Below are 57671 nucleotides of genomic sequence, written 5' to 3'. Positions count from 1 at the left end.
TTTCTGATGCAACACATAGCGAACCAACTCGGCAGTAAAATAAACAAGCCACACGGCAATGATAGTGGCATATAAGCTTTCGTTGCTGATCCACTTCCCTTCAGCTTCAACCTTATTCACGGTGATGGTGTATTCGCCATCGGACGAGGTGGAAGGAATATCAAAGGATATTTCTTTAACTTTAGAGAAGTCTAAAGTGAAGTCATCGCGTGATTGGTAATAACGATTTAGCCACCACGCGGGAATAGAGAATTGGTTAAATTGAGCTTTTGCTTCTTGCTCCGCCAGTTCGTGTTTCTCAAAGTAGGTGAACATAAATTTTGCATCAGACAGATCGTGGCCGCTGGTTGCTTCGGTGCTGCGCATAAAGAAACGTAGTTCGCTAGAAGGTCCTTCGAAATCTGCGTCCACCACTAATTGTTTGTAGTCACTTAAATCTATGTTTTCTAAGGAAGCGTATTTGTCTGATGTACCCGCGTCAGTTGGCTTGTGGAACTTGATGCTTATTCCGCAATACTTTGCCGGTAAATGGCTGCTTTCTAGGTTACAGACAAACTTTTGGTTGCTGGTTAGCCAATACGCACTAGAGTTGCCGCCCTGTCCTTTATCGGAGTACAAATCCACCAGCATGTTTCCACTGGGGTAGAGCTGAAGGCGCTTGGCAGGTATCCATTGGGCAGCCACAAGCACTAGCACGGTAAGGGCTAAAAGAAAATTGCGCAGCCAAGTCCAAGAAGACGAATATCGTTCCATTTATACCTGTGAAAGGTGAGTAAATACTTTTGTTTCTTGCTAAAAATATAGCCTGCTTGGAGACAAATAAATGTGAGCTATTTGGGCATCTTTACTTTTGTCTTATGTTTTTTTGCTAATTTTAGGCTCGGGCTTTGGTTGATTTGCTGTTCAGTGTATAACAAGCAAAAATTCAAGAGGCAGCAATGGCAAAAGCACAAGCGCGAGCTCAACACATTATTGTGAGTTCAGAAAAAAAGGCATTAGAAATACTAGAAAAGTTAAACAAAGGCTCTAGCTTTGAGGCGATGGCGTTACGTTTTTCGTCATGCCCTTCTGCTAAGCAAGGTGGCGATTTAGGCGAGTTTGCTAAAGGTGATATGGTGAAAAGCTTTGATAAAGCGGTGTTCTCTGGCCCCTTAAATGAAGTAATAGGGCCAGTTAAAACACAGTTTGGTTTTCACTTAATTAAAGTGAATGAGCGCTGGAGCTAAAACCTTGCAACAGCCCTTTCAGCGCTTACTTTATAGTGCCTGAACACTTGAGCTTATTTGCTGGCCAAGATCTTCTAACTTAAATGTGCCCTTCTCGGTAAGGTTTACCGCTGGCCACAAGCTTCCTATGTCCAGTTTTACATCTACCTGATAATCTAGCTCAGGGCTTTTTAAGGCGACAAACGAGCTTAACAGGCGGAAGGTAGCAATTAAGTTGGCTTGGGCTGGCAAGGTAAAGTTGGCCTCGCCATAACCGGGCACTTCGGGTAAATCGCTGGTGGCTCCAGTGACGATTTCGTGGCCGTTGAGTGACAAGGTATATACCGCCCCAGCTAGGCTGAGCGCTTGTTTATTGGGGTTAACCACCCGTAAATTAATATCGAAGCTCGGTGTCATGCTGTCACCTGCTGTAGGCACTACCGATACCAAGTTTACTTTAGGTGGGTCGTTAGGAACCATGCTGCTACAGGCGATAAGCCATAAACTGGCAGACAGAATAAAGGTTTTAATAAGTGCTTGGCGCATGATGAGAAACCTAAGAGAAAGAAACTACAGCTAGTTAAGCACAATCTGTTTGGCTTTGCATTGTTATACCAATCGTACCAAGTAACTGCTCATTTTATCTGGTTAAAATACTCGATAACCGCGTTGGGATTTTTGATTGTAGAATAAGTGCTTATCGAAAAACTCTGCCTTTTTCTCGAGTATTTTTGCTGCGTTATTTCTGATCACTTAGTGTGGTTAGTATTAGAAAAATCAACAAGCCAGCAGAACGCTGGCTTGTGAAACGAATACTCTAAGTATTGCTTGGTTCTACGGCTTCCACCCAAAAGGTGCCTACTTCAGCGCGAATCACTTCTACTTCGCTACCTGCAGCAATGGTTTGCTCACTTTTTAAGGTCCAGCTAATGCCAGAGTGCTTATAGCTGCTTAAACCACGTTTATCGATGTCTTGTTCGCAAAAAAAACGGTGTCCATCAAAGTCGCTGCTTACTTGTTTGTTATCAGCACTATTTTGTAGCTTACGCATCGGCTTCCACAACACGCCGGCCAGTAAGCTGCTCATTACGGCGTTGGCTAGCAGAATACTATTCCAGGTTTCTGGGAGTACATTTAACCAAACCAATGAGCCAGTAATGACTAAGGACAAGCCAATAAAAAACAAGATGAAGGTGGCAAAACCGATGATCACCACTTCAATGGCAAGCAAGATGATGCCGGAGGCAATCATTAACTGAGGAATGTGGTTAGCAAACAGTTCTGCCATAGGGCTAGCCTCTATTTAGGGTATTTAAAATGGTGGTGGCTTGAGCAACTAAAGAGCCTGCTTCAGTGCTGCTGTCGGGTAACAATACCACACTCGATTCTTTGGCAATGGCGTGTTTAGCTTCAATTGCTTTAGTCGCAAGATCTAACTGAACCGCTTTTTGGCCTTCTGGTGTAGCGGCTGATTGACCAACCGTGGTTAAGGCTTGAGCTTGCGCATCGGCAACCGCAATAATCGCTTCTGCCTCACCCTCTGCGCTTAGTACTTGCTCACGCTTTTCTGCTTCTGCTTGTAATACACGGGCTTGTTTTTCACCTTCAGCAATGTTGATTGCGGCAGCTTTTTCACCCTCAGACTCTAGGATTTTAGCGCGACGTTCACGTTCGGCGCGCATTTGCGATTCCATCGAATCCATAATTGAAGCCGGCGGAGTAATATCTTTAATTTCATAACGCAGCACTGCAACCCCCCAAGAGGCAGAGGCTTCGTTAATTTGAGTAACAATTTTGGCGTTTAGTGCATCACGCTCTTCAAAGGTTTTATCGAGCTCAATTTTACCAATCTCAGAACGCATAGTGGTTTGCGCTAATTGAGTTACCGCAAATACATAATCTTCTACGCCGTAAGTGGCTTTGTATGGGTCAAGTACTCGAAAGTACAACACGCCATCTACCGACAAAGAAATGTTGTCTTTGGTGATAGCCGCTTGGCTTGGTACGTCAAAGGCTTGTTCTTTTAAAGAACGGCGCGCCGATACTTGATCAATCATAGGAATTAGGAAATTTAAGCCCGCTTCTTTAGTTGATTGGTATTTACCAAAGCGTTCAATAACCCAAGCCTCATTTTGTGGTACAAACTTGATGGAAGATTTAAGTACAAATAGCGCAAAAATTAGCAGCGCAACTTGCACGGTGAGAAGATAATCAAAAATCATAGGCATAATACTTTCCTTACCAGTTAAAAACGAAGTTGTATCGCGAGTATACCGTTACGCTGCGAAGCTTATATGTCACCCATATCTATTTGTTGGGGACGTTTTATTTAGCAGCAAGGTAATCATAAAAAGCCTTGAGAATACAGCGCTTTTTGACAGATAAGTGATTACCGTTGGGTCGGCTTACAGAAAACCTTATTAATCTGCTTTAGCCCTATTTAAATGCTGGCTTAAGGCTTGATCCCAATACGGGTTTAAGCCAAAACGTTGGGCTAAAAAATCTATCATTACTCGGCTACGGTGTGGCAAATAGCGGGTGTTGGGGTAAACCGCCCAAGCGTGCAAAGCGGGTAATTTATACTCGGGCAGCACTATTTCTAGCTCTCCTTTTGCGATGGCTTGCCAAGCAATAAAACTCGGAGTGTGGGCAATGCCGTGCCCGGCAATGGCTAAGTCTTGTAAAAAATCACCATTGTTGGCGCTAATATGCGGTTGATAAGCCACTTGATGAACTTGCCCCTTATTATCACTTAATTGCCAACTGGCAGCGCCGCGTAAGCTGTAATGCAGCACTTGGTGTTGGCTTAGTTGTTCAGGCTTGGTGGGACGGCCATGTTTGGCAAGGTAGGCCGGAGAGGCCACTAAGGCAAAATTGATAGGGGTGATTTTTTTTGCTTTTAGGCTGGAGTCTTTTAGCTCGGCAATGCGCAGTGCTAAATCGATGCCTTCGGCCACTAAATCATGTTGGCTGTCAGCCAAGCTTACCTTAAGTTTTAGTTGAGGATGCTGCTGCATAAATGCATCAAAAGCGCTGCTTAAATGAGCCTGACCAAAGGATAAGGGCACTGCAATATGTAAGCTGCCAGTTAAGGTTTGCTCTTGGCAGCTAGCGTCTTGGTTTAGCTGATCTACCTCGTCAATAATGCCTAGACTTCGTTGATAAAACTGTTGGCCAGCGTCGCTTAAACTGAGGCGACGCGTGGTGCGCTGCATTAGGCTGCTGCCTAGGCGTTTTTCTAAGGCACTTAAACGCCGGCTCACCACCGATTTAGCTACTCCTAACTGTTCTGCTGCACGGCTAATGCTGCCTGCCTCGACCACCCGCACAAAAATCTGCATTTCTTCGAGCTGTCCCATCGCCATATTCCATGTTCGTCAGTGATTATTGTTGCCATTATAGGAACAATTATTTGCTAAGCGCACGGTTTATCGTTCTTAGTAACAACATTAATCTGTTGTTAAGCAAATGGCCTTGAGCCAAAAAACACATGGAGAACATGATAATGAATTTACTACAACAACTAAGCCAGCCTACAGCACGGGTATTTTTAGCGTTGATTTTTATTCTTTCTGGTTACGGAAAAATTGCAGCTTACGCTGGCACCCAAGGTTATATGGAAGCCATGGGAGTACCGGGTGCATTGTTACCTTTGGTTATTGCCTTAGAGCTGCTAGGGGGCTTGGCAATATTACTAGGCTGGAAAACTCGCCCAGTGGCGTTTTTGCTAGCAGGCTTTAGTTTGCTGTCGGGTTTGTTGTTTCACTTTAACCCTGGCGATCAAATGCAAATGATAATGCTGATGAAAAACATCGCCATAGCTGGTGGGTTCTTATTATTGGTTGCCCATGGTGGCGGCGCATATTCACTCGATAAACGCAGTGCATAGGAGCAAACATGACTAGCTTAAAACAGTTACAACAAGTGGTGGCTGGCCAAGCCACCAGCGATGGAGCAGGAGTCAAGCTCACCCGTATGTTAGGCAATAGTCAGCTGCGTCATCTAGACCCATTCTTGATGTTAGATTGCTTTGAGTCAGACAAACCGGATGATTATTTAGCGGGTTTTCCAGAGCATCCGCATCGTGGTTTTCAAACGGTTACTTATATTCTTAATGGTCGGATGCGCCATAAAGACAATGCTGGCCACGAAAGCGTAATTGAAGCGGGCGGCGTGCAATGGATGAATGCTGGGCGCGGTGTGATTCACTCAGAAATGCCCGAGCAACAAGATGGCCTACTGAAAGGTTTTCAACTGTGGGTGAACTTAGCTGCAGAGCACAAAATGTCGGCGCCAGATTATCAAGAGCTGAGCGCCGAGCAAATACCACTGAGCCAAGATGAGCAAGGCAACGTAATAAGAGTAGTTGCCGGAGAGCTGGCTAACGGAACAGTTGGCGCGGTGCAAACTAGCCACACTGCAGCTAGCTTTTTAGATATTAGTTTGGTGGCAGGGGCAAAGGTTAATCTAGATTTACCTTCTCATCATCAAGGTTTTGTTTACGTGATTGAGGGGGAAGTAACGGTTGCCGATAACCCGCAGGCTATTACTGCTTATCACTTGGGCGTGCTTAGTGAAGGTGAACAACTGTTGTTACAAAGCCAGCATGCTAGCCGCGTATTAGTTGTAACGGGAGAGCCCCTTAACGAGCCGATTGCTTGGGGTGGCCCCTTTGTTATGAATACTCGAGAGCAAGTATTACAAGCATTTGACGATTTTCAGAATAATAAATTTTAGGAGCGCAACCGTGGGATTATTAGTTGATGGAAAATGGCAAGACAAGTGGTACGACACTAAACAAAGCAAAGGCCGTTTTGTGCGTAGCGAATCGCAGTTTCGTAATTGGGTAACTGCCGACGGTAGCGCCGGACCAAGCGGTAAAGCCGGGTTTAAAGCTGAATCTGGGCGCTATCACCTGTATGTTTCCCATGCTTGCCCTTGGGCCAACCGCACCATGATATTTCGCAAGCTTAAAGGCTTGGAAGAGATGATTGATTACTCAGTAGTGCATTGGTTTATGGGCGAACACGGTTGGACATTCGCGCCTGGCGAAGGTGTGGTTGCCGATCCGATTAACAGCGCCGAGCTGTTACATCAAGTGTATACCGCTGCTGATGCTAACTACTCTGGTCGAGTGACGGTGCCCATTTTATGGGACAAGCAACAGCAGACTATAGTGTCTAACGAGTCTGCCGACATCATCCGTATGTTTAACTCAGCCTTTGATGATCTTGGGGCCAAGCAAGGTGACTACTACCCAGAAGCGCTACGCGAAGAGATTGATGCTCTTAATCAGCGTATTTACGACACCGTTAACAATGGCGTGTATAAAGCAGGCTTTGCAACTAGCCAAGAAGCCTACGAAGAAGCCGTATTCCCCTTGTTTGAGAGCTTAGATTTTTTAGAGCAAACTTTGTCAAACAATCGCTATTTATTGGGTGAACAACTCACCGAGGCAGATTGGCGCTTATTCACCACCTTGATTCGTTTTGATGCAGTGTATGTGGGGCATTTTAAGTGCAACTTAAAGAGAATAATTGATTACCCAAACATTGATGGCTACATGCGCGAGCTTTATCAAATTGAAGGGGTTGCAGATACCATTCATTTTGACCATATCAAGCGGCACTACTATGAAAGCCACAGTACGATTAACCCCACTGGAGTGGTTCCTGTTGGTCCTATCTTACAATTAGATAAGCCTCATAATCGTGGCTAAGTTGAGCAAGATCTAGTGAATAGTCAGTGCCTTAAATGGGCATTGACTATACTTAGCCAAAGCGTTTACGAATGAGACAGTTGGTGAGCATTTTAGGTCGATTTTTCTGTGTTTTTTTGTTGCTGCTAGCGCCCGCTGGGGCACTCGCCAAGCAAAAGATTTTGGTGATAGAAAGTTATCACCAAGAATACGCATGGGATAAAAGTTACATAGAAGGCTTAGAGTCGGTACTTGGCGAACACTATCAACTCACTTACTTTCAAATGGATACTAAGCGGCTTCCGGTTACCCGTCACCGCAGTCGTGGCGAGTTAGCTTGGCAACGCTACTTAGATGTAAAACCCGATCTAGTTATTTTAGGTGACGATAATGCGCTAAAGTACCTCGGTTCGCGGTTTGCCAAAACCTTGGTGCCGGTGGTGTATTTAGGCATTAATAATAATCCTCGCCGTTATCACGTTCATCAGCGGCACAATATTACCGGTGTTTTAGAGCGACCCTTAATCAAGCGTTCAATTTCTAGTATTAAACCGTTATTTCCGAATGGCTTAAATCGCATGCTTATTCTGTTTGATGACGGCACCACCGCTAAAACGGTACTGCAGGAGATGTTTGGCGGCGATACGCAATTGCGAGTGTCTGGAGTTGATGTAGAGTTGCGATTAATTAGCCGTTGGGACACATGGCAGCAAGCGGTTATTACTGCAAAAGATGAAGGCTTTGATGCAATAGCCTTTGGCCTTTATCACACCTTGAGAGACGAGCGAAACAAATATGTAGATGCAAATGAAGTATTGAAGTGGTCGTCGCAGCATACACCGCTGCCTCCTTTCGGCTTTTGGGATTTTGCCGTGGGCAAAGATAAAACCATTGGCGGCTTAGTACTGTTTGGTTACGAGCAAGGACGCATTGCCGGCGAGTTGGCCCATACAATATTAACGACCGATGTAGAGCCGCACACCCTTGGGCCTAAAACCGCTGAAAAAGGCCGGTATTTGTTTAGCCGCAGCGAGTTAGAGCGCCATCAAATGAGCTTACCGAGAAAAATGGCCAATAAAGCCAACTTTGTAGAGTAGCTCGCTTTAACCATACCCTTTGACTACGCTCAATAAATAAGCGGCTGGAGCGCTATCTACTTGCCGCCGGATAGCGTAGAATCCTGCTGGTTTTTCAGCCTGTTGGCTGTAGGTTTACTTTATTTGGGATCTATCCATGACTAATAACGATATTCTTCGTCGTCTTCGCTACTGTTTTAATTTTAACGATAACAAGATGATTGCCATTTTTGCGCAAGCTGAGTTAACAGTGAGCCGCGCAGAAGTGAGTGATTGGTTGAAAAAAGATGATGACGCCGCTTATCGCAATTTGAATGATAAAACCCTAGCGATTTTTCTTAATGGCTTAATTAACGAAAAACGCGGTAAGCGCGAAGGCCCGCAACCCGAGCCAGAAAAGCGCCTTAATAATAATCTCATTTTGATGAAGCTAAAGATTGCTTTAAACCTGAAAGCAGAAGATATGCTAGAGGTACTAGGGCTAACCGGTTTTCAGCTAAGCAAACATGAATTAAGTGCTTTTTTCCGCAAACCCGATCATAAGCATTACCGCCTGTGTAAAGATCAAATCATGCGTAACTTCTTACACGGTATGCAGCTTAAATACCGCGCTAATCCAGACGAAGCCCCTGATTTTGAGTGGGACGAAGAGTAGTCTTCAGATAAATAAAAAAGCCGAGCTTAGCTCGGCTTTTTTGTGAGTAAATATTGGCTTAGTAGTATGTATCGCTTTCGCTATGAAACTGCTCATCATCGGGAAATAGGTCGTGGTAGGCGCGGGTATGCAAGTTGCCGGTATGTTGGTCGCGAAGCAATGCGACATTGTTTCTTTCATCTAAGGTGTCTATTAGGGCTTCACCGTTGTCGTAAATACAACGCATGCCTACTTTGAAAATATGCTGGCTCATGGTGCTGACTCCTTGTTCAAAGGTTCAGCTTATATAACGTTGCCATAAGACGTTTCGATCGACCTATTGGTGATTTTTGCAAATAAAAAGGGCGAGCCTTGGCTCACCCTTTTTGGCATAGACAGTTTGTTTATGCGGTTTGTGCTTGGTTTAGCTCGGCGTCTTGATTGGCTAATTGTGGGTCGTCTCGGTCGGTTACGGTTAAGGTAACCAAAGCCGCTACTACCATAGATGCACCACCTAATACCAAGGCCATCATTGAGTCGCCACCAAAGAATTCGCGGGTGAAGTAACCTAAGATACCGGCCGCCAAAATTTGTGGAATAACAATGAAGAAGTTAAACACGCCCATAAAAAAGCCCATTTTTTTGCTAGGTAAAGAACCCGCTAAAATGGCGTAAGGCATACATAAAATACTCGCCCAGGCAAAACCAATACCTACCATGTTAAGCATTAACATTTTTGGATCGTTAATAAAGTACATGCCGGCTAAGCTTACGCCGCCCAAGGTTAAACATAGGGCGTGCACTACTTTGCGGCTGCTGCGTGCAGCTAACCAAGGTAGCGCAAAGGCAGCCAAAGCACTAACACCGTTATACATGGCAAAACATAAGCCTACCCAGTCTGCACCTTCGTTATAAAGGGCTGAAGAGGTATCGGTGGCGCCGTAAACGCTGCTAGTTACCGCCGAGGTGGTGTAGATCCACATGGCAAATAGAGCAAACCATGAGAAGAACTGCACAACGGCTAGTTGGCGCATGGTTGTAGGCATTTTCTTCACATCAGCCCAAACTTCAGCAAAACCTTCGCGCGTTTCTTGGTCTTGTTCTGGCTCTGCGCCTTCAAAGCGCTCCATTTCTTCTGGGCTGTATTCTTTGGTTTTGAGAACGGTCCATAAAACAGCGCCAAAAAATACCACGGCACCAGCATAAAATGAGATTTTAACCGATGGCGGAATAACCCCTTCTGGGGCAGTGTTGGCAATGCCGAACCAGTTAGCTAGTACATACGGCATGGCAGAAGCAATTACTGAACCCACACCAATAAAGAAGGTTTGCACCGCAAAGCCTTGAGTACGCTGTTCTGAAGGAAGGTTATCAGCAACTAAAGCGCGAAACGGTTCCATTGAAACGTTAATCGAGGCATCTAGTATCCACAACATGCCTGCTGCCATCCAAAGATAAGGCGAGTTAGGCATAATGATTAATGCGAGAGAAGACATGATCGCGCCAGCTAAAAAGTAGGGGCGACGACGACCTAAACCATTCCATGTTCTATCACTCATATAACCGATAATCGGTTGAATAAGTAATCCTGTTACTGGCGCAGCTAGCCACAAAATTGGGATTTGATCGATGCTAGCGCCTAGGGTTTCAAAGATTCGACTTACGTTGGCATTTTGTAAACCAAAGCCAAATTGAATACCTAGGAAACCGAAACTCATGTTCCAGATTTGCCAAAAGTGTAATTTTGGTTTGTTTGTATTCATGGACTTACCTGATGGTGAGAAGGGTTTTTATCTGGTCTAACCAGATGGTTTGAAAGTTGCCGAGATTGTGAATACAAAAGGTGATTTAATCCACAAAAATTAAGTGATCTGCATCACGTTAATGGTTGAAAGTGTTTTCAAAATCACATTTTTAGGTGTTTTTAGCTAGCTTTTATTGGTTTTTCGAATCGATATTCTGAGTTTGGGCTTCTGCTTAGAGGCTTATCACGACATTTTCTCGGTATCAGCTGTTTTCTTGCAAGCTGGCTCACAAAGCAATCACTCCATTTTAGAATATTTACTCAAACTCTGCTTAGCTAATAAATGTTAATAAAATGTAACCGTTAAAGGTTTGGTAAATGCAAAACTCCCAACAACTTATTTCAGCTCCTAGTAGCTTAATCGCGGCGAATGGAGAACTTAGCTTTGGTCACTTTAACGGTCCGGTTAGCCAGTTGGGTTTGGCAAATTTTGTATATACCAATGTGATGGACAAACCTGCGTCGCTTTGGGCAAAGCATTTTCATTACAAGCAGTTTCAGTTTGTGAGCATTAATTGCGATGAATACATTTTGGGCTTTGCCTTGGCAGATATTCGCTATCTAGGCAGTGGCTTTTGTTACGTGTTTCATATCCCTAGCCAAACCTTGCAAGAGCACACCTGGCTTAAGCCTTGTGGCATGGGTTACGGCACCCAGCCAAGTCCGGTAAATAGTTTGGCTTATCTAAAAGGCAAACATTCACTACAGATTCAAATAGTTGAAGGGCAATGGCACATCCGAGCCAACACACCGTTTTTAGAAGCCGAGTTAACAATAACTCCAGCCAATCAGCAACAATGCATGGCCATGTGCGGCCCTACTGGCTATTCCGGTTGGACTTATACCCAAAAGCAAAATGCTTTGCCGGTGGCTGGCCATTTGTTGGTAAACGGTAAAACACAGAATTTGGCGACAGCCTTAGGCGCTTATGATTTCTCGGCGGGCTATATGCGCCGAGAAACCTCTTGGCGCTGGGCAAGTTTTTCTACTCGTTTAAATCAGACCTGCATTGGCTTAAACCTCGCCGCAGGGGTAAACGAAACCGGCTGTAATGAAAATGCCTTATGGATTGATGGAGAGAAGCATTTGCTTGGCCCGGTGCATTTTAGCTTTAAACGCAGCCTAGCAAGTGAAACTAGCAAGCCACATCAGCCTTGGCACATTTACTCAGCCGACGGTCGAGTAAATCTTAGGTTTACTCCCTTAAATTGCCGCCAAGAACGTTTAAACCTGTGGTTGCTTAAGAGCAACTTTCGGCAATATATGGGGCATTTTAGCGGCACACTAGTATGCCAACATGGCCAAACACACCAACTACAAGACGTATTAGGCTTAACCGAAGATCACTTTGCTCGTTGGTAGCGATATAAGGAAAGTAAATGGATTTTGCTATGTTAATCGCTCATCCCGAATACTTGTTAATGGCTTTAGCACCGCTGTTTTTATTGTGTATGGGGCTAGAGTGGTATTGGGGAAATGTGCGCCAAAAACTACCTCGTTCTGCTCAGTATCAGCCTATAGAGCTGTTGTGTAATCTGGTGTTAGCGGGCATGCATCAGCTCAGTGATATTTTAATGGGTTTGCTAGTGAGCCAAATTTACTTAAGCCTGTTTGGCTGGCGGCTGTTCGATATAAATATGACAGCGCTAAGTTTTGTTGGCTTATTTATCGCTCAAGATTTTTGTTATTACTGGTTTCACCGCGCTAGCCATCGAGTACGTTGGATGTGGGCGGCTCATGTGGTTCACCATAGTTCCGAGAATATGAATTTTAGCACCGCCTTTCGCCAAAGCTTAATGTACCCACTAGCGGGAATGTGGCTATTTTGGTTACCGCTGGTAATTATTGGGTTTGCGCCGCATTGGGTGGTGTTTATTGTACTGCTTAACTTGGGTTTGCAGTTTTTTGTACATACTCAAGCAGTTAAGAAGTTGGGCCCTTTGGAGTGGATATTTAACACTCCATCTCATCACCGCGTACACCATGGGCGCAACCCGCAATATATTGATAAAAACTATGCGGGAGTACTAATTATCTGGGACAGGCTGTTTGGCAGTTTTGAACCAGAACTTGAAACCGTTGACTACGGCATTACACAGCCAGTGAACAGTTTTAACCCCATCGTAGTTACTTTTAGCGAGTGGCGCTGCATGTTTATCCAAGCCAGTGCGCCGGGCTTAAGCATCGCTCAACGCTGGCGTTTATTGTTTGCGCCACCGGCCAAACAAAGCAAAGAGTAATTTTTTAACAACTCGGCTTGATCTTAAGTTTCGCTTAACTATAATAAGTTTCGATTCGAAACTTAGCTAATGGCATTATGATCAAACGAAACACTCAGCAGCGCCGTCGCCTTATCTTAGATCGCCTCGCCGACCTCGGCGAAGTGAAGGTTGATGAACTTGCTCACGCTTTTGAAACCTCAGAAGTTACGATTCGAAAGGATTTAGCTAGTCTAGAAGCTAACGGCTTGTTACTAAGACGTTATGGCGGTGCAGTGCCTATTCCTAAAGAATTGATAAACGAACCGCACGACGAGCAAGTATCCAAGCAAAAACAGGCGATTGCCCAGTCTGCTGCAGACTTAATTCGTGATCATAATAGAATAATTATCGATAGTGGCAGCACTACCGCTGCGCTACTGCCAGAGCTTTCAGAAAAAGAAGGTTTGGTGGTAATGACGAATTCTTTGAGCATTGCTGGCGCCTTACGAGAATTAGAAAACGAGCCGACACTTTTGATGACCGGTGGCACCTGGGACACTCATTCAGAAGCGTTTCAGGGCCAAGTGGCCGAGCAAGTATTACGTGCTTACGACTTCGACCAATTGTTTATTGGCGCAGATGGCATCGATGTAGCGCGAGGATCGACTACCTTTAATGAATTAGTCGGTTTAAGCCAAGTAATGGCCGAGGTCGCCCGCGAAGTCGTGGTACTGGCCGAGTCCAATAAAATTGGCAGAAAAATTCATAACCTAGAGTTGGCATGGTCGAAGATCTCAACTTTAGTAACAGACAATCAGCTAGAGCCTAGCGTGGCTGAGCAAATCCGTGCTCAGGGCGTTAATGTGGTAATAGCCCAATAACTTTATCGACAAGGAAATAACTATGTGTGGAATTGTAGGAGCGGTAGCTCAGCGTGATGTAGCAGATATTTTGGTTGAGGGACTACGCCGCCTAGAATACCGTGGTTACGACTCATCGGGTGTAGCAACCATCACTGCCGATGGCGAATTAAGCCGAGTGCGCCGTTTAGGTAAAGTACAAGAACTCGCCGACGCCTTAGAAGGCAACCCTGTACTTGGCGGCACCGGTATTGCGCATACCCGTTGGGCCACCCACGGCGAGCCTAGTGAGCGTAACGCTCACCCACATGTTTCATGTGAAACCATTGCTGTTGTGCACAATGGTATCATCGAAAATCACGCCGAACTTCGTGAGCAGCTTATTGCCAAAGGCTACACCTTTGCCTCTGATACCGACACCGAAGTGATTGTTCACTTGGTTGAACACAAGATTAAACATCACCAAAGTTTGGTAGAAGCGGTGCAATCGGCAGTGGCCGAGTTAGAAGGTGCCTACGGCATGGTGATTGCCGATAAACGCGACCCAAGCCGTTTAGTGGTAGCACGCTCTGGCAGCCCACTGGTTATTGGTTATGGTGTTGGCGAAAACTTCATTGCGTCTGACCAATTAGCATTACTACCGGTAACTCGCCGTTTTGCCTTCTTAGAAGAAGGTGACGTAGCCGAAGTTACTCGCCAAGGCGTAAGTATTTTTGATGAGAATGGCGAGCCGGTAGAGCGCGAAATTAGTGAGTCTACTGCATCACATGATGCCGGTGACAAAGGCCAATATCGCCACTACATGTTAAAAGAAACTTACGAGCAACCAATTGCGATTCAACGTACTTTAGAAGGTCGCTTACAAGCCGGCAAAGTGCTAGACAGTGCTTTTGGTCCTAAAGCCGCTGAGATTCTACCTACCATTGAGCATGTGCAAATTATTGCTTGTGGTACTTCTTACAACTCAGGCATGGTAGCGCGCTACTGGTTTGAAGAATTGGCCGGTATTCCATGTAACGTAGAGATTGCCTCAGAGTTTCGTTACCGCAGGTCATTTACGCCTAAAAACAGCTTGCTGGTTACCCTTTCGCAAAGTGGTGAAACGGCCGATACGCTGGCAGCATTGCGCTTAGCTAAAGAACAAGGCTACACCTCAAGCTTAACCATTTGTAATGTTGATGGTTCATCTTTAGTGCGTGAATCAGACATGGCTTACTTGATGAAAGCCGGCACCGAAATTGGCGTTGCTTCAACTAAAGCTTTCACGGTTCAGCTTGCTGGTTTATTAATGCTGGTTGCGGCGATTGGTCGTAATAAAGATGTATCAGCAGACTTGGAAGCGCGCATTGTGGGTGCACTACAATCGCTACCTGCCAAAATTGAACAAGCTTTGACGCTAGACGGCGCTATTGAAGAGCTAGCCGAAGATTTTGCCGATAAGCACCACAGCTTATTCCTTGGTCGCGGTACTCAATACCCAATTGCCATGGAAGGTGCGCTTAAGCTGAAAGAGATTTCTTACATTCACGCCGAAGCTTACGCTGCGGGGGAGTTAAAGCATGGCCCACTCGCGCTAATTGATGCAGAAATGCCAATTATTGTGGTTGCACCTAACAACGAGCTGTTAGAAAAGCTTAAATCAAACGTAGAAGAAGTACGTGCTCGTGGCGGTATCTTGTATGTATTTGCTGATAAAGACGCTAAGTTTGAAAGCGACGAAACCATGCGCGTGATTAATGTTCCACATGTCGATGAGCTAATTGCGCCTATTGTGTACACCTTGCCAATGCAGTTGTTGTCTTACCACGTAGCCCTGATTAAAGGCACCGACGTAGACCAGCCTAGAAACTTAGCTAAATCGGTAACGGTTGAGTAAAGCTACTTAAACTAAGCTTAAAAAAGCCCCGCTATGTTAATGCTAGCAGGGCTTTTTTGTATGCGGTGAACAATCAAGTTTGAGCGTTTCGAGCGAGTTAGCGTGGTTGTCATTAACGTGAGTAGTGGTTGTTGCGTAATAAGGAATTTATGCCAAAAGTAACATTGAAAGGCTTCATCATCGTTCCTGAATCGGAGCTTGACATCGTTAAAAGTGAGTTGGTTAATCACAAGCGCCTTAGCTTGGAAGAGCCTGGTTGTATTAGGTTTGATGTTACTGAAAGCTTGGAAAATCCACTTCGCTTTGATGTTTACGAAGAGTTTCGAGATAAGTCTGCATTTGAGTACCATCAAGCCAGAGTGAAAGCATCTCACTGGGGAAAGATGACAGTAAATGTTGAGCGGCATTATCAGGTGTTAGAGTAAACACATAACCAAGCATTTAGGAGCGAACCTGCAACACGGGCTGGTTTCGCTTCGTTCACGGTTTGAATAAAGGAGGTCAGAGTTATTTTAATTAGCAGCAAGCTGCTCTGGCTTATGATCCGTTCCTTTTCCAATGTCCATTCGTGCCTAAGGTAGGTAACTGGCCATGAAACTGTCGTTTTTTTTCAATCTTAACTCTGCCGTAATGACTAATATTTGTGGCATCCGAAAGCGAGACATTTCTTAGGAAATGGATTACGGCTTTCATGTATATCAGCAGACGTTAGGCAAAAACGATGTTAGAAATTAAACCAGTTGAAAACCAACAACAACTTAGCAAACTAAAGCAAGATTATTTTGCTCAATCAACGGCTCCGCTCGATGGTATGTGGCACTTTGGCTTTGCGCCTATGGCTGCTCATTTTGGGTTTTATGAGCATGAGGCATTAGTAGGCTACTGTTGCATTAATGGCGAAGGCTATATGCTGCAGTTCTATTTAGCGCCAAACGCTAACAGCGATGCTAAAGAACTATTTACCTTAATTGCAGAGCAAAATAGTGCAGTAATTGGTGAAGTAAAAGGCGCATTTGTGAGTACTGCAGAGCCTCAATACTTGTCGCTTTGCTTTGACAACTCGTCGGCATTTACCGTGAATGCGCTGATGTATCAGCAAGTACAGCGAGGCTCCAGGAGTAATCAGAGCGCGCTTAAGCTCACATTGGCGCAGCCAGAGCAACTTGATCAGTTTGTTGAATTTGCAGCAAGCAATATAGGTGCACCAGAGCAGTGGTTGAGCGGATACTTTGGCAATCTAATCAAGCGTAATGAGCTGTTTGGTTACTGGCTTGAAGGCGAGTTACTGGCAACGGGTGAGTGTCGTTTGTTTGATGAATACCAAACTGATTACGCTGACCTAGGTATGATTGTTGCTCAATCTCAGCGTGGAAAAGGTATTGCTACCCAAGTACTTAGCAGCTTGGTTACGCTTGCTAATGAGCGCGGTTTAAGCCCTATGTGCTCCACCGAACGTGTTAATACTGGGGCACAAAAAGCAATTAAACGGGCAGGCTTAACACCGCTAAACCGTATTATTCAAATTGAGTTTGACCAACAGTAAACCAACAAACCCTTGCAGGTAGTTAGTAAGGGTATTTGTGATGTGTGGCTACCAAGCTTATATTGTGGTGAGTCCCTTAAAATAGGCGGAGAGCGGCATGATTCATTGGTTACAGCCACCACAGTCGTTAATTGTTGCTAAATATGTTGAATGCTATTGGTTAATCGAAAAAACGCCAGACTCTACTGCTTACCAGTATCCTAAACTGAATCCAGATCCTTCGGCGCATTTAATCATTTCCCCGCCGAGCCAAACGTATCATTACGATCTAAACCCAGGTATCGCTGTGGGTGAAGGCAGTCATTGCTTGTATCCACACCAACAAACCTTGGCGTTAGATCACTCAAAACCCTTTGTTCACCTTGGAGTAAAGTTTCATGTTGGTGCGCTATATAGTGTGCCTCATTTCACTGCTCATCCGTTGGCACTTGATAAGGTAGAGCCTGTTAAAGGTTCAAGTTTATTCAAACTGCTAGGTTTAGATGAGAACGCATTGATTGCATTGGCGCGAGATAATGCAGAACGGTGCGGTAAACACTTAGATTCTCTGCTTGTGTCATGGTTAGCAGAGGGCAATGAGGATCAGCACAGTAAAATTACCCGTAAAGCCCTGCAATATCTGGACAAAAGCGCAATTTCAGATCTAGGTGAGCAACTTTACTGCTCGCAGCGAACCTTGGAGAGAAGTTTTCAGCGGGTAACCGGGCTAACGCTTAAACAATGCCAATCGATGAATCGCTTGGAGGCGATGTTGGAGTATGTATACCAGCGTGAATCAGCAGAGCTAGATTGGGTAGATATCGCGTTTAGGTTTGGCTTTAGCGATCAGCCTCATTTGATTCGACATCTCAAAAAGCAGTTAGGCTTTACGCCAAAAAACTATGAAAAAGAGCGTGGCTTAACCATTGATGTTTATGGTGGGGTGAGTTCTGCTGCTAGTTCTGAACAAAAGGAATAAATAATAAGGATCTGAGTTACTTTACATCGTTTGGTGAGGGAGCCAATTTCGCTTTATCTCAAGCTGCGTTTCCTTAGCCAAGTTTAATGGCTTGCAACACCTGCTTATTAACCCCCTGGCTTTACCTAAACTCAATCTAACAGTTGTTCTCAATATGACGCTCTCGGCCCTTTCTAAATATATATAATACAATTTAAGTCTTTGTTTTATAATAAATTGATCGTTTGTCTTAATTAGTATAGAGTTCCGCTCACTAATATTAAAAGTAATAATAATGAGAGCGCGTGGTGCAAAGGAACTTATCAAAAACAGGGATGTTAGTGGCGTTATTAGCTGTGTGTTTTCCACTTAGTGCAGCTAATTATTATGTTGCTACTAACGGCAACGACGCTAACGCGGGCACCTTGGCCAGCCCTTTTTTAACGCTTGCTAAAGCCGCTGAGCTGGCGCAAGCGGGTGACGTGGTAAACATTAGAGCAGGTAGTTACCACGAAGTATTACGCCCTAGCCATTCTGGCACTGTTGATCAGCCGATTGTATTTCAGCCTTACCAAGATGAGAAAGTGATTATTACCGCCATGGAAGCGGTGAATGGTTGGTCACTAGACGCTGAAAATATTTACGTTGCCGACGTTGGCTGGGATTTAGGCCAGTCCAATTTTGTTATGCAAGGCAACACTGCAATGGATTTGGCGCGTTGGCCAAATAATGTGGATGGTGACCCTTTTACCCAAAACTCTTTAAGAAATACCGGTGGTAGCGGCAGCGATGTTGCCAATAACGCCTATCTAGATTACGCACCGGGCATCCCCGATGCAGATTGGTCGAAAGGCGGTTCGCTGTATTTTTACGGAGATAAGCCGGGCTCTGGTTGGACAACGTGGCGCGCATTTATTACCAGTAGCACTCCTACCCAAGTGAGTTTTGAACTGGATAAAAACCCTACTTGGATCCGCACTTTTCATGCCCCTGCCGACGGTGGCGACTTTTTTCTGCAGGGGATTAAACAAGCCTTAGATTACCAAAACGAATGGTACTTTGATGCTGACACTAAAAAGCTATATGTGCAGCTACCCAATGGCGTAATGCCTAGCGATAACCAAGTACAGATGCGCAAACGTGAACAAACCATCGATTTATCTGCACGCAGTTACATTCATATTAAAAACTTGGCGGTGTTTGGTGGGTCTATCGAGATTACTAATGGTGCATCCAATAACCATATTTACGGTGTAACCAGTTTGTACGGTAACTATACCTTGGGTGTGGTTAGTGGATTTTCTTCGAATAATCAGAGTATTAATATTCGTAGCGATTGGGGTAAATATAACTCGCTAAACAATGTTATCGAAAAAAGTGAAATTGGTTTTGGCTCGGGCACTGGCATTTATGATTCGGCTGAAAATACCCAAATTATTAACTCTTACATTCATGATTTTAATTACTTGGGTAACTACGACGCGATTATCAATGCCCGTGGTGGTAACAATACTAAGGTACTTAACAATACCATTACTCGCGCTGGGCGCGATGCGATTCAAGCTTTTAATAACAATGCTGAGTATGCCTATAACGATGTGTCGCGCAGTAACTTGATTGCCGATGATTGTGGCTTGTTTTACACCGTGGGTGGCCCAAGCAACAGCGAAATTCACCATAACTGGCTGCATGATGCTTATTCATCGGGTAGTAAAAGCAAAGCGGCGGGTATTTATTTAGATAACGATGCGGCCGGTTTTGAGGTTCACCACAACGTAATTTGGAATACCGAGTGGTCGAATATTCAAATTAACTGGAATGGCACCGACATTAACATTTACAACAATACTTTATGGAACGGCAGTGCCACCATGGGCGCGTGGCATAAAGAGGGAACAGAGTTTTCTAATGTAAATGTATGGAACAACTTGTCGGATAAAAGCTCGTGGGAGCCGCAATCGGATAAACAAAATAACCTAACGGTGGCTGACTCGCCGTTTGAGGATTATGAAAATGGAGACTTTCGCCTTAAAGCTAACGCTAGCCCCATCGATGTGGGCAGGGTGATATCCGGCATTACCGACGATGTATTAGATGGTAAACCCGATGTAGGTGCTTACGAACGTGGCGGCGACAATGCCAATTGGGTGGCGGGTATTGATTGGGATCGTAAGCTGGGTCCTACAGGTAATGGCTGTTACGGCCTGCCTGGAGAAGATTGCCTTGATCCCGAAGTGAGCCTGCCTTTAGTTAACTTTGCTGTTTCAAATGTTGAGCTTAACGAAGGCCAAGAAATAACGCTTAGGCTTAATTTATCTACGGCCGCAGCTACCTATCCGGTAATTATTCCCTATCAACTAAGCGGTACTGCCGATAGTAACGATCATAAGCTAAGCGCTGGTGATATCACGATTAATGCTGGAACCGAAGGTTTGTTAAAGGTGCAGGCTCTTGCCGATGCATTGCTTGAGGGTGATGAAACCTTGGTGATAACTTTGCAAGCACCTAGCAACGCACTGTTAGGTGAAAATAATACAGTTGTTGTAACCATTAAGGACCAAACTGTAGACCCAGACCCAGACCCAGACCCAGACCCAGAACAGCCTAGCCAAGGTTCAGAAAGTGGTGGCGGTAGCAGCGGATATGAGATGGCATTGTTGTTACTATTGGCGACATGGCGTTTTAGTAAACGGATTAATCAGCCATAGTTAAAAAGAGCTAAGCGAGCATGGCCTGCATGTTGTGTTGGTTAATTAGAGGTTGGCGTTGTATGAAAAATTGGGCGTATCTCATCGCAACACTGCCATGCTATGTCTTTGCTGCAGATGTGCATATCGATGTAGTGGGGGTAAGTTCGGCAGAAGGGCAAATAGTGCTTAGAGTATGGGACTCTAGTGAAAGCTACTTAAAGCAGCCTATTTTTAGTAAAACCGTGCCAGTAAAAAATGTGGCTAACGGTGAGTTACGCATTAGCGTGAGTGACCCCCTCTCATCCGAGTGTGCGATAAACGTTTATCATGATAAAAATGCTAACGGAGTTCTTGATACCAATTGGTTTGGCATTCCCAAAGAGCCGACTGGAATGAGTAACAACCCCAAGGGGAAATTTGGCCCACCAAGCTACCAAGACGCTAAAATTAAACTAACTGGGCAAGAGCAGGTAATTCGAATTAAAATTGAAGAAATTTGAGCAATTGCTTATTGTTGATTCATAGCGATTAGCAGATCGCCTCTTCACTAAATTGGGCTGCAGGATGCAGCTTCAACGCAACAAGGATAGTAATGAGAAATCCTCTAGGCTTTTGCCTTGGCATATTTGCCCTGTTTACCTTGGCTGCTTGTTCTAGCAAAACCGTGATTCCAAGCGGTGAGCGAGAGGCTGTGCGACAGCAAGTTGAGCAACAAGCCAAAACGGCTATTGAGCGCTTGGTAGCACTAAATCCCAACCTACAGCAAGAACTCGACCAAGCCGAAGGCTACTTCTCCTCTGAGCTATCTAGCTTTAAGGTACCAGTGTTAGGCAAGTCCAGCGGCTTGGGTGCTCTTTACAATAAGCAAGACGACAGCATTACCTATATGGACGTGGAGCGCTACGATGTAGGCGTGGGCTTGGGTTTAAGCTCCTATTACATTATTGGCCTGTTCGAAGATCAGCAGAGTATAGACGCCTTTACTCAAGGTGGTTGGGGCACTGGCGTGTCGGCCGAATGGCGTTTGGGGGAAAGCGGCCAAACTTATGCTAGTACCATAGAAGTGAACCAACACAACATTCCAGCATATGTGGTGAACGATAGCGGAGCTAATGTTTCGGGCTCTGCGGTATTGGTAAATTTATCGCGCAATGAAGAACTTACCGATAGCGGCTTAAACAAAACCACCTTACCCATGCGCGATACTAAATCACCGGGCAGCCAAACTGAGCACTCACCACGAAAATGGGACCGGGTATTGCCATTTTATGGGCAGCGAGTGATTGATTTGGGCTACGATCTTCCCTTGCCTATTGGCATTAGTTTTATCTATGTCGATACCTATCAGCACATGGATCTCGATGAGTTAGAAGTGGGTGCCGGTGGCAGTGGTGCCAATGTACCCATCGATTTTGTCGCCTTTAGCGATAATGATAACCACACCCAAACGCCACAGATTAAAGTGGATGCTTGGATATTTCCTTTTATGAATGTATTTGGCACCTTTGGCCGAATTACCGGCGAAGCCAACGTCAATTTTGCGCTTAACGGTGATGATTTACTGGAGCAGTTAGAAATAGATTGTTCCGGCATTATTAGCCACCCTGCTTGTCGCGTATTAGAAGGTAAAGAAACGGTGCCGTTTAATGTGAATGTAGACGTAGACGGCTATAGCTATAGTGTTGGCACGGTATTAGCCGGCGGTTGGCGCTCTTACTTTTTGGCAGTGCCGCTCACTTTTACCTACGCCGATATGGACAGAACCAACAGCGATGGTATTGTGTTTAGCGCTGTGCCGCGGGCTGGCAAATTGTTCCAATTTGAGGATGACCGCAGCTTAGCGGTATATGGCGGCGTAAGTTATTTGGATAGTGAATTACGCATCGACGGTAACCAGCCAATTCCCGGCACGGATCTCTCTATCGACTACAAAATTCGCCAAGAAAATACCGATAAATGGCAGGGTCTAGTTGGAGCTAACTTCAACTTTAATGCTTATTGGTCAGCCATGTTTGAATATGTAGGTTTTGGTGGCGATCGTCGCCAGTTTATTGCTGGTTTAAATCGTAGGTTTTAATAATAGTACTCACCAATATCAGTGGTTTAGTTCTGTTTTACCCTTGCTAACGTAATCCCTAGCCGCAGATTGGACACTAGTTCGTTGGCTTGTAAAAAGCGGCCTTAAGCTTACCCTTAGGAAACATCACAGAATGTGAAATAACATTAAAAATACTTAAATATCATATATTTACTTAAGGTTGGCCTGGTCTATATTGTGTGATGCACCTCCCACTTTGTTGGCATACAAATAGTCAAATGACTAAGCTTGATAGACTTTAAGCCGAATAAAATGTGAACTGGATCTCTGCTCGGGTTGCTTGTTATTTAAGCTGATTCGATAACGGTAAATATAATGAGATCTAATAAAATGCTAACTCGACATCACCTAAAATGTGGCCTGATTTTGTTGTTATTTTCGCTTTTGTCTGCGTGTGGCAGCGCCGATGATAACGCTGAAAGCTCTCAATCAGGGAATACAGAAACAGTACCCAGCCCTAAACCAGAGCCAGAGCCAGAGCCAGAGCCAGAGCCAGAGCCAGATCCAGATCCAGATCCAGATCCTGAACCAGGGCCTGAACCAGAACCTGAACCTGAACCAGGGCCTGAACCAGAGCCTGAACCTGAACCAGGGCCTGAACCAGAGCCAGAGCCAGAGCCGGAGCCGGAGCCAGAGCCAGAGCCAGAGCTAATATCCTTGCCCCTTGAAGTATTTGGTCCTAGTGGTACTCAAGTCGTGAAGTCTTTTGCGCTTGAGAACGCAGTGGGAATTAGTCACCTTCATCTGCAATGCCATGCTTGTGGATATCATGATCATGCGCTGGACGCTAATCCCTTAATCACTAAAGCGGGTGTTCGTATTAACGGAGGAGAGTTAATTTCGATTAAGCATTACACACTAAGCGATAGTGCCAGCGTGGTAGGTAACATGGACATAGAGCTTGAAGGGCCAGCTGCTGGCTATGGGGGTATAGGTGGTGCTTTTAGGACAGTAAGTTTTACACTTCCTGTCTCCGGTTTAATTCAAGGCCGCAATACCATTACTTTTGAGCATGTTAATGCTGACAAAAAATCTATTGGTTTTAGGGTGTTAGCGTTCAACTTGTTGCGCGGAGAGGATGCCACTGAATCGGTATTAGATGATGCGTTATTTACTTACGATAATCCTGAAGATTGGGCTGCTCCTGTTACTAGCAATGATGACGATGACGTGCGTTTAGGGTCGCAGTGGTGGCGTGCCAATAAGGTACTATACGATCCGTTTATTGACTCTTTAGATGGGCAGTTATCCGGAGCAGGCAGTAGTAATGGGCAAATCAATGCCTCTTGTGCAGACTGCCATGCGGAGAGTGGACGCGATTTAGCTTATTTTAACTACTCTAATTACTCGATCATCAAACGTTCTACTTTTCATGGCTTGTCTTATAAACAAGGCGAGCAGATAGCGGCTTACATTCGCAGTTTGCCGATTGCCACGTCTCAATATGCGCGCCCTTGGAACCCACCCTACCAACCAGGAGTTGGTATAGACGAGCGCCCGGTATTTGAATGGGCAGCGGGCGCTGGTTTAAGCGCTGTTCTTGATAAAGACAGTGATATGAAGCCTTACTTGTTCCCTGAAGATACTGCCGTGAGCGAGGTGGCTTCGCGCTTTGGCCAACTCAATATGCGCGAGCTTCCAGTGGCACTGCAAATGCCTGATTGGAATCAATGGCTGCCGTTTATTCACCCTTCTGATGCTTATGACTTAAGCGCCGATGCGGTGTTAGCTGACGACAAAGGCAATGCTATCGACCAGCCATTTTATGATTACATCTACCAGCAAGCTAAAGACAATCTAAGCCCACAGGCCATGGGAAATATGTTTAACAAGCTTAAGGCGTGGTCTGGCCGAGGGGGAACTTGTTTTACTCAAAACATACGTAATGGCGATTCTTTTAGGGCTGCCGATGGCTATATCGCGGATTCTTTGGCAATTAGTGCACCAGGCATAGACCCGGATGACTGTGAAAATACCCGTTATGATCCAGAAAAAGTATGGGCCGTAGAGTTGGCTAAACAAGGTTTAGGTGCTTGGATTACTGTCAAATTATGGGAATTAAACCATGGCAATAATCTAGAAGAGCGCTCTGCTGAATTAACCACCCCGATATGTGCAGGAGGCACCTGTGTTGATGCTAGTGAACCTAGAGGTTGGGTGGTTGACGGGCAAAATGTGTTTTTTAGGGCTCCGCACTTTTTGGGATATCGCTCGCGTAATTTCACCTATCAACATGAGTTGGTTGGTGAGTATGAAAGTACCGCTTGGTACCATTTACAGCTAGTTATTAATCCTGGCTATCGACGTACAGCACCTAGCCACTTTATTTACACCATTGGTTTTGTTGAAGATTTACATACTGCTTCACCAGAACCACAAAGTTTTCGTTATTGGGCTGGCATGATAAAAATGCGTCAGCAGCAAACAAACGGTCAATATGGGGTAGAAGCTGGCTTAGATCTGCGCACCGCTCAACCTTTTTATTTGTGGTCGAACAAACGTGGTGATACTTCACTCCCCTCTGGCGTTGGCCTTGACCTTTGGCGACAGCTGATTGATGCGATGTTGATTGATTTAGCAGAAGATGCTGAAAACGGCACCGCAGAAGAGTGGGCCGCAGCTAATCAAAACAGAGTGGTTGAGCAACCTGATAGTAACGATATTACTGCTTGTGACGAGTGTTTCGACGGCACTGGCAGGCCTTGGCCATTTGAGTGGGGAGCTCACCAGGGACGCAATACTTTTCGTTTAATTCCTCAGCTGCGTGCAATGGGAGTTAGCGAAGCGAGCATCAACAGAACCCTAATTTGGGCTAAGAAAATGTGGCCTTTAGGCGATTGGGATTCGCATAAGCAAGAATAATTGAATCTGTAAGTAGCCCTATTCGGGGGCTACTTAACAATGGTAGTGCTTTAGCTCCTGTTACATGCCGTTAGTGAAATGCTGAGTTAAGGTTTTAGCTAGTGGGCGTTCAGATGTTTGATGAACTTGTAAATGTTCACATTGGTTAAACTGCATAAAAACGTTAAGTTCTTTGCTTAAGGCCTCGCTAAACTTTGTTATGTCTTTAAGGCTTGGTTCCAATACCAAGTTGTAAATGTGCAAGGTGCGAGTTTGGCGCTCGGCTTTGCAATCCATTCTTGCGACTAGTTGGCCTTCCCACAAAATAGGTAAACAAAAATAGCCGTATTGGCGCTTGGCTTTTGGCACATAGCATTCGATAAGATAATCGAAATTAAACAACTGCTGTAGACGCTTACGTTGAATTACTAGGTTGTCGAAGGGCGACAAAATCTTTAGCTTGCTGCGAGCCAGCGGTTTGTTGAGTAAGTTTAAGCTGTTTTCTAGCGCGTAATAAGTTTGCCCAGCAACCGCTACTTTAATGACCTCTCCGTTTAATAACATGTCTTTTAAACAATGATTCAAGGGGCCTTTTAGGTTCTTAAGTAGATAGCTCATTTCGCTTACCAGACCAATGCCGTTAGCATTTAAGTAGCGCTGGATTAAGTGCCTGCAGTATTCTTGCTGGCTAGGAATGCGGGTATCTGTGTTGCTTGGCAATACTTTTTCGGTAAGTTGATAAACCTTATGAAAGTTATGGCGATAAGGCACCATTAAGTCGCCTTGCATAAACAAACATTCCAAGGCTTGTTTTGCTGGTTTGCTTGCCCAATCAGCAGTCTTTTTTCCCTGATGTTCAAAGTCTTTGGCCATGAGTGGGCCTTCATCGGCAATTCGCTTTAACACCGCATCCATTAAGCCGTGGTTTTTTTGATACCAATGCTTTTGTTGGCCATTGGCAAAAGCCTGTTTACGTAGCAAGCTAAAGCGGTAATCGCGCATCGGTAAATACGCCGCTGCATGTGACCAATATTCAAATACTTGGTGCTTACGCATTAGGGTATCGAGATGACTTAACTGATAGCGAAGGTTGCGGCACCACAAAGTATGGTGATGAGCGCGCTGAATTACCGATATCGTGTCTATTTGCACGTAACCTAGCTGCTCTATCGCCGCTAGGCTGGCATCAAGGGCCGAGCCTTTGGTTTTAGCAGATGGCAAGCACTGAGAGTGTAAAACCAGTTTTCTGGCTTGTTGTAGCGAGAGCTTTTCGGTCATTGGCAACGCTTAAGTGGTAATAATAGCAACAGCTTAGCCTGCCTTACGTTGCTAAGCTATGCTAAACCCAGTGCTAGCCTTGGTTTATTTTAGCTGAATGTAGCTGCTTATTTGCTTGTCTTCTATCCAGTTTTTGGTGGTTTCGCTGAAAGACAAAAAATGCGCTGAGTTTAGGTGATCGTCAAAGGCTTGTTGGTGTTGGTAAACCTCGTAGAGATAAACCTGATTGGTGTTCTCTGTTGATTGGCACACATCAAACTGCAAGCAGCCTGGTTCTTGTTTCAAAGAGGTAGCTGCATTGGCCAGCATCTCTGGCAAGAACTTGTCTAAATATGCTGGTTTAATTGAGAACAGCACAGTGATCACGTACATGGTTGATCTCCTGATGGTTGATTTATAACTTACCCTTGTAGGCGTTTTGTAAGTACTCGACTTGCTGTTGGCTTAAGTAATTGACTTGCTGTTGGCCAAGCAAGAGTTGTAGTTTGCAGCTTTCTTCGAGCTCTTCCATAGCATACATCGCTTTTTCCGGGCTATCGGCGGCTACTATTGGCCCGTGATTGGCCATTAACACGCCACGGTAAGTGGCTGCTTGCTGCTTCAGGGCATCCACCAAGTCAGAGCTCCCCGGCGGATGATAATCAACCATAGCAATTGCACCTAAACGCATGCGCAAATAAGGAGTAAGCGCTGGGATTGCGTCACTTTTGTTTAAGCCTTTTAAGCAGGATACTGCCGTAGCGTAAGTGCTGTGCAGGTGCAGCACGCAGCGCATGGCGGACGGTTGTTGATAAAAACATTGATGCAGCAAAAACTCCTTAGATGCGGGCTTGCCACTCACTAAATCACCTTTGGCATCCAAAACCGATAAGTCGTCGTATTCAAGAAAGCCAAAACATGAATTAGTAGGGGTGACAACAAAACCGTGGTCTAGGGCAATGCTCATATTGGCAGAGGCGCCGCCGGTAAGCCCGCGTTGAAAAATCGACAATCCAAACTTAATAATGCAACGTTTGGCTTGGTCCAGTTGCTGGGCGTGGTTCATGCTTGCGCTCCCAATTGTTGAATTAAGCTCAAGGCTTGGTTAAAGAAGTGTTTGTCGCCAAAGTTGCCAGACTTTAAGGCAAGGCTAATAGCACGCTGATCGTTAGACTGCATAATTGGAACGCCCGGGCAAATGGATGGCCCTATGTTAAAACTGCTTATGTTTAAGGCGCTTACTACTGCGCCAGAGGTCTCGCCGCCTGCTACTACAATATTGCTGGCTTTAGATTGCACCGCCGTTTGCGCTAGTAGGTTCTCTATTTTCTCTGCAATGTTTTGCTGGCCCAGTAATTGTTGAGTTTGGCTTACTTGTTCTGGTGCTTGCGAGGAGTAAACCAATACTGCTGGAGCCTGTTGCTGGTGTATCCAGTCCAATATGTGTTTTAGCTTAAGTTCACCTTTGGCCAGCTTGACGGGATCAACACAAAATTGTGGTAAAGCGTTGGCCTCGGCAATTTGTTCTCGAGTTGCCTTGGAGCATGAGCCTGCAATTATCAGCACCGGTTGAGGTAAGGGTTTTACCGCGCACTGATGTTGCTGGGAAAGCGTGTTACCTCGCGCTGTTAATAGCTGCGCCATGTATTCAGCTAAGCCAGAACCGCCAGTTAGCAGCATTGCAGGTTGTTGGGCGATGAGTTGAGCTATTTGCGATAAATGTTGTTGGTTGATGCAGTCACAAATTAAGTAACGTGCCTGTTGCTGGCTTGGGTTTAGTTGCTTTGCATTTAAATCATCAATACTTAGGTGTTCAATGGCTTGCTGATAAGCAGGGGCAACTTGCGGCCTAAGTAGCTCGGCTACCCGCGAATCGGCCATTGGCGTGAGCGGGTGATCCTTTAAGGGGCTATCGCTAAGCAATTGCTGATAAACAAACAAATGCCCCTGATAAACGGTTCTGCCATTCGCTGGTAAGGCTGGGCAAATAATGGCTTGAACTAAGTTTAGTCGCGCTAACAGGGCATCGATGACTGGGCCAATGTTACCTTTTGCCGTGGAGTCAAAGGTGGAGCAATATTTAAAGTAGAAGTATTGGCAGCCCTGTTCAAGCAAAAACTCTAAGGCCTGCAGGCTTTGCTCGAGCGCTTGTTCCACCGCTACGGTGCGGGTTTTTAAGGCTAGCACAATCGCGTCACTATTAAGGGTTTGCTTGTGAGTACTGGCTAAGCCATTGATTTGAATGCAGCTCATGCCACCTTTCACTAAAAAGCTGGCCATGTCGGAGGCGCCGGTGAAGTCATCAGCAATAACGCCGAGTAGCGGTTTTGTTGCCATTGCTTAATCCCTTAAGTATAAAAACTAATCGCAGTATAGATTGATGAATAACTTAATGTATACATTAATTTGTGTAATAATCCCAAAATCAATAGAGAATTTGGCTCTAACTAATCACTTACTGGAAGAGTAAATCGATGTCTGTAACTACCAAACGCCAAGACCTACCGCTCGCTCAGGTGGCTTATCAAACCTTGCGCGAGTTAATTTTGAACAATGAGTTTAAAGTGGGAACTCAATACCTAGAAAAAGTATTGGTAGAGCGTTTGAATATTAGTCGAACCCCAGTGAGGGAAGCTTGCGTACGCTTAGAGCGGGAAGGTTTAATTGAGATTCAGCCGCGCCATGGTATTCGGGTTAAGCCTATTTCTCCTGATGATATGCGTGATATCTACGAAATTCTCACCGCTTTAGAGTCGCAAGCGATTGGCACCTTGGCGAGCAAGGGTCTAAGCGAGCAACAATTACAACGTTTAGAAAAAACTACTGCAAGGATGGCCGAGGCTCTGCAGCAGGATAACTTAGAAGCTTGGGCCGAAGCGGATGAAGAATTTCACCACACCCTATTGGATCTCACCGACAACCAACGGCTAAAAGATGTGGTATTGCAGTTTTGGGGGCAGGCACACCGAGTACGCTTTGTTACCTTGCACCTGCGTGATACGCCACATGATTCAACCAAAGATCATAGTGAGGTGGTGCAGGCTATTCGCGAGCGAGACCCAATTAAAGCAGCCGATATTCATCGTGAGCATAGGATTAAAGGCGGCAAAGCCATGGTCGCCCTGTTAGAAAAACTGCGTTTAGCCAATATCTAAGCTGACTCACTGGGTCGCTCGTTATTCCAAGCCGCTTCTAGCGGCTTTTTTAATGGCTGCAGTAGCTGTGCTTCATTATTCGCTGGTCAAATATTTGTTAATTAAATGTTGACAAAGTAAATCATCGGTATACATTTATGTACAAATTAATGTATACATTAATTATTGGCAGAAACTTCACTTGCCCAATTCACAAGGAGTGAATGCAGCTTATGAGCAAACAGATATTTGAAATCACCGTGTTTCCTGGCGATGGCATAGGTATAGAAATTACCCCTGCGTGCTTAGCGTTGATCCAGGCGGCAATTGATAAAGTTGGTGGGCTAAAGCTTAACTTCACCAGCTTTGAAGCAGGTGCTAACTACTACCAACAACACGGCGTTGCACTTCCTGAGCAGGCCATGGAGCACGCCAAAAATTCTGACGCGACTTTGTTGGCTTGTATGGGTATGCCAAGTATTCGTTATCCCGATGGCCGTGAAATTGCTCCCCAGTTAGAACTGCGTGAAACTTTAGATTTATTTGCTGGCGTTCGCCCGGTAAAAACCTTGCCCGGTATTCCGCTGCCGTTGGAAGACGCCCGCGGTAAGCAGCTGGATTTTGTATTGATAAGAGAGAGTACCGAAGGCCTATTTGCGAGCCGAGAAAGCTTTAGCATTAACGGTAGTGGCTCGGAAGAGTTTGCCACAGACACCCAAAAAATTAGCCGTAAAGGTTGTGAGCGGCTATTTGAGTTTGCCTTCAGCTTAGCCAAGCAGCGCAAGGGTTTAGGTTACAAGGGCGAAGTGACTTGTGTAGATAAAGCCAATGTATTGGGCTCGTTTTATTACATGCGACAAATTTTTGATGAGGTTGCCGCCAATCACCCTAGTTTAGCGGCTTCACATATCTATGTTGACGCTGCCGCTTTGCAGTTAGTGCGCCAGCCTTGGCAGTTTGATGTGATGGTTACCGAGAATATGTTTGGCGACATATTGTCGGATTTAGGCGCTGGGCTAATGGGTGGTATGGGCATGGCTCCATCGGCAGATATTGGCGAGCGACATGCGGTGTTTCAACCTTGTCACGGCAGCGCCCCAGACATTATCGGTCAAGGCAAAGCCAACCCCACTGCGATGTTTATGTCGGCAGCGATGATGCTGAATTGGCTGGGTTTGCAACACCAAAATAGCGCTATTCAACAGGCTGGAAGGTTTATCGATAAGGCCATTGAGCTGGCCTATGCCAGCGGAGAAATTCTGCCATATGAGTTAGGCGGCAGCGATGGCACAGAAGCCATCACCAATAAAGTATTTAGTAGTTTGGCGTTACTTTAAGTTTATAAAAATAAAGAACTAATTCACGTTCAAATCTGCGTAGTAATCAGCCTTGAATGTCGATTAAGCAGAAACAATCTATGATTCTGAAGAGGGCATAACATGAAAGCTAATTATAAATCTAAAATCGCATTATTTGCGGCAAGCGCCACCTTAGTGCTGGCGAGTATCAGTCAGCCGGTTATGGCGGCCAAAACCTATCCATCTCGCACCATTACAAATACCGTGGTGTGGGGTGCTGGCGGCGGCACCGACAGCATTAACAGAATGATTATGGCTGAAATGGCCAAAGCCTTGGATGTGAGCATTAAGGTGACGAATAAAACTGGCGGGGTGGCTGGTTCGATTGGCATGAGCAGTGTGTTTAGCAAGAAAGCTGATGGCTACAACCTAGTGGGCTTATCCGAGTCAAATGTTACCGCGGCGGTAAATGGTGGTTGGGATCAGCGCTTTAATGTGTGGTCGCCCTTTATTGTTGGCGGCTCACCTGATCTTATCTCGGTGAGTGCTAGCTCCCCTTACAATAGTCTGCAAGAGTTAATTGATGCAGCTAAGCAGCAACCAGGCTCTATAAAAGCGGGTGCTGGTGGCGCGGGTTCTATTCATCACCTTAATTTGTTAGCGCTAGAAAAAGGCACCGGTGCGGCATTTAAGTTTGTTCCTTACCCTGGCTCTGCTCCTTCGCAAACTGCGGCGGCTACTGGAGAAATCACCGTTGTGGTTACCTCTGCTGCAGAGCAAGCGGCATTATTGCGCGCCGGCCAATTACGCCCCTTAGCGATGTTGGTTGAGCAAGATTTTACCATTCCTGATGTAGGCACGATTCCTTCGGCATTTAGCAGTTATGCGAGCTTGTCTGACTACTTACCGATTAGCCAAGCCATTGGTTTTGCAGTGCGAGATGATGCGCCGGAAGAAGTAAAAGCTAAGTTAGGTGAAGCGTTTGAAGCGGCCATGGCCTCAGACACCGTCAAGCAATGGGCCGATAAAAACCTCTATTCACTCAGTGGCGCACATGGCGCGCAGGCTAAAGATATTTTCTCTAAGCTTGAATCTAACTTCTCGTGGACCTTGTGGGAATTAGGTTCGGCTAAGGTTGAACCCAGCCAATTTGGTATTCCTAAAATTTAAGTTTGTACTGGCATTGCTCTCTTGCCCACAGGGAAGAGAGCACCAGTAGTGACATTTAAGTATTTGACTATACTTGGTTTTCAATACTTTCTTAGGTATACCAAATGAATCGCAATAATCCTGAAGGTGCCACTCGTTTACGCCAAACTGACTTTAAGGTGTCGGTTGTATTATTGGCTCTATGTGCCTATTTAGCTTGGGAAACCTTGTCTTTTCCGATGAGTGGTAGTTTCGGCGGTGTAGATAGTCGCTGGTATGTTTCGCCCGCGCTGTTCCCGTTTATTTTGCTGTTGGTGTTAAGCACTGCCAGTAGCATATTGCTGATTAATGCGATTAAAAATGCAGGCCATAGTGAGTTTTTTAAGCTGAGCCGCTGGATAGGTGATAATCGCAAGGCGGTAAATCGAGACCGCTGGTATGTGATTGGCGCGTTGTCTCTGTATATCTACTTATACATTCCTTCATTAGATTTTTACTTAGCGACAGTAATGTTCTTGCTAAGCCTATGTTTGCGATTTTATGTGGACAACAACAAGCTCAAAAACGTGATTATTCAAGCCAACTTGGCCTTGAGTTTATTCGTATTGGCGATGCGTTGGATGTTTGCCCCGCAGTTTTATTGGTTGGCTATGGAAGCAACGGTCGATGAGCCACTAATACTTGCCTGTGATGTTGGCGCGATCATCGCGATTGTAGTGTGTTTACTGTTGCTGTGGCTAAGTCCTGTGAGTCAACAAAAACGCCATCACATTCTAATAACAGCGCTAGCTGTACCCCTGTTACTGGTGTTTGCTTTCAACTTTCTATTACAGGTGCCTATGCCGGTGGAATATGGCTCGGTCATCAAATTAATGGAATATATTTGGTATGAAATTTTAGCTTTGTAGCGGCCTCTGCAGGCTAAATAGGACAACAATAATGATGGACCAGTTTGCACACTTTTTTGGAATTTTGTTTGAGCTTTGTACAAGGCCAAGTAACTTGTTGGTATTGTTTGGGTCAAGTTTGCTCGGCATTTTATTTGGCTCTATGCCAGGCTTAACTGCTACTTTGGGCGTGGCCTTACTGACAACACTTACCTACAACCTGGATACTAGTACCGCGCTTATATCGCTATTGGGCATGTATGTAGGGGCGATTTATGGTGGCTCGTACCCAGCGATTTTAATCAATATTCCAGGTACGCCTGCTGCAGCAGCAACCGCCATGGACGGTTATCCTTTAGCGCTAAAAGGTGATGGCGGACGAGCCTTAGGTTTAACCACTACCGCTTCGCTAATTGGTACGGTAATTGGGCTTATTTGTTTGGTGGTGTTATCGCCACTTATCGCAAGTTTTGCCTTGCAATTTACCTCTTGGGAGTTCTTCTTACTGGCGTTATTTGGCATTGTAATTAGCGGCACCTTAACCAGCAGCGATTTGGTGGTTAAGGGTTGGATAGCCGGATTTATTGGCTTGTTTATGGCCACCATCGGCCGCGATACCCTGCAGTTTTATCCCCGTTATACCTTTGAGCAAAGCCAGCTAGATAGCGGTTTAGAGATTGTGCCAGTGTTAATTGGTGCTTTTGCTATACCGCAAATTATTAGGGTGCTAGCCGAGAAACAAACTCTGCGAAAAGCAGAAAAATTTGGTCGAATTTTGCCAGATTTCCGCACCATTGCGCGCAATATTAAACATATCGTTCGTTCTTCAATGATTGGTGTTGGCATTGGCTCGGTACCTGGTGTAGGTGAAGATATAGCTGGGTGGGTTTCGTATAGCACCGCAAAAAATACCTCCACTAAACAGCAACAAGAGGAGTTTGGCAAAGGCAGTGCAGCGGGTTTGGTTTCTTCTGAAACCGCTAATAATGCCAGCATTGGTGGGGCGCTGATCCCATTGCTTACTCTGGGTATTCCGGGTAGCCCGCCTGCAGCGATGTTACTGGGCGCACTGCTGTTACATGGGGTGGTTCCGGGCCCTACTATTGAAGCGGAGCATCCTGGTTTCTTGCTAGAGATTACCGCCATTATGGTGATGGCTTCGTTTGCTATGTGGGCAAACGGTATGTTGCTAGCTAAACAAGTGATAAAGATTCTAAGCATCCCTAGCCCACTGTTTATACCGGTTGTGGGGGTGTTATGTATTTTGGGCTCTTACGCCTTGGGCCTTAATTTGTTCAACCTGTATTTAATGCTACCGGTGGGCATTGTGGCGTTTGTGTTGAGCGAGAATAAGTTCCCCATTTCACCATTGGTGATTGGCTTGGTGTTAGGTGGAATGGCTGATGAAAGCTTGCGCCGTGCCTTGATGATCTCTGACGGTAGTTTTTTGCCAATGTTGCAACGGCCAGTATGTTTAATTTTGGTGTTGTTTATTTTGTATTTCTTGTTATCACAATTTGGTCCCGTAAAGCGCTGTACCCAGCGTTTGTTTAGCCGATTTAAACCAGCCGTGGGAGGCTAACCATGAGTTCTAAAAACCTTAAAGTTGTGGCGGTGGGTGCGGGTTACTTTAGTCAGTTTCATTATGAGGCTTGGCAGCGGGTAGTTGGTGCTGAGGTAGTGGGAAATTGCAATCGCCATATAGAGGCCGCAAATGAGATTGGCCAACGTTATGGCATTGCTCAGCAAAGCGACAACTTAGCGCAGCTTATTGAGCAAACTCAGCCCGATATTGTAGACATTATCACTCCACCACATACTCACCTCCAACAGCTAGAAATTGTTTGTGAAGCTGGCGTAGATGCCATTATTCAAAAGCCTTTTGGCGAGTCTTTGGCGCAAGCGAAACAGCTCACCGCTATGGCAAAACAAGCCGGCATCAAGCTAATTGTGCACGAGAATTTTAGGTTTATGCCTTGGTATCGAAAAATCAAACAGTTGCTTGATGACAAGGTGCTTGGTCAGCTACTCAATGTGCAATTTAATCTGCGCCCCGGCGATGGCCAAGGGCCGGAAGCTTACTTAGAGCGCCAACCTTACTTTCAGCAAATGGAAAAGTTTTTAGTGCACGAAACAGCGATCCACTTAGTAGATACCTTTCGTTACTTGTTTGGTGAAGTGGAAAACGTTTATGCCAGTTTGCGTAAGTGTAATCCGGTTATTGCAGGCGAAGACGCAGGCCTGATTGTGTTTGGTTTAGCAGGCCAGCTGCAAGCAGTGTTTGATGGCAATCGCTTACTTGACCATAAGGCTGACAATAAGCGCACCACTATGGGAGAAATGCTGATCGAAGGTAGCCAAGCTAGCTTGCGCTTAGACGGTGATGCCAATATTTTTCTGCGCAACTTTGGCGACAATAACGAGCAACAAATTGATTACTCATGGCAAGCGAAAAATTTTGGTGGAGATTGTGTTTATCAGCTTATTGAGCATGTGGTGGCGCATTATCAGCACGGAGCCGAGCTAGAGAATCTCGCTCAGCAGTATTTGCGAAATATCGAAATTGAGAATGCGATTTATCAGTCTCATCAACAACAAAAGCGAGTGAGTATTTAATGTCGCAAATTAACCTATTTAACCAGCCCTTAGTTAAGTTGGGCCAGCAGCTAACTCGGCCAGAATGCGTATTAACCAATGTTTTTGGCGATGTATTTGTTTCTGATTTTAGAGGCGGTGTAACTCGTATAGCAGCAAATGGTGAGCAAAGTTATTGGGGAGGAGCGCACCCAGAATTTGGCCCTTTGCAAACCAATGGCTTTGCCATGCTAGCAGACGGCAGCTTTCTTATTGCGCATTTAGGGGCCGAACAAGGCGGAGTATTTAAACTCACTAGAGACAATGCAATTTATGATTGGCTACTGGAGGTGGATGGCGTGGTGCTGCCTCCCACTAATTTTGTTTATCTAGATCACCAAGGGCGTATTTGGATTACCGTTAGTACTCGCACTCAACCTAGAGCAGATGCTTATCGTAAAAGCTGCGATGACGGTTTTATTGTGCTGGTAGATGAGCAAGGTGCTCGCATTGTTGCCGACGGTTTGGGCTACACCAATGAGCTTTGGGTAAACCCCGAAGGGACAGAGCTATATGTAAATGCAACCTTCTCTCGCGAGCTGATTAAGTATCAAATCGTAGATGACCAGCTGCTCCAAGCACAAGTCATTACCCAGTTCTCTGCCGCGACCTTTCCTGATGGATTAACCATGGATATTAGTGGCAACTTGTGGGTAACCAGCATTGTGAGTAATCGGGTGATTCGAGTTAGTCCAAATGGTGAGCAGCAAATATGGTTAGAAGACTCCGACGATGAGCACCTACGGTGGGTTGAACAAGCCTTTCAGGATGATGTTATGGGAAGGCCACATTTAGACGGAAACCCGGCTAAGCAGCTTCGTAATATTTCATCTCTCGCGTTTGCCAAGGATGGCATTCTTTTAGGATGTTTATTGGGCAACAGCATCACTAAAATTAAAACAGATATTATAGGGATTAAACCTGCACATTGGCGTTTTAAGTAGCCTTTACTGGGCTAAAGCGACTAAATTATGGGTTTATTTCAAGCTGCTAAAAGCATCGCTTCGAGCTACAATTAACTGAGAGAGTATAACTAAGCTTCTGATAATTCAGGCGCTATGCTCAGTGTATTTGTAATATAGCAAGGACCGCTAAATGATTGATCAAGAACTCGCCCAACTTGAATCGGTATATCAAACCATTGTCGACTTTTTAGTGAGATATAGCTTCCAACTGGTGGGTGCAATTATCATTGTACTACTGGGTTTATGGTTTGCCGGCAAAGTCGCTAAGTGGTTATTTAATACCCTAGAGCACAAAGGTTTAGACATCACCCTCGCCAACTTCATTGCCAATGTGGTGAAAGTGCTGTTAATTAGCATTACGGTGATCATTGCCTTAGGCAAACTGGGTATTAGTATTACCCCCTTTGTGGCCGCATTGGGTGCTATTTCTCTAGGTGCTGGCTTGGCGATTCAAGGTACTTTGTCTAATTACGGCGCGGGTTTAGCAATTATTCTCACGCGACCGTTTGTGCTTAAAAACACCATTACCGTAAAGGGCTACACCGGCATTGTTGAAGAAATTAATTTAGCTACCACGGTGCTAATTAATGAAGATAACGAGCGAGTGACCATTCCTAATCGCCATATTGTCGGCGAAATACTTAAAAATACCGAACAAAACAGCTTAGTTGAAGGCGAGGTAGCGATCGCTTATGGCAGCAATCCAGAGCAAGTTATTAGCCTAATCGAAGAGACCTTGGCGGCTATTGCCGAGGTTCAGCAAGCCCCTGCTACCAAGGTGGGCATTGATGCCTTTGCCGATAGTGGCATTAATATTAGTTATCGTTTTTGGGTGCCAACACCGTTATTTCATCAAACTAAGTTTGCCGCCAATCTGGCGGTGTTTAATGCCTTGCAACAAGCGGGTGTGCAAATACCTTTTCCACAACGCGAAGTACGTATGCTATCGGGTGAATAATTTGCTAAGTGATTTAGTGCAAAGGAAAAAATACAGTAAATAGCCTAGAAGAACTTACTAACTTAGTTCTCATTAAGCTCGTATGGCTCTATGATTAATTTTTGACAAGATGTTGACCATGCAACCAGCATCAAAAAATCAGGGATGATCAATGAACATGCGTGAAGTGATATGGATGTTAAGTAAAAGTAAGCTTTGGGCTTTGCTGATTGGGGGGCTAGCTAGTGCCTCAATTAGTGCCACCCCACAGTTACACTGGCAATCAAATAGCCAAGACTATTGGCAACTGTCTCGTTATCAAGATTTGCAATTTCAGCTGAGTTACTTGCCCTACTTTTCTAGAGTGAAAATGCAAACAGGACCGTTAATTATTAACGGAAACAACGGTGGCTTGTTAAATATTGACCAAGCCCTTCCTGCAAATTTAAACATCAATTATCAGGTCTGTGGTGAACAAGTTGAAACCGACAGTATTCGTCAAGCTGTTGTGTGTACCGTTAATGATGGTGGTCGTGGCAATGTTAACCCTGAGCGAGTAGGTACATCCACTCAAGGCCGTGATCTGTTGGCTATTCGCATGGGCAACCCTAATGGTACTCGAGTAATGGTGATTACTCAGCAACATGGCAATGAGCCGGCGGGCACCGAAGCAGCCTTGAGTATTGTTCGTTGGTTAAGCACCGGTTTTGGCCGCAAAACTAAAACCATCTTAGCTAACTTAGATCTGTTGGTTTTATTGCGTGCCAACCCTGATGGCGGCGAACCGGATCCAGATAATTGCAGTTTGAATCCTATTCCGGGAACGGTGATCGATAATGACTGTGCGCTCATTCGCCAAAATGTTGATCCCATGGCAGGCGGCGCCTTTGCCGATAACTCAGAAGCAGACTTTGTCGGTATTGTCGGCCGAGGTTACGATTTGAACCGCTATCATCATGTGACTTTAGATAAACCCATTCGCCCGCTAGAAAGCCAAGCCATGGTTGCTGCTGCATTAGCCTTTCAGCCTGAAGTTGTTCTTGATTTACACGGCGACTTACAAAAAACCGACTGCCAATTAGATTTTATCTCCATCAAACCAGCCCAAGTATTGGGGCAGCTACCCACCGTTAACTGCTTACATGGCCAAACCGCCCATAACTTTAGATTGTTAAGTCCCTTTGCCGATGCACTTCCGGGCTCACCGCAACAGTTTTTAGCGCAAAGCTTGGCGGTGAAAGTGATGAAAAAAGTCGACCGGGTATTTGTAGGTTCAACCGGGCGCTTTTCTCAGGTTCAACTTGGCGCTGGAAATATTAGTAGCGGCGCGACAGCAAATTATCAACATATTGGAGCGGCGGCTGGTGGTTGGGAGACAGTAAATTTTGTACAAGATTTGCGTGCCGACGTTACAGCTGTGCATCTTGGTCAGCCACAAATTGGCGTTAATCCAGGCCTACCGGACCCAAGCTTTCTGAGCAAACAAATTTGGATAAATCGAGTGGCCTTATTTGAAGCGCTCGCCACTTTAGCCAACTACAGCGATAATGCGCCAAGTGACAGTAGTGGGTTTTGTGATTACCCCTTAGCACAAGGCTTACAAGCAAGCTTACCGGTAGAATATTGGGGGCCACAAGCCACCAATGGCGCCGTGCTAATACCCATAGAGCCCAGCATTGGCGTACCTTTGTACATTAGCGGCAACTGCCCAGATAATCCTTTGTAAGTTCATCATTTGTTTTAGCTTTAATGCTTGTTTTTCTTAAAGGCTTATCAAGTGCTGCTAGTTTAAATAGCGGCACTTTTTTAAACCATTGCCAATCACTCAATTGCGGTAAATCATCTTTCTGTGGGTTTATTTGTCTTATTTTTTGACATAACGCTAAATAACAGCATTTTTCCTTTTTGTATGCTTGTTAACTCATTTCTTATTTGTAGCATGTTGATGTTAATGGCCTTTTTTTAGGCTAAAAACTCTAATAAAAATTACTACTTACAATAGCAAGTTTTGGAAAGGACTCTAAATATGAAGTATGCCAAGTCGAAGTTGGCTTCGCTGATCGCTGTCTCGCTTTCGCTAACCGCGTGTGGTGGAGGTGGTGGAGGCGACTCAACCCCTGTAAATGTAGCTCCCAATATTGGTGGTACGCCGCAAACGAGCATAGATGAGGGGGTAGCATTTGCGTTTACTCCAACTGCCAGCGACGAAAACAACGATGAACTAACATTTTCGATTACCAACAAGCCTGCTTGGGCAAGCTTTGATGAAGCAACCGGTCAATTATCAGGAACACCCGCTCGGACAGATATTAGCGCCTATTCAGATATTGTTATTAGTGTAAGTGATGGCAGTGAAACTGCTTCTCTTGCGCCGTTTGAGCTTACGGTAAACCGGGTAATGGCTCTTAGCGGCAAAGTGATTGATGGTTATGTAGCTGGTGCGGTTGTTTTTCTTGACCTTAACCTAAATGGTCAACTTGACGAGGATGAGCCTAGCGCTATTAGTGATAATACCGGTGCTTACACCTTGGCATTAAAAGGCTCCGACATCAGCAGCTTAAAATCGGCGCCTATTCGTGCCTTGTTAGGCGAAGGAGCTACAGATATAGATACCGGTGAAGATTTCTCTGAAAATCCAGTCGTGCTTTCTGCTCCTCCATTGGTTGACTTAGATGAAAGCATTGACCCTACTGGAGCCGCGATTTCCCCGTTTACCTCTTTGGTTGTTGATGAGTTAAAAGAGAGCCTAATTTTGTTAGCTAGCGGTTCTGTAACCAGCGAACAAATTGACCAGGAGCTAATGGTTGCAAAAACCAAGGTGATTGGTGACTTAGGCTTAGATGGTGGCCTTGATGTGATTTTAGGCGACTTCTTGTCTGATGATGTTGGTGAAGCGATTAAAGAAGCCTTAGCGAAAGAGGCGATAGAGCGCACCACCGAACGCCAAGAAGCAGCTAAAAAAGAGCAAGAACTTAAACAAGATTTGGAAGATAACCAAACGGTAGAGGTTACCACCCAGCGAAGCAGTCGAAAAAACTGGATTACTGGGAAAGAAGATTACTTCCTAGTTGAACAAAGCAAAATTACTACCTTATTAGACGATGGTACGAAAAAAGTAGAGGCTGAGTCCGTTAGTTACCTCACCGATGCTAACTATAAAAGGAAGCTAGATGAGGATCAGGAAGCACTGATTTATGAAAAAGAGTCTTGGACAGAAAACTATTTAGCTGATGGGGTTTATACCGCTCATTTTTATTGGGAAACCGATTTAAACCAAGACAACCTTCGAACTTTTAAAGGGCGAGTTTATCGAGTTGGAACCCATGATGAAGCTGGTCAGCTTTCATACCTAGCATATCATGATGAGTCTTCTTCAATTGACGAAGGTGGCTATGACGATGATGAAAGCTTTGATGATATAGATATTGAAGCAGCTGTTAATGCTGGAAACCTTTCTCAAATTGAATGGGTTCAAAGAGTTACACATTCTTCTGAGACCTTAGAAAGCGGTGAACAGGTAAAAACTAGAATCAGTGAATCTTTAGATAAAGAAGAGCTAGAGCCTTACTTTAGAAGAACCCAAGTGACCACCTCTTTTGCTGACGGCTCTGTTTCGAATGAGGAGCTGAGAGATTCTTCAGCAGATGGAACGATAAATGACTATACCAAAGAAACGCTAACGCCAAACGGTGAAAGAGAGTTCACTCAACGAGGTAGTGTTTATACTTGTTGCATCAATGGTGTATTTGAAGAGTATGCGCAATACCGTTGGGATAGAGGTGAGCTTACTAATTATTGGGAAGATTACCAAGAATCAAGCAAAGTAGTTGATGGCTTAAAGGTATCGGAAGGTTCTGGTGGGCGTTATGTATATAGCAATGACACCAGGATGGCTGAATTAGGTTCTGATGGCCAAGCTATTAAGTTTCAGGATTGGAAATATACGACAACAGATCTATCTGACACCCTAAGTTTAGAGTTTAACGAGTATCACCACTACGGCTTGGATAACTATTCATTTACTAAAGAAGAGCCTGGCCAAGCAGTTAAAGTTTGGGAGAAAGGAGCTTCGGGTTTGTGGCTTGGCCATGACTACCCTGAATGGAACTCTACGAATATCGAGGAACTCGATAGTAAAATTAAAGCCGCCTTAGATAGTGGCTTATCTTACGCTGAAATTGATGAAAGTGTGGTTGCAGGCTTGAGTGCTTATAACGTACTGCGTTTTAGCGATAGTTTTGTTTACCAAGAAAATGGCGATGTAAGAACGTGGTTCTTAGTCAACCAGTTTGAAGGGGAGTGGGAGCTACAAGAGACAGGTTTAGAACAGCTACCGAACGGCTGGCGCTTTAACGTTGTCCCTGGTGGAATGATCGTTGAGCTGGATACCAGTGGTAACGATTATTCACGTAACAATTATACCTCAGTGCCGTTGGTTGATGCTGATGTTGATACGGGTTACTTCGAATCTCAAATGTATTGGGATCCGAATCAAACGTTTTATGGCTATTTAGATCAAGCAGAAGCTCAAGCTAAATTGGATGCGCTTATTGCTGAAGAGATCGCCAGAGAAGCTGCGATGCCGCGTGAGCAAGTGAGCGTGTTGTTTATTCTTCCTAGCGAGCAAACCGCTGGCTTAAACCAAGCTGAATTAGAGGCGCTATATGCAAGCTATAGCCTGCGAGCTGAAAATGCTGGCATATGTAATAGCTTAACCAAAGCTTATTCCGACAAAAGCGCTGTAGGTGAGACTATATCGCTTAGCTCGGTTGACGTGCAGGGCGCAGTGTTCAATGTTGATATTTACACTGAGGTGGGCGACGGCTGTTTTGAGTTTGATGTAGTAAAAGATAACGGCTCGGTATTTGCTGTAAGTCCATTAACCTTTGAGCGTGATAAGTACGCCATAGCGGAAACTACCGTAGATAGTGAGGTTGTTGATTTTGTTGGCCGATATGTAAACCATGCAAGTTGTGATTTGGAGTCATTGGATGAATTGGGTCCGCTTCAACAGGAAGTGTACATACGAGGGACGTTTGATGGCGGTGAAGATGCCACTGCATTTCTTGATAGCCACAAACTGAACTATGTTGGTAACAATACTTATCAAGCTAAAGTCTTTGCTGATGTTTTTCAATATTTTGACTTTAAAATTTCTACATTAGATGAAAACCTAGAATTTACTTCGCTGTTTCATTCATCTGATTATCGTGGAGATGGCAGCCCTGAACAAACTGAGTTGCATATACTAGCTTCTCCTGAAGGACTAAGTTCAATGTCTTTCGGCAACAGCGATATTCCGGGTGTTTATTTAGTCGCTATTGAACTAAATGCTAACTTGGACAAAGGAGCTATCTCAGTTTCAGCTTGTGAAGACGGTACGCTGTCAAATGTAGAAAGCACTACTGGCCCAATGTTGATGTCGGATACGGAGAACTTTGAAGAGTATTCGCATTATGTTTATAGCTCACCATGGCAGCTTACGGACTATTGGTCAGAGAATACCCTAGCCAAGAAAGTTGAGAATGGAGAAGTTGTTACAGAGCAAAGTGGTAGACGCTATGTTATTAACAGTAGCAAAGATGCTGCAGAATTGGACGCTTCAGGGGAGCGCATAGAGTTTAATAATTGGCAATCTACTGAGACTCAAATAAGCGAATCGCTATCCATCAACAGAACCATTTATCAACATTTTGCTTTGGATGACTATAGCTTCACCTTGTCGGCTGATAACGCTGGGCAATCGGTAAGAGTATGGGAGAAGGGCAACACTGGCATTTGGGTTGGTCACGATTACGGAGAGTGGAATAGTCAAGATGTAACAGACTTAGCTGGTAAAGTGAGAGCAGCCATGGATGAGGGTAAGTCTTATGCTGAGATTGATAGCTCGGTGATTCCAGCTTTAGATGCATATAATAATCTGCAGCTGAATGAGAGCCTTATTGTTGATGAATTTGGCCTAGAGCGAACGTGGTATCTAGTGAATGAGTTTGATAACCAAGGCTGGGAAGTTACCACTACTACCTTAACAAGCTTGCCAAATGGCTGGGAGTTTCATGCGAAAGCTGGCGTTTTATTCCTCAAGCAATCTGGTTTCCAAAATATCATTCCAATCACTGCTGCTGATTCGGATAACGGTTCTTTTGAAGCGAAAACGGGTTGGGATGCCGGAGATACTACTTTCTATGGTTTCTTAGATTCAGCCAGTGCCGACGCCAAGTTGTTGGAGTTAAGTCCTCCTTAGGTTTTAGGTTTCATATGACCCGTCCTGATATGGGTTGACACGTGATTGACAAAAGGCGCTCACCAGCGCCTTTTTTATTGGCAAACAGCATTGCGTTCATTGACGCTCATCCGCTTATGAGTCAGCTGTGTAAGCGCAGTACTGTGCAAATAATGGCTTTGCGGTGCCTAAGAGGAAAACGCATTGGAGGTGGGTTGATATCATCAAAAAACAGAGCTTAAAAGAGCAAGCTTAGTTACTTGTACTAGCTCTTAACTTGCCGCAACTACCTTATTGCGGCCGCCTTCTTTGGCTTGATATAAAGCTTCGTCGGCACGTTTTATCCATTGCTCTAAGAAGCCAGAGTTTATTTCGGCTACGCCAAAAGAGCTGGTTATGCGTGTTTCTTCGCTTAGGATGGTGTTTTCGATACTTTGGCGAAGGTGTTCAGCAAGTGCGCAGGCTCCTTTTAGCCGGGTATGGGTGCATACCACCAAAAACTCTTCACCGCCCCAGCGGGCTAAGTAATCGCCTTCTCTAATTTGCTGGCGCACCAAATTTGCTAGATTAACCAGTACTTTGTCGCCTTCGTCGTGGCCGTATTGGTCATTGATTTTTTTGAAGTGGTCTATGTCGAATAAGACGATACTAGCAGGCATACCAATTTCAGCGTATTCGATAATGATGTCGCCAAAAATGCTGCTCAAACCGGCGCGATTAAAGCAGCTGGTAAGCGGGTCGGTTTTGGCCATGAATTCGTAGTTATCGCGCTCAATGCTCAGGTAACTATTGATTTTATTTAGCTCTAGCGCGTGTTTATTTGATTGCTGGTGTTGCTCTTTTACCCCACGGGTCACACTAAAAAAAGCGTAAGTAATACTGACTAACCAAATCCCCAACAAGGCCAAATATAAATCTTTGGCTTGCAACCATTTGCCAGAAAACTGGACTGAATGGAGCGATAACTCAATATTTTTATCCTGAGTATTGTCACCAGTGAGCAAGCTAATGTAGGTGATCTTAGCATCTTGCTGCGAGTGCTGATCTTCACCCTGGGCAAACTGCCACCAAGAGGGCTGATATAAGTTATCTACATCAATGCTGTAACTCGCGCGCCCTTGCTTGGGCAAAATGCTCTGTTGGTATAGGTGTAGATGTTTTGCATTGTGTTGAGTAAATACTTGTAGCCAAATGGAATCTGGTGCGGTGCTTTGAAAGGACAGATTTAGTTGGATGTTTTCGAAGTTGGCCAGAGTGATGCCTGCTTGATTATTTTCCACTAACTTTAACTGCAAAGCACAGGCATCGGGTTGCTGGCTATTGGAGATATTGCAAAATAGCGTGGCTTTGTTTTGTTGGCGCAATAACAAGCCTTTGCCAACACGACCATCGGCGAGCTGAGTAGAAAGAGAGATAGGTGATTCTTCGTTTAGTGAGTAATTAAGGTGTCGCTCCATGCCTAGGTACTGCCAAAGCACCAACCCTAAAGAGATCAGAAATAGTACCGGGTAATAAATGTCGCGTTGTTGCTGATTCATAGTGTGCTTTAGCGTGGACAGAACAAAAACTTTACCTTGGTATTATTCACTAAATCCATGCTTTATAAAGGGTTGTACTACGCAATTATAAGAATATCTCTATTTGCAAATTCCATATACAGCACAAATTTAGGGTTTTAGTTCTCAAGATTTATACAACGCGACGCCAAAATGGGATTGTTGTTTTGTTGAGTTTGCGCAATTAGCTCAGCTCTTTGGCACTCTTGAGCGCTAACCGGATGAAGCTTGTCCCAAGCTTGCATTAACTTGCGTTGACTGCTGCTCATGGTAAATCGGCTATAAGTGGCATCCATATATAAATAACTGCGTGCTATTGGCCCTCGCGCGGATTCTGGCGGTTGTACTTTACGGTTCTCTATACGCATATCGCAGCTACCAAAACTAGATTGCTGAGTACTTAACATAGTGAAGTTGTAATTAGAGCGCGCCGCATTTACCGCGCCAATAGCCGGATACAGGTTGTACATGTCTGCTTGCATTAAGCGGTATTCGGCATTGGTTTTTTCTGCACAGCGCCTGCCCTTGTAGGCTTTGCCTTTTGAATTGACACATTTGGGGTGGCCTTCACGCCACTCAACAAAATTGCGGCCAAAGTTCTCTGCTGGCACAACGTGCTCGGTCTCGTAACGTCTTAATCGGTTAAGATATTTGCCGGTAGCAAAACCAGAATTAAGTGTGACATTTTTATTCTCATCAAACTTAGCCTCGCAATACAGTGTTTTACGGGTACTTGGCTCCGCGTATACCTGTTGCAGTAAAAGTCGCTTGGCGGTGGTGAATGACTCAATGCTTTGATTGCCATTAGCAAGCGCAAGAGAAGGTAAGGAAAGAGCAAACAATAAGGCATAGCTGGCTAGGCTACGTAGGGCTGTTTTTAAGTACATCTTAATCTTATAAATAACCGTAAAAAACAGCCCAAAATTTAGCATGCAGCTAGGTCGTACAGCTAACTATCAATAACTGTGTTCAGCTTTGTTTGATTGCTGGGGATTTATTGATAAGAAAAGTAAAAAAACTTACTTAGCTTTGAAAGCGTTTTCTATCAGGCACTGCCTAGCTTGGGCGTATTTAGCTGATTTTCTGGCTTTTTTGCAAAGTTTCAAAGGGCGCGCTAGGTCACAAAAATCTCATTCAGGCTGAACTATCTTTGTGCCGTTTTGCCCTTGTTAGGGCAGCTAATCTGCCAGAGCCCATTAAGTAGTAGGAAGACTTACTGGCAGCAAACCAAACACAACAAGGATATGTTGTAGATGATTTTATTCAGCGGGTGGACAAAGCATTCAGCAGTAGTGGCTGGATCGCTTCTCTTAACGGCGTGTTATAACGTTGGCGGAGAAGTAGAGGGCTTAAACGGCAAGTTAAGCCTACAGTTAAACGAGAAAAAACCATTGGCCATCACTCAAGATGGTCCTTTTGTATTTAAAACCAAATTACCAGCGGAGCAAGCCTTTACCGTTGCGGTTGTTGACGAGCCGATGACGCAATCTTGTACGGTTACCCCCGAACAAGACGTAATGGCCGAACAAGACTACATGCAGCTTGTTGTTGCCTGTGTCGACAAGCCTTGGGAGCCGCATTTCCCACCTGTTGCTAACCCCGATATTGACCTTACACCGCCAACAGAGTTAGCACTGGCTGGCCCAAATCAGCTGCGTTTGAACTATATTGACCCAGCAGCGGCCACTCGTGAAGATGCTGCAGCCGATTACGCCTCGTGGTCGCTTCATTTATGGAACAACGCTGCTTGTGATGCCATTGCTGAGTCGGCATTAAATGCCGAATGGGCCGATCAATCTCTGGTACCAGCAGGTCATGATCAATATGGTCCCTACTGGGAAGTGGATTTAAACAAAGAGTCTGGCTGTGCCAACGTGATTATTCGTGACGGTAGCCTTTCTAAGTTAATTGATGCTGATTTAGCTATTTCTTTTGACCAGTTCACCGATCGCAGTGTGAGCGTTATTCAAGGCAATAGCCAGATATTTGATAGCCGAGAAGAGGCTTGGAGTACTAACCCTCCTGGTTTGGGCATTATTAATGCCTCGGCCCACTTGGTTGATGCAAATACCTTGGTGTGGGCAGACGCTATTGCTGCAGATTATGTACGTTTGTACTCCTCTGCCGATGGTAGCTTTACGGTAAACAGTGATGGCACAGTAGATGGCGCATACCAAATGGTGATGCTAGAGCCGGGTCAAGTGAGTGATGAAGCGCAAGCCGCCTTCCCTCACCTAGACTTTAGCTCTGCTTATCAACTACCAGATGATGCAAACCTAAAGAGCTTGCTGAAAGGCGAAGTGGTTGCGATGGCGCTTACCGCCGAAGGTTATGTGTATAAAACTACCGAGGTGCAGTTTGCTGGCGCGTTAGATAGCTTATATGCCGCGGCCAATGATGATGCTGTTCAGCTAGGCGTAAGCCCCAGCCAAAAAGGTTATCAATTCCAACTTTGGGCACCAACGGCTCAATCGGTAACTCTGCAAACTTACAACAAACGTAAAAAAGCCAAGCGTGCTTACTCAATGGAGTGGCAAGCAGACTTAGGTACTTGGTTGGTTGATACGCGAGTTAAACACGGACAATATTATCGTTACGTGGTAGAGGTTTATCACCCAGCTTCTGGTGAAGTAGAAACGCTAGAGGTAACCGACCCTTACTCGCTAAGCTTGGCGACTAACTCTCTGTATTCACAAGTTGTTGATTTAGAGCACCGTAAAACCAAGCCAGCCGGTTGGGATTCTCACGTAGTGCCTGAGCTGCCTATGACTAACATGAGCATTTACGAAGCCCATGTACGTGACTTTAGTGCGCATGACCTATCAACTAGTGAAGAAAACCGTGGTAAGTACCTAGCCTTTACGGAGCTAGATTCTGCGCCAATGCAGCACCTTGCCGAGCTAAAACAAGCTGGCCTTACCCACCTTCACTTGTTGCCTGCTTTTGACATTGCCACCGTTGAAGAAGACGAGAAGCGCCGTGTTGAAATTAGCGACACTGTAGGCAAGTTATGTAGTATTCAGCCAGACAATGCCTTGTGTGGCGTTGAATCTAATGGTGCGGTGATTGCCGACTTATTAGAAGCCTGTGACCCTAGCACCGAATGTGCCGACGACATTGTTGACTCATTACGCTGGTTAGACGGCTTTAACTGGGGTTACGACCCATTCCACTTTGGCGCACCTGAAGGCAGCTATGCCAGTAACCCAGATGGTTTTGCGCGAATTAAAGAATTCCGCGCCATGGTGCAGTCGGTGCACGAAATGGGTTTACGGGTAGCCATGGACGTGGTGTATAACCACACTAATGCCTCTGGCCTAAACGATAAATCAGTGCTGGATAAAGTGGTTCCTGGTTATTACCAGCGTCGCAATGCCATTACTGGTGCGGTAGAAACCTCTACCTGTTGTGATAATACTGCCACCGAACATGCCATGATGGCCAAATTGATGAAAGACACTTTGGTTATTTGGACGCGTGATTACGGCATCGATGCCTTCCGCTTTGACCTCATGGGGCATCAGCCTTTAGCGGCTATGGAAGAATCTTTAGCGGCGGTTAAAGCGGCAGATCCAGACAACTACTTCTACGGTGAAGGTTGGAATTTTGGTGAAGTACAAAACGATGCTCGTTTTGTTCAAGCAACCCAGCTTAACTTAGCTGGAACCGGCATTGGTTCATTCTCCGATCGGATGCGCGACGTAGTTCGTGGCGGCAGCCCATTTGATAGCGCCGAAGCGATTCGCGGTTCTCAAGGTTTAGCCAATGGTTTATTCCATGATCCCAATGAGCTAAATGCCAGTGATGAAGCCACCAAGCTAGTATTGTTACAGCATACCGACATAGCACGGGTAGAGCTGGCAGGCTTGTTGTCTAGCTTTAAGCTAATCGATGCCAATGACCAAGTAGTTACGGGTAGCGAAGTTGACTATAACGGCCAACCTGCTGGTTATACTGCCTCTCCTTTGGAGGCTGTGTCTTACGTTTCTAAGCACGACAACCAAACACTGTGGGACATTAACCAGTACAAATTGCCAAGCGGTATGAGCCCTAGCGATCGCGTGCGTGCGCAAAGCTTTGCTTTGAGCTTCCCGCTACTAGGCCAAGGCGTACCGTTTATTCACATGGGCTCTGATGTTCTTCGTTCTAAATCTATGGAGCGAGACAGCTACGACTCGGGTGATTGGTACAACAAGGTAGATTTCACCGCTCAAGACAATAACTGGAATGTGGGTTTACCCCGTTACGGTAAAGATGGCCTAGACGGAAACTACCCACTAATTGGTCAGATTATTGCCGACCCAAGCACCGACGTAGCAGCTGGAGATATTGCCCAAGCTAAAGCGGTATTCAACGAGTACCTAGCACTGCGTAACGCCACACCATTGATTGGTTTGGGTAGCGCAGAGGCGATTACTACTCGTGTGGATTACCACAACATGGGCAGCGCGCAAACGCCGGGTCTAATTCTAATGTCGGTGAATGACGGTGCCGGCCTTGAAGATCTTGACCCTAACTACGATGCTATCTTAATCGCCTTTAACGCAGGTGCAGATCTTGTTGGTTTTGATACTGGCATTGCCGGTTTAGAGCTACACCCTAGCCAAGTGCAGTCGGTGGATTCTGTACTAGCCTCGGCAAGTGTTAACGGCACTGCGATTAACGTACCTGCCTACAGCACCGTAGTATTTGTTCTGCCACAAGGTAATGAGCAAGGAGTGGGTATTCCGGTTACTGATAAGTACGACCCAGCCCAACCTACCTTTGGTGACACCGTGGTGTACCTGCGTGGTGGCATGAATGGTTGGTCTACCGACAACCCACTAGAGTACGTCTACGACGGTGAATACAGTGCCTTAGTTGAAATAGTGGCAGGCAGCTACGAGTTCAAATTTGCCGATGCAGATTGGGGCGGGCAAGGGGTTAACTACGGTGGCTTTAGTGCTGTTGTTGCTCAAGGTTCGTTGCCAATTGTTACCGGTGCTGACAACCTAAGTGTGACCATTGCAGAAGATGGCCAATACTTGATCCGCTTTGCCGTAGACAAGGCTGACCCAAGCATCGCAACGGTAAGCATTACTTCCCAAGTTGAAGAAGCACCCTATGGCGATACAGCGGTATTACTGCGCGGTGATATGAATGGTTGGGGCGAGAACTTACCATTTAGCTACATTGGCGGTGGTATTTACAGCCAAACCGTTAATCTTGCTGCGGGTGATTATGGCTTTAAGTTAGCCAGTGCCGATTGGAGTACGGTTAACTTGGGCGGTGGTTTAGCTTTAGTGGCTGGTGGCGAAAGCGTAACCTTGCAGCCGGGTAGTAACGACAACCTAAGTTTGAGCGTAGCTGCGTCATCAGATTATACCTTTACGCTTAATGCGTCTGATATTGCAGCGCCTAGTCTATCGGTAAGTTTTGCAGATGTTGGCGCAGTGTGTAGTGAGCTAGCTACTGTGGCGGAAGACGGTCCACTTGCTGAAGCCTTAGCCATTCGTGGTGAAAACTCAGATTGGGCTTGGGACGCGGCCTACGCCTTTAGTCATAAAGGTAATGGTCTTTATCAGGCGGTGGCTGACTTTAGCGGCACCTTCATGTTCAAGCTGGCCACCGACGATTGGGGCACCCAGTATTTTGTGGTGGAAGACGACAGCTTGATTGAGCTTGAAACCGATGTTGAGTACCTTGCAGTAAGTGGTGACGCAGGCTTAAGCAATAACAGCATTACCCTTAGTGAAGGTCGTTACGCCTTTAACCTAGATGTATCGGGTGACCAAGCCACTTTAAATGTGTGTGAAATTGGCACGGTTAAAACCGAGATCCCAGAGCCAGTAGTGGCCGATGGAAAAGCGGTAATTAGCTTTGTTGATGCCGAGTCGCCAGTGACAGACCCAGACATCAAATATGCCAGTTGGTCACTGTACATTTGGAATGATGCTAGCTGTAGCGCAGCAGATCCAAGTATGACACTAGACTGGGCCGATCAAAGCATCGCACCCGCGGGTGTTGATGAATACGGCCCTTACTGGGAAGTAGACTTAGCCACACTAGATGGTTGTTTCAACTACATCATTCGAGATGGCGCGTTAAACAAAGTCGTAGAGGCTGATTTACAACTCAACCTCACTAACTACCCTGAGCGTGCTGTTGCGGTTATTGCCGATGGTCGCGAATATGCTACTCGCCTACTAGCGTTCCAAGGTTATAGCGAAGAGCCAGAGTATGACTATCTTGCCTTCCAATGCGCTGCCGAAGATCAAGCTAAGTTCAACGACTTGCGTATTTACCAAGTAATGACCGAAGCCTTTATCGACGGTGACAGTAATGCAGATTACGGCACTGGTTATGGCAGCAGCCATCACAAAGGTGATTTGCAAGGCATTATCGACTCGCTAGATTATATTCAATCACTGGGTATGAATGCCGTTTGGCTAACACCAGTGTTTGAAACGATAGCAGTTGATGGCCAAGAGCACTGGATAGATCGCTTAGATGCAACAGGTTACTTTGCTACCAACTACTTCAATATCGACCCTAATTTTGGTGATATGCAGTTAGCTAAAACCCTGGTTGATGAAGCTCACGCCCGTGGCATGTATGTATTCTTCGATGGTGTATTTGGTCACTTTAAATCAAATGCTCAAGACTACGCATCGCCAAACGGCCTAGCAGTTACCGAAACAGGGCCTGCACAAGGTAGCCTTGGCCGCCGATCTGAGTATCCAGAAGATTTGGCCTTCTTTAAAGAAGTCGCCAAGTTCTGGATCGAAGAGCTGAAAATTGACGGTTGGCGTTTAGACCAAGCCTATCAAGTACCGGTAGGCGCTTGGGGCGAGATCCGCCAAGCGGTGGCTGAAGCTTCGCAAGGCGTAAGCTACCAGATGAATGGCGAAACCGTTAACCCACTGGGTTACATGGTTGCCGAAATCTGGTCTGGCGAAGACCAAATTGCCGAAACAGGCTACGGAACCAATGAGCAACACGGTTTATGTAGCGCTTTCGACTTCCCTGGTCGCTATCGTGTGGTGCAAAACTTTGCTGCTCAAGAAGACGGCTTCTTCTTTACAGATGCCTCTACACTTGCAGGTATATTTGATACCCATGCAGTATACCCAGAGCACGCCATCCCTAACTTAATGATTACCAACCACGATGTAGTTCGTTTTGGTGATTTACTGCAACGTGCAGGTATCGCCGAGCCTAGTGATGCCGAGTACTGGCAACGCCACAAAGCAGCTTACGCTTTCTTAGCTGCGTACACTGGCCCTATTACCTTGTACTATGGTGATGAGATTGGTGATGAAGTGGCTAATTTTGCAGAAAGGTTAGATTGTGCGAGTGACGGCGGCGTTGGAGCAATTGCAGGTTTGTGTGATGACCATGTATCTCGTTCTAGCGGTAAAGTGGAAGGATTAGCCAGCGAGCAAGGCGGTGAAGTATTTACCGCTAATGCCCAACAAGCAGAGCTTCGCGACTACATCGCCGAACTTATGCAGCTTCGCGCTAATTATCCTGCGCTTAGCCAAGGTGAACGCCTAAGTGTATTGAGTGTTGGTGAGTTATACGCCGATATGAAGAGCCTAGGTGAACAGCAAGTTCTCTACATTGCTAATATGGCCGCAACCACTGAGTTAGTGGAAATACCAACAACCTTTATGGGACTGAGTAACCACAATACTTTCCAAGATCTGCAGAGTGACGATCAATATGCGTTTGTAGGTGGAATGGTTGGGATAGAGCTAGCGCCATTTGAAGCTAAGTTCCTATTGGTGGGCGGCGAAGAGCCTGCTCAGCCTTACAGCGAAACTGTATACCTACGTGGCGATCTAAATGGCTGGGATACTAGCTTAGCTTTTGAGTTTAAAGGCGCGGATACTTACGATGTTAGCGTCACCTTCCCTGCTGGAACCACCGAGTTCAAAGTGGCCGACGCTACTTGGGCTAATTTAAACTTTGGTGCAGGTGTAGATGGTAGAGAGTTTGATGCCTCAAGTTTTAAAACGCTTGAGTCAGGTGGTGGCAACTTAAGCATTACTCTCGAAGAGGCAACTCCGCTTAGAATAGCACTCCAGGCTGATGACCCTGAAAATCCAGTACTTATTGTTGCTGCTGATGAGGAGTTTTCTCCATATGGTTATACGGCGGTCTACCTGCGCGGTGACATGAATGGCTGGGCCGCTGGCCCAGATAGCCAAATGCTTTATCACGGTAGCGGAAAATACGAGATTACTGTGCAGTTAGACGCGCAAACTTACTTGTTCAAGTTAGCCGATCCTGATTGGACTAGCATCAATCTTGGTGGTGGTACAGAAACGCTGGTAAACCCAGAGTTACCGCTGCAACTGTTCGATGGTGGAGCAAACTTAAGCTTTACCCCTGCAGTGGCAGGCAGCTATGACTTTATACTAGATGCCTCCGACCCTGCGGCAATAAGCCTAACAGTGCGTTAGTGCTTAGCATGTAAGAACTAAAAAGCCGCTTGAAAAGCGGCTTTTTTAAGTCTTTGATAAGTGTAGCTTTCCATAATCTCGGCGACTGATTCGTTAGTTTTATTATTTTATTTTGATGTTCAGATATACTGTGTAGCCAGTATCTTTGTCTCTCAACCTCCCTGTCGCGTCATCCGTATTAATAGCTTGCAAATTGTGTTGGCGTGCACTGCTGGTTAAGCCGACAGTTATACTTGCTCTAAGGGCCTTCTTATTGCTACTAGTTGTGCCAACGTTAATTGTGTTTAAGATAGATATTGTCTTATTGTTGTTTTTATTAAGTTCGTTTTTGTGAGTGGTGTCATCACCCAACTGCATTTTTAGTTAACAGTGACTTGCAAAGAAACAGTGTTGCCTTTATCACTGTCTGTCACATACACTACCGCGTTACCAATACTAATAGCTTCTAAAGTGAGTTGAAGCGAACCATCGGTTGATTTGAAAGTTATACTCGCTTTAAGAGTCTTCTCATTGGAACTAGATGCGCGAATGTTATCTGCGTTGAAGACAGGGATATTCATAGGATCGTTTACTTTCAGTTCGTAGTTCTTAGTGGTGCCATCACCCACCTGCATTTCTTTGTTAATTATCAGTTCGCACATTGGCGCTGATTGAGACCCTTGTTGAGCACCAACGATTTTTTTGTAACTGACTAAAAGCGCTTGTACAGTTTTCAGGTCGGCATTATAAGAATCTTGAGCAATTTGATAACACTCTTTTTCTCTATCTTGAACATTTTTGACAAGTGAACTTTTGCGAAAGTCTTCCTCAGCTAAAGGGGGCGTTTCTGAAATTGTTAGATCATGTCGTGTTGAAGCGATCTTATAAATTGATTCTATATTTGGCAGCAACTGGTTGACTTCAGCTTTTACTTTCGCATCGATATGGTTTAGTTCGGCACTCATTTTGGCATCTTGTTCTGAAAACGTATAGGACATCACTGCTAAATGATTAAAAAGTTGTAGATAAGCAGACTCAACGGTAGGGGCATAGGGGTGGTTACACTGTTTTACTTTTTTGAATTTTTTATCAATAGTGGATTTCGTGTCACTTAATAACTTGGGGAAAGTTTCGTAAGCTCCATCTGACCTTTGCGAGCTCACTTGAGGGTATTTTGCTTCTACGCAACTGATAGCCTTTATTCCCGCGGCATACACTGCTGAGGTTTTATCTAGTGCGAGGATTTGGTTAACAGCATAAACCCCGCCTGCGCCAGCTAATAAGCCAGCGATATTCGACTTACTACCATCAGTTATACCCTTATATCCTGCTACGGCAAGTGCAGTAGCTATTGCGATACCACTTCCTCTGTCCCATGAGACTCTATCATTTAAGATATTTGTATAGTGACATCGGTAGAAATCGGCTCTTTGACTTGCTCCTGAAATTTTGTCGCTATCTATACACGAAGCAAAGATACCATTATCTGTTTTATAAGGGTTAGAGTGTGGCCGGAAAGTAGAACAACTAGTCAAAAAGCCAATGGTAATGAAAACCAAAAATGGGGTTTTAACAGACATATTGAAATTCCTTTTTCGTATCTGTTTAAAAGAGAGGAAAAGTTTATAGCGTTGATAACTTACTTATTTGTACTAAGAAATAAATAGAACGTATACAAGTTTTTGTCCAGTTTAATTTGGGCGCATTAAGAATGCTTATTCACTATAAAAGTGGGGAATTAACTATATTTTCACATCGGTTTTTGCAACAGACAAAGTAGCAAAAGCGAATAGTGTTCTTTGCGTTTCCCTCTAAGACCCAATAATTCTGAATGCACTTGGCTGAACAGCTTTGATTATTGGTAAGTACTGGCAAAAGATACCCTGATGAAGTTTTCAAGCACATTGTCAAAAAAGCTAATATAGCAATTAGGATCAGCTAACTTTAAAGGAGGCCTATTTTACTCAGGAGTACTTTAGTATGAAAGTTAAACCTTACGTCATTCGTCGTGGAGATACATTTAGAGCGCTTGCACGACACTATGGGATAACATTGAGCCAAATGCTCGACGAGAATCCAGATATAGATAACCCAAATCTTATCTACGTTGGTCAGATCATTTTAGTTCCTCGTAAAGATGAGTTGGATACTGTTCATGCTGAGTTAGCTGCAGCGAATATTGGTCAGGAGTACCCTGATTGGTTCCAAGTAGCTTTGAGGGAAGAAGGAGTAACTGAAGTGGGAGGAGCTGGTAATAATCCCAGAATACTAGAATATCACGCAAGTACTACGCTCGACCGAGCAAGTGCTAAGCTGGACAGCACACCTTGGTGTTCGTCTTTTGCTAATTGGTGTATGGAACAAACTGGTCGATTAGGTACAGATTCTGCTTGGGCTAAAAGTTGGTTGAATTGGGGGCAGGAAATTGATGATCCAGAACTCGGCTGTATAGTGGTTTTCTCAAGAGTTAGCCAAAATGTAAGTGGAGGTCATGTAGGTTTTTTTCTGAATGATCTCGGGAGCTCGGTTTTGGTTCTCGGTGGAAATCAAGGTCAAAAAGTAAGCAGATCTTCTTACCCCAAAAGTGGCGTAAAAGGTTCTATGCATTATAAGTTACTGGGGTATCGCATGCCACTATAAAAGGTAGCCAATTTTTATAGGGATTTATCAGTATAGTTACTTTAGGACTTTGCCTTATACAGTTCTATACATGAGCCAATTTCAATAGCCAGTTACTCGCCTAGACTAAAATGCTAAATGGAGTCCCACTCTTTCGAGAAACGCAAGGTTAATGCAAGTTTTATCTGTAGCACTATTGTTAGTTAGGAGCCGCATAAATATAGCGCTATCATCTAGAAAACCTAGTGTTACTCGGCGTCTTTATCTAGCTCTTGCTCTGCGTTAGCGATTATATCGTCAAGGTCTGACGATTCTTCCACATCTGGCCTTTCTGGGCGATTGGCAGGTTTTGCCATAATCTCTAAGTAAAACGATGGCAATTGCTGCAGCTCGGCTTTATCCATACAAGCGTTAATCTGCGAAACATGGATCTCTTCTGCTTCTTCTTGAGTTGGGCCATACTTACAATCAAAGGCCCAAAAATCGGCACCGGCAGGCAAGGTTTTGTTCTTCTCGCGGCGAATATATTTTTTAGCATCATGCTTAGCGGCTTCAACAATGCGCGCTAATTTAAGCTTGGGGTGAGTAAGCGGATAAGTCTTTTTCATAATAATCCTAGAAAACTGCCGAAAGTAGCAAAGGGAGGCACACTGTAATGATTCTAGGCTATAGAGCAAGGTTTAATCGAGATTGTTTGCAAAAGCACAGCATAGCCGAGGTTGAAAGTAACAAAGCCTCTTTGAGTAAGAGGCTTTGAGGCTATGGTTATGATTAGTTTATTCGAGGTTTTGGATCTGTTCTCTCATTTGCTCGATTAGCACTTTAAGCTCTACAGCTGCTTGAGTAATCTCGGCGTTAATCGATTTAGACGCTAGGGTGTTTGCTTCGCGGTTAAACTCTTGCATCATAAAATCGAGGCGTCGGCCGCAGGCGCCGCCTTTTTTAAGGATTTTTTGCGTTTCGCTTACGTGTGAATCTAGGCGATCTAACTCTTCAGCCACATCAATTTTCTGCGCTACCATAATCATTTCTTGCTCGATGCGCTGTGGGTCTAGCTCGTCAATCACATCGGCTAGGCGGGTTTTTAAGCGCTCGCGTTGCCATTGCATAACGGCTGGCATTT

45 protein-coding genes (2 of these 45 only partly in view) are annotated in these 57671 nt (G+C 45.1%); 29 read left to right on the top strand and 16 right to left on the bottom strand.

Features of this window, described 5'->3' with window-relative positions:
• On the bottom strand, window positions 1–753 hold the 5' portion of the coding sequence (locus K5620_RS21360) for a GGDEF domain-containing protein (protein ID WP_016400209.1). Its footprint begins 549 nt before the window's first position; the window shows 753 of its 1302 coding nt (coding positions 1–753); the start codon lies at window positions 751–753; its stop codon lies off the left edge, out of view.
• Window positions 754–938: 185 nt separating this feature from the next.
• On the opposite strand from K5620_RS21360, the gene K5620_RS21355 reads away from it, so the two are divergent.
• Window positions 939–1226 (top strand): peptidylprolyl isomerase, encoded by a 288-nt coding sequence (locus K5620_RS21355; RefSeq protein WP_016400208.1) that lies wholly within the window; start codon window positions 939–941, stop codon window positions 1224–1226.
• Window positions 1227–1256: 30 nt separating this feature from the next.
• Here the strand turns inward: K5620_RS21355 and K5620_RS21350 are convergent, their stop codons facing one another.
• From K5620_RS21350 to K5620_RS21335, 4 genes are all read right to left on the bottom strand, one after another.
• Window positions 1257–1751, bottom strand: a complete 495-nt coding sequence (locus tag K5620_RS21350) for an LEA/WHy family protein (RefSeq protein ID WP_016400207.1) — start codon at window positions 1749–1751, stop codon at window positions 1257–1259.
• Between the two features lie 271 nt (window positions 1752–2022).
• A complete protein-coding gene (locus K5620_RS21345; protein WP_016400205.1) occupies window positions 2023–2493 on the bottom strand; it encodes an NfeD family protein in 471 nt (156 codons plus the stop codon).
• A 4-nt stretch (window positions 2494–2497) separates the two neighbouring features.
• Window positions 2498–3433, bottom strand: coding sequence for an SPFH domain-containing protein (locus tag K5620_RS21340; protein WP_016400204.1), 936 nt, complete (start codon window positions 3431–3433; stop codon window positions 2498–2500).
• A 192-nt stretch (window positions 3434–3625) separates the two neighbouring features.
• The gene (locus tag K5620_RS21335) at window positions 3626–4564 is read right to left on the bottom strand and encodes a LysR family transcriptional regulator (protein WP_016400203.1); all 939 of its coding nucleotides are present in this window, start codon (window positions 4562–4564) and stop codon (window positions 3626–3628) included.
• A gap of 146 nt (window positions 4565–4710) precedes the next feature.
• Here K5620_RS21335 and K5620_RS21330 point away from each other — a divergent pair, with 146 nt between their 5' ends.
• From K5620_RS21330 to K5620_RS21310, 5 genes are all read left to right on the top strand, one after another.
• Window positions 4711–5094, top strand: a complete 384-nt coding sequence (locus tag K5620_RS21330) for a DoxX family protein (protein ID WP_016400202.1) — start codon at window positions 4711–4713, stop codon at window positions 5092–5094.
• Between the two features lie 8 nt (window positions 5095–5102).
• Window positions 5103–5942 (top strand): pirin family protein, encoded by an 840-nt coding sequence (locus K5620_RS21325; RefSeq protein WP_016400201.1) that lies wholly within the window; start codon window positions 5103–5105, stop codon window positions 5940–5942.
• A gap of 10 nt (window positions 5943–5952) precedes the next feature.
• Window positions 5953–6924: a glutathione S-transferase family protein gene (locus tag K5620_RS21320; protein WP_016400200.1), complete on the top strand. Its 972-nt coding sequence runs from the start codon at window positions 5953–5955 to the stop codon at window positions 6922–6924.
• Window positions 6925–6995: 71 nt separating this feature from the next.
• A complete protein-coding gene (locus K5620_RS21315) occupies window positions 6996–8000 on the top strand; it encodes an ABC transporter substrate-binding protein (RefSeq protein WP_016400199.1) in 1005 nt (334 codons plus the stop codon).
• 136 nt (window positions 8001–8136) lie between these two features.
• The gene (locus K5620_RS21310; protein WP_016400198.1) at window positions 8137–8634 is read left to right on the top strand and encodes a YehS family protein; all 498 of its coding nucleotides are present in this window, start codon (window positions 8137–8139) and stop codon (window positions 8632–8634) included.
• Between the two features lie 58 nt (window positions 8635–8692).
• Here K5620_RS21310 and K5620_RS21305 read toward each other — a convergent pair whose 3' ends face one another.
• Both K5620_RS21305 and K5620_RS21300 read right to left on the bottom strand, forming a co-directional pair.
• Window positions 8693–8887: a hypothetical protein gene (locus K5620_RS21305; RefSeq protein WP_016400197.1), complete on the bottom strand. Its 195-nt coding sequence runs from the start codon at window positions 8885–8887 to the stop codon at window positions 8693–8695.
• 130 nt (window positions 8888–9017) lie between these two features.
• On the bottom strand, window positions 9018–10376 hold the full coding sequence (locus K5620_RS21300; RefSeq protein ID WP_016400196.1) for an MFS transporter: 1359 nt from the start codon (window positions 10374–10376) through the stop codon (window positions 9018–9020).
• A gap of 359 nt (window positions 10377–10735) precedes the next feature.
• Here K5620_RS21300 and K5620_RS21295 point away from each other — a divergent pair, with 359 nt between their 5' ends.
• From K5620_RS21295 to K5620_RS21245, 11 genes are all read left to right on the top strand, one after another.
• Window positions 10736–11779, top strand: a complete 1044-nt coding sequence (locus K5620_RS21295; protein ID WP_016400195.1) for a DUF2804 domain-containing protein — start codon at window positions 10736–10738, stop codon at window positions 11777–11779.
• Window positions 11780–11796: 17 nt separating this feature from the next.
• Window positions 11797–12657 (top strand): sterol desaturase family protein, encoded by an 861-nt coding sequence (locus K5620_RS21290; protein ID WP_016400194.1) that lies wholly within the window; start codon window positions 11797–11799, stop codon window positions 12655–12657.
• A 77-nt stretch (window positions 12658–12734) separates the two neighbouring features.
• Entirely contained in the window at window positions 12735–13499 is a 765-nt protein-coding gene (locus K5620_RS21285) for a DeoR/GlpR family DNA-binding transcription regulator (RefSeq protein ID WP_016400193.1), read from the top strand.
• A gap of 22 nt (window positions 13500–13521) precedes the next feature.
• Window positions 13522–15354 (top strand): glutamine--fructose-6-phosphate transaminase (isomerizing), encoded by a 1833-nt coding sequence (glmS, locus tag K5620_RS21280; RefSeq protein ID WP_016400192.1) that lies wholly within the window; start codon window positions 13522–13524, stop codon window positions 15352–15354.
• 149 nt (window positions 15355–15503) lie between these two features.
• Window positions 15504–15779 (top strand): putative quinol monooxygenase, encoded by a 276-nt coding sequence (locus tag K5620_RS21275; protein WP_016400191.1) that lies wholly within the window; start codon window positions 15504–15506, stop codon window positions 15777–15779.
• A 296-nt stretch (window positions 15780–16075) separates the two neighbouring features.
• Window positions 16076–16897, top strand: coding sequence for a GNAT family N-acetyltransferase (locus tag K5620_RS21270; RefSeq protein WP_016400190.1), 822 nt, complete (start codon window positions 16076–16078; stop codon window positions 16895–16897).
• A 97-nt stretch (window positions 16898–16994) separates the two neighbouring features.
• Entirely contained in the window at window positions 16995–17855 is an 861-nt protein-coding gene (locus tag K5620_RS21265) for a helix-turn-helix domain-containing protein (protein WP_016400189.1), read from the top strand.
• Window positions 17856–18169: 314 nt separating this feature from the next.
• Window positions 18170–20542, top strand: coding sequence for a right-handed parallel beta-helix repeat-containing protein (locus tag K5620_RS21260; RefSeq protein WP_040306754.1), 2373 nt, complete (start codon window positions 18170–18172; stop codon window positions 20540–20542).
• A gap of 62 nt (window positions 20543–20604) precedes the next feature.
• Window positions 20605–21024: a DUF2141 domain-containing protein gene (locus K5620_RS21255; RefSeq protein WP_221077430.1), complete on the top strand. Its 420-nt coding sequence runs from the start codon at window positions 20605–20607 to the stop codon at window positions 21022–21024.
• Between the two features lie 92 nt (window positions 21025–21116).
• Window positions 21117–22601: a porin family protein gene (locus K5620_RS21250; RefSeq protein WP_016400185.1), complete on the top strand. Its 1485-nt coding sequence runs from the start codon at window positions 21117–21119 to the stop codon at window positions 22599–22601.
• 336 nt (window positions 22602–22937) lie between these two features.
• The gene (locus tag K5620_RS21245; RefSeq protein WP_040306749.1) at window positions 22938–25484 is read left to right on the top strand and encodes a hypothetical protein; all 2547 of its coding nucleotides are present in this window, start codon (window positions 22938–22940) and stop codon (window positions 25482–25484) included.
• A gap of 60 nt (window positions 25485–25544) precedes the next feature.
• Here K5620_RS21245 and K5620_RS21240 read toward each other — a convergent pair whose 3' ends face one another.
• The 4 genes from K5620_RS21240 to otnK all read right to left on the bottom strand — a co-directional run bounded on the left by K5620_RS21240 (window position 25545) and on the right by otnK (window position 29057).
• The gene (locus K5620_RS21240; protein ID WP_016400183.1) at window positions 25545–26741 is read right to left on the bottom strand and encodes a winged helix-turn-helix domain-containing protein; all 1197 of its coding nucleotides are present in this window, start codon (window positions 26739–26741) and stop codon (window positions 25545–25547) included.
• Between the two features lie 84 nt (window positions 26742–26825).
• The gene (locus K5620_RS21235) at window positions 26826–27113 is read right to left on the bottom strand and encodes a putative quinol monooxygenase (protein WP_016400182.1); all 288 of its coding nucleotides are present in this window, start codon (window positions 27111–27113) and stop codon (window positions 26826–26828) included.
• Between the two features lie 22 nt (window positions 27114–27135).
• The gene (locus tag K5620_RS21230) at window positions 27136–27786 is read right to left on the bottom strand and encodes a class II aldolase/adducin family protein (RefSeq protein WP_016400181.1); all 651 of its coding nucleotides are present in this window, start codon (window positions 27784–27786) and stop codon (window positions 27136–27138) included.
• On the bottom strand, window positions 27783–29057 hold the full coding sequence (gene otnK / locus K5620_RS21225; protein ID WP_016400180.1) for a 3-oxo-tetronate kinase: 1275 nt from the start codon (window positions 29055–29057) through the stop codon (window positions 27783–27785). Before otnK ends, K5620_RS21230 begins: the two co-directional genes overlap by 4 nt.
• Before the next feature lie 137 nt (window positions 29058–29194).
• On the opposite strand from otnK, the gene K5620_RS21220 reads away from it, so the two are divergent.
• The 10 genes from K5620_RS21220 (at window position 29195) to K5620_RS21175 (ending at window position 43968) form a co-directional block, all read left to right on the top strand.
• The gene (locus K5620_RS21220; protein WP_016400179.1) at window positions 29195–29875 is read left to right on the top strand and encodes a GntR family transcriptional regulator; all 681 of its coding nucleotides are present in this window, start codon (window positions 29195–29197) and stop codon (window positions 29873–29875) included.
• A 212-nt stretch (window positions 29876–30087) separates the two neighbouring features.
• On the top strand, window positions 30088–31191 hold the full coding sequence (locus tag K5620_RS21215; protein ID WP_215426325.1) for an isocitrate/isopropylmalate dehydrogenase family protein: 1104 nt from the start codon (window positions 30088–30090) through the stop codon (window positions 31189–31191).
• A 102-nt stretch (window positions 31192–31293) separates the two neighbouring features.
• Window positions 31294–32322, top strand: coding sequence for a Bug family tripartite tricarboxylate transporter substrate binding protein (locus K5620_RS21210; protein WP_016400177.1), 1029 nt, complete (start codon window positions 31294–31296; stop codon window positions 32320–32322).
• 104 nt (window positions 32323–32426) lie between these two features.
• Entirely contained in the window at window positions 32427–33209 is a 783-nt protein-coding gene (locus K5620_RS21205; RefSeq protein ID WP_016400176.1) for a tripartite tricarboxylate transporter TctB family protein, read from the top strand.
• Between the two features lie 31 nt (window positions 33210–33240).
• Window positions 33241–34770 carry a tripartite tricarboxylate transporter permease gene (locus K5620_RS21200; protein WP_215426324.1) on the top strand — a complete coding sequence of 510 codons (1530 nt, stop codon included), beginning with the start codon at window positions 33241–33243 and terminating at the stop codon, window positions 34768–34770.
• A gap of 2 nt (window positions 34771–34772) precedes the next feature.
• Window positions 34773–35804, top strand: a complete 1032-nt coding sequence (locus K5620_RS21195) for a Gfo/Idh/MocA family protein (protein ID WP_016400174.1) — start codon at window positions 34773–34775, stop codon at window positions 35802–35804.
• A complete protein-coding gene (locus K5620_RS21190) occupies window positions 35804–36766 on the top strand; it encodes an SMP-30/gluconolactonase/LRE family protein (RefSeq protein WP_016400173.1) in 963 nt (320 codons plus the stop codon). The genes K5620_RS21195 and K5620_RS21190 overlap by 1 nt, the downstream gene beginning before the upstream one ends.
• A 151-nt stretch (window positions 36767–36917) precedes the next feature.
• On the top strand, window positions 36918–37745 hold the full coding sequence (locus K5620_RS21185) for a mechanosensitive ion channel family protein (RefSeq protein ID WP_016400172.1): 828 nt from the start codon (window positions 36918–36920) through the stop codon (window positions 37743–37745).
• Between the two features lie 151 nt (window positions 37746–37896).
• Window positions 37897–39450, top strand: a complete 1554-nt coding sequence (locus K5620_RS21180; RefSeq protein ID WP_016400171.1) for a M14 family zinc carboxypeptidase — start codon at window positions 37897–37899, stop codon at window positions 39448–39450.
• A gap of 300 nt (window positions 39451–39750) precedes the next feature.
• Window positions 39751–43968: a putative Ig domain-containing protein gene (locus K5620_RS21175; RefSeq protein WP_016400169.1), complete on the top strand. Its 4218-nt coding sequence runs from the start codon at window positions 39751–39753 to the stop codon at window positions 43966–43968.
• 251 nt (window positions 43969–44219) lie between these two features.
• Here the strand turns inward: K5620_RS21175 and K5620_RS21170 are convergent, their stop codons facing one another.
• Together K5620_RS21170 and K5620_RS21165 are read right to left on the bottom strand one after the other, a co-directional pair.
• Window positions 44220–45485, bottom strand: coding sequence for a GGDEF domain-containing protein (locus K5620_RS21170; protein WP_016400168.1), 1266 nt, complete (start codon window positions 45483–45485; stop codon window positions 44220–44222).
• Between the two features lie 137 nt (window positions 45486–45622).
• Window positions 45623–46390 carry an endonuclease gene (locus tag K5620_RS21165; protein WP_016400167.1) on the bottom strand — a complete coding sequence of 256 codons (768 nt, stop codon included), beginning with the start codon at window positions 46388–46390 and terminating at the stop codon, window positions 45623–45625.
• Window positions 46391–46756: 366 nt separating this feature from the next.
• Between K5620_RS21165 and pulA the strand changes: the two genes are divergently transcribed.
• Window positions 46757–53950 carry a pullulanase-type alpha-1,6-glucosidase gene (pulA, locus tag K5620_RS21160; protein ID WP_016400166.1) on the top strand — a complete coding sequence of 2398 codons (7194 nt, stop codon included), beginning with the start codon at window positions 46757–46759 and terminating at the stop codon, window positions 53948–53950.
• A gap of 359 nt (window positions 53951–54309) precedes the next feature.
• On the opposite strand, the gene K5620_RS21155 is transcribed toward pulA, so the two are convergent.
• Window positions 54310–55509: a hypothetical protein gene (locus tag K5620_RS21155; RefSeq protein WP_016400165.1), complete on the bottom strand. Its 1200-nt coding sequence runs from the start codon at window positions 55507–55509 to the stop codon at window positions 54310–54312.
• Between the two features lie 400 nt (window positions 55510–55909).
• Here K5620_RS21155 and K5620_RS21150 point away from each other — a divergent pair, with 400 nt between their 5' ends.
• Window positions 55910–56569 carry a TIGR02594 family protein gene (locus K5620_RS21150; protein ID WP_016400164.1) on the top strand — a complete coding sequence of 220 codons (660 nt, stop codon included), beginning with the start codon at window positions 55910–55912 and terminating at the stop codon, window positions 56567–56569.
• A 227-nt stretch (window positions 56570–56796) separates the two neighbouring features.
• Here the strand turns inward: K5620_RS21150 and K5620_RS21145 are convergent, their stop codons facing one another.
• Together K5620_RS21145 and K5620_RS21140 are read right to left on the bottom strand one after the other, a co-directional pair.
• Window positions 56797–57156 carry a DUF6172 family protein gene (locus K5620_RS21145; protein WP_016400163.1) on the bottom strand — a complete coding sequence of 120 codons (360 nt, stop codon included), beginning with the start codon at window positions 57154–57156 and terminating at the stop codon, window positions 56797–56799.
• A gap of 168 nt (window positions 57157–57324) precedes the next feature.
• Window positions 57325–57671, bottom strand: partial view of a YicC/YloC family endoribonuclease gene (locus K5620_RS21140; RefSeq protein ID WP_016400162.1) — the 3' portion only. It continues 514 nt past the right edge of the window; only the last 347 of its 861 coding nucleotides appear in the window; its start codon lies beyond the right edge, outside the window; its stop codon occupies window positions 57325–57327.

The organism is Agarivorans albus, assembly GCF_019670105.1.
Lineage (GTDB): Bacteria > Pseudomonadota > Gammaproteobacteria > Enterobacterales > Celerinatantimonadaceae > Agarivorans > Agarivorans albus.
Note: the sequence above shows the minus strand (reverse complement) of the source record. Positions and strands in the feature narration are given on the sequence as shown.

Excerpts from the sequence above, each read along its gene's own strand:
- K5620_RS21270 (WP_016400190.1), top strand. The coding sequence starts at position 16,076 with ATGTTAGAAATTAAACCAGTTGAAAACCAACAACAACTTAGCAAACTA.
- K5620_RS21210 (WP_016400177.1), top strand. The coding sequence starts at position 31,294 with ATGAAAGCTAATTATAAATCTAAAATCGCATTATTTGCGGCAAGCGCC.
- K5620_RS21155 (WP_016400165.1), bottom strand. The coding sequence starts at position 55,509 with ATGTCTGTTAAAACCCCATTTTTGGTTTTCATTACCATTGGCTTTTTG.
- K5620_RS21250 (WP_016400185.1), top strand. The coding sequence starts at position 21,117 with ATGAGAAATCCTCTAGGCTTTTGCCTTGGCATATTTGCCCTGTTTACC.
- K5620_RS21315 (WP_016400199.1), top strand. The coding sequence starts at position 6,996 with ATGAGACAGTTGGTGAGCATTTTAGGTCGATTTTTCTGTGTTTTTTTG.
- K5620_RS21185 (WP_016400172.1), top strand. The coding sequence starts at position 36,918 with ATGATTGATCAAGAACTCGCCCAACTTGAATCGGTATATCAAACCATT.
- K5620_RS21300 (WP_016400196.1), bottom strand. The coding sequence starts at position 10,376 with ATGAATACAAACAAACCAAAATTACACTTTTGGCAAATCTGGAACATG.
- K5620_RS21350 (WP_016400207.1), bottom strand. The coding sequence starts at position 1,751 with ATGCGCCAAGCACTTATTAAAACCTTTATTCTGTCTGCCAGTTTATGG.
- K5620_RS21275 (WP_016400191.1), top strand. The coding sequence starts at position 15,504 with ATGCCAAAAGTAACATTGAAAGGCTTCATCATCGTTCCTGAATCGGAG.
- K5620_RS21265 (WP_016400189.1), top strand. The coding sequence starts at position 16,995 with ATGATTCATTGGTTACAGCCACCACAGTCGTTAATTGTTGCTAAATAT.
- K5620_RS21215 (WP_215426325.1), top strand. The coding sequence starts at position 30,088 with ATGAGCAAACAGATATTTGAAATCACCGTGTTTCCTGGCGATGGCATA.
- K5620_RS21235 (WP_016400182.1), bottom strand. The coding sequence starts at position 27,113 with ATGTACGTGATCACTGTGCTGTTCTCAATTAAACCAGCATATTTAGAC.
- K5620_RS21240 (WP_016400183.1), bottom strand. The coding sequence starts at position 26,741 with ATGACCGAAAAGCTCTCGCTACAACAAGCCAGAAAACTGGTTTTACAC.
- K5620_RS21290 (WP_016400194.1), top strand. The coding sequence starts at position 11,797 with ATGGATTTTGCTATGTTAATCGCTCATCCCGAATACTTGTTAATGGCT.
- K5620_RS21175 (WP_016400169.1), top strand. The coding sequence starts at position 39,751 with ATGAAGTATGCCAAGTCGAAGTTGGCTTCGCTGATCGCTGTCTCGCTT.
- K5620_RS21190 (WP_016400173.1), top strand. The coding sequence starts at position 35,804 with ATGTCGCAAATTAACCTATTTAACCAGCCCTTAGTTAAGTTGGGCCAG.
- K5620_RS21345 (WP_016400205.1), bottom strand. The coding sequence starts at position 2,493 with ATGGCAGAACTGTTTGCTAACCACATTCCTCAGTTAATGATTGCCTCC.
- pulA (WP_016400166.1), top strand. The coding sequence starts at position 46,757 with ATGATTTTATTCAGCGGGTGGACAAAGCATTCAGCAGTAGTGGCTGGA.
- K5620_RS21330 (WP_016400202.1), top strand. The coding sequence starts at position 4,711 with ATGAATTTACTACAACAACTAAGCCAGCCTACAGCACGGGTATTTTTA.
- K5620_RS21145 (WP_016400163.1), bottom strand. The coding sequence starts at position 57,156 with ATGAAAAAGACTTATCCGCTTACTCACCCCAAGCTTAAATTAGCGCGC.
- K5620_RS21220 (WP_016400179.1), top strand. The coding sequence starts at position 29,195 with ATGTCTGTAACTACCAAACGCCAAGACCTACCGCTCGCTCAGGTGGCT.
- K5620_RS21195 (WP_016400174.1), top strand. The coding sequence starts at position 34,773 with ATGAGTTCTAAAAACCTTAAAGTTGTGGCGGTGGGTGCGGGTTACTTT.
- glmS (WP_016400192.1), top strand. The coding sequence starts at position 13,522 with ATGTGTGGAATTGTAGGAGCGGTAGCTCAGCGTGATGTAGCAGATATT.
- K5620_RS21310 (WP_016400198.1), top strand. The coding sequence starts at position 8,137 with ATGACTAATAACGATATTCTTCGTCGTCTTCGCTACTGTTTTAATTTT.
- K5620_RS21325 (WP_016400201.1), top strand. The coding sequence starts at position 5,103 with ATGACTAGCTTAAAACAGTTACAACAAGTGGTGGCTGGCCAAGCCACC.
- otnK (WP_016400180.1), bottom strand. The coding sequence starts at position 29,057 with ATGGCAACAAAACCGCTACTCGGCGTTATTGCTGATGACTTCACCGGC.
- K5620_RS21165 (WP_016400167.1), bottom strand. The coding sequence starts at position 46,390 with ATGTACTTAAAAACAGCCCTACGTAGCCTAGCCAGCTATGCCTTATTG.
- K5620_RS21355 (WP_016400208.1), top strand. The coding sequence starts at position 939 with ATGGCAAAAGCACAAGCGCGAGCTCAACACATTATTGTGAGTTCAGAA.
- K5620_RS21295 (WP_016400195.1), top strand. The coding sequence starts at position 10,736 with ATGCAAAACTCCCAACAACTTATTTCAGCTCCTAGTAGCTTAATCGCG.
- K5620_RS21245 (WP_040306749.1), top strand. The coding sequence starts at position 22,938 with ATGAGATCTAATAAAATGCTAACTCGACATCACCTAAAATGTGGCCTG.
- K5620_RS21205 (WP_016400176.1), top strand. The coding sequence starts at position 32,427 with ATGAATCGCAATAATCCTGAAGGTGCCACTCGTTTACGCCAAACTGAC.
- K5620_RS21170 (WP_016400168.1), bottom strand. The coding sequence starts at position 45,485 with ATGAATCAGCAACAACGCGACATTTATTACCCGGTACTATTTCTGATC.
- K5620_RS21335 (WP_016400203.1), bottom strand. The coding sequence starts at position 4,564 with ATGGGACAGCTCGAAGAAATGCAGATTTTTGTGCGGGTGGTCGAGGCA.
- K5620_RS21255 (WP_221077430.1), top strand. The coding sequence starts at position 20,605 with ATGAAAAATTGGGCGTATCTCATCGCAACACTGCCATGCTATGTCTTT.
- K5620_RS21230 (WP_016400181.1), bottom strand. The coding sequence starts at position 27,786 with ATGAACCACGCCCAGCAACTGGACCAAGCCAAACGTTGCATTATTAAG.
- K5620_RS21340 (WP_016400204.1), bottom strand. The coding sequence starts at position 3,433 with ATGCCTATGATTTTTGATTATCTTCTCACCGTGCAAGTTGCGCTGCTA.
- K5620_RS21305 (WP_016400197.1), bottom strand. The coding sequence starts at position 8,887 with ATGAGCCAGCATATTTTCAAAGTAGGCATGCGTTGTATTTACGACAAC.
- K5620_RS21285 (WP_016400193.1), top strand. The coding sequence starts at position 12,735 with ATGATCAAACGAAACACTCAGCAGCGCCGTCGCCTTATCTTAGATCGC.
- K5620_RS21260 (WP_040306754.1), top strand. The coding sequence starts at position 18,170 with ATGTTAGTGGCGTTATTAGCTGTGTGTTTTCCACTTAGTGCAGCTAAT.
- K5620_RS21180 (WP_016400171.1), top strand. The coding sequence starts at position 37,897 with ATGAACATGCGTGAAGTGATATGGATGTTAAGTAAAAGTAAGCTTTGG.
- K5620_RS21200 (WP_215426324.1), top strand. The coding sequence starts at position 33,241 with ATGATGGACCAGTTTGCACACTTTTTTGGAATTTTGTTTGAGCTTTGT.
- K5620_RS21150 (WP_016400164.1), top strand. The coding sequence starts at position 55,910 with ATGAAAGTTAAACCTTACGTCATTCGTCGTGGAGATACATTTAGAGCG.